General features: G+C 75.3%; 61 protein-coding genes (1 of these 61 cut by a window edge). 26 read left to right on the top strand and 35 right to left on the bottom strand.

Features of this window, described 5'->3' with window-relative positions; genetic code table 11:
• Both ACI79S_RS18035 and ACI79S_RS18030 read left to right on the top strand, forming a co-directional pair.
• Positions 1-888, top strand: partial view of a C40 family peptidase gene (locus tag ACI79S_RS18035; RefSeq protein ID WP_456594817.1) — the 3' portion only. It extends 276 nt beyond the left edge of the window; the window shows 888 of its 1,164 coding nt (coding positions 277-1,164); its start codon lies off the left edge, out of view; its stop codon occupies positions 886-888.
• 113 nt (positions 889-1,001) lie between these two features.
• Positions 1,002-2,231: an MFS transporter gene (locus ACI79S_RS18030; protein ID WP_456594816.1), complete on the top strand. Its 1,230-nt coding sequence runs from the start codon at positions 1,002-1,004 to the stop codon at positions 2,229-2,231.
• Between the two features lie 15 nt (positions 2,232-2,246).
• On the opposite strand, the gene ACI79S_RS18025 is transcribed toward ACI79S_RS18030, so the two are convergent.
• A complete protein-coding gene (locus ACI79S_RS18025; RefSeq protein ID WP_456594815.1) occupies positions 2,247-3,080 on the bottom strand; it encodes an ABC transporter permease in 834 nt (277 codons plus the stop codon).
• Positions 3,077-4,066, bottom strand: coding sequence for an ATP-binding cassette domain-containing protein (locus ACI79S_RS18020; RefSeq protein WP_456594814.1), 990 nt, complete (start codon positions 4,064-4,066; stop codon positions 3,077-3,079). The genes ACI79S_RS18025 and ACI79S_RS18020 overlap by 4 nt, the downstream gene beginning before the upstream one ends.
• A gap of 247 nt (positions 4,067-4,313) precedes the next feature.
• Here ACI79S_RS18020 and ACI79S_RS18015 point away from each other — a divergent pair, with 247 nt between their 5' ends.
• Both ACI79S_RS18015 and ACI79S_RS18010 read left to right on the top strand, forming a co-directional pair.
• Complete coding sequence (locus ACI79S_RS18015) at positions 4,314-5,453, top strand: globin domain-containing protein (RefSeq protein WP_456594813.1); 1,140 nt, start codon at positions 4,314-4,316, stop codon at positions 5,451-5,453.
• Positions 5,450-6,226, top strand: a complete 777-nt coding sequence (locus ACI79S_RS18010) for a DivIVA domain-containing protein (protein ID WP_456594812.1) — start codon at positions 5,450-5,452, stop codon at positions 6,224-6,226. The genes ACI79S_RS18015 and ACI79S_RS18010 overlap by 4 nt, the downstream gene beginning before the upstream one ends.
• A 40-nt stretch (positions 6,227-6,266) precedes the next feature.
• On the opposite strand, the gene ACI79S_RS18005 is transcribed toward ACI79S_RS18010, so the two are convergent.
• Positions 6,267-7,160 carry an ATP-grasp fold amidoligase family protein gene (locus ACI79S_RS18005; RefSeq protein ID WP_456594811.1) on the bottom strand — a complete coding sequence of 298 codons (894 nt, stop codon included), beginning with the start codon at positions 7,158-7,160 and terminating at the stop codon, positions 6,267-6,269.
• 197 nt (positions 7,161-7,357) lie between these two features.
• On the opposite strand from ACI79S_RS18005, the gene ACI79S_RS18000 reads away from it, so the two are divergent.
• Entirely contained in the window at positions 7,358-8,443 is a 1,086-nt protein-coding gene (locus ACI79S_RS18000) for a glycosyltransferase family protein (protein WP_456594810.1), read from the top strand.
• Here the strand turns inward: ACI79S_RS18000 and ACI79S_RS17995 are convergent.
• Positions 8,440-9,003: a sugar O-acetyltransferase gene (locus tag ACI79S_RS17995; protein WP_456594809.1), complete on the bottom strand. Its 564-nt coding sequence runs from the start codon at positions 9,001-9,003 to the stop codon at positions 8,440-8,442. The genes ACI79S_RS18000 and ACI79S_RS17995 overlap by 4 nt on opposite strands.
• A 66-nt stretch (positions 9,004-9,069) precedes the next feature.
• Between ACI79S_RS17995 and ACI79S_RS17990 the strand changes: the two genes are divergently transcribed.
• The 6 genes from ACI79S_RS17990 (at position 9,070) to ACI79S_RS17965 (ending at position 14,446) form a co-directional block, all read left to right on the top strand.
• The gene (locus tag ACI79S_RS17990; protein ID WP_456594808.1) at positions 9,070-9,684 is read left to right on the top strand and encodes a DUF4178 domain-containing protein; all 615 of its coding nucleotides are present in this window, start codon (positions 9,070-9,072) and stop codon (positions 9,682-9,684) included.
• Positions 9,681-10,190, top strand: a complete 510-nt coding sequence (locus ACI79S_RS17985) for a DUF2617 family protein (RefSeq protein WP_456594807.1) — start codon at positions 9,681-9,683, stop codon at positions 10,188-10,190. The genes ACI79S_RS17990 and ACI79S_RS17985 overlap by 4 nt, the downstream gene beginning before the upstream one ends.
• Entirely contained in the window at positions 10,187-10,594 is a 408-nt protein-coding gene (locus ACI79S_RS17980) for a DUF4247 domain-containing protein (protein WP_456594806.1), read from the top strand. Before ACI79S_RS17985 ends, ACI79S_RS17980 begins: the two co-directional genes overlap by 4 nt.
• A gap of 49 nt (positions 10,595-10,643) precedes the next feature.
• On the top strand, positions 10,644-11,108 hold the full coding sequence (locus tag ACI79S_RS17975) for a DUF350 domain-containing protein (RefSeq protein ID WP_456594805.1): 465 nt from the start codon (positions 10,644-10,646) through the stop codon (positions 11,106-11,108).
• 4 nt (positions 11,109-11,112) lie between these two features.
• The gene (locus ACI79S_RS17970) at positions 11,113-12,690 is read left to right on the top strand and encodes a polyamine aminopropyltransferase (RefSeq protein ID WP_456594804.1); all 1,578 of its coding nucleotides are present in this window, start codon (positions 11,113-11,115) and stop codon (positions 12,688-12,690) included.
• Between the two features lie 127 nt (positions 12,691-12,817).
• Positions 12,818-14,446, top strand: a complete 1,629-nt coding sequence (locus tag ACI79S_RS17965; protein WP_456594803.1) for a peptide chain release factor 3 — start codon at positions 12,818-12,820, stop codon at positions 14,444-14,446.
• A 21-nt stretch (positions 14,447-14,467) separates the two neighbouring features.
• Here the strand turns inward: ACI79S_RS17965 and ACI79S_RS17960 are convergent, their stop codons facing one another.
• A complete protein-coding gene (locus tag ACI79S_RS17960) occupies positions 14,468-15,340 on the bottom strand; it encodes an alpha/beta fold hydrolase (RefSeq protein ID WP_456594802.1) in 873 nt (290 codons plus the stop codon).
• A 155-nt stretch (positions 15,341-15,495) separates the two neighbouring features.
• On the opposite strand from ACI79S_RS17960, the gene ACI79S_RS17955 reads away from it, so the two are divergent.
• From ACI79S_RS17955 to ACI79S_RS17945, 3 genes are all read left to right on the top strand, one after another.
• The gene (locus ACI79S_RS17955) at positions 15,496-15,969 is read left to right on the top strand and encodes a hypothetical protein (protein WP_456594801.1); all 474 of its coding nucleotides are present in this window, start codon (positions 15,496-15,498) and stop codon (positions 15,967-15,969) included.
• A gap of 71 nt (positions 15,970-16,040) precedes the next feature.
• Positions 16,041-16,805, top strand: a complete 765-nt coding sequence (locus ACI79S_RS17950; protein WP_456594800.1) for an SDR family oxidoreductase — start codon at positions 16,041-16,043, stop codon at positions 16,803-16,805.
• 51 nt (positions 16,806-16,856) lie between these two features.
• Positions 16,857-17,219, top strand: coding sequence for a DUF1330 domain-containing protein (locus tag ACI79S_RS17945; RefSeq protein ID WP_456594799.1), 363 nt, complete (start codon positions 16,857-16,859; stop codon positions 17,217-17,219).
• 12 nt (positions 17,220-17,231) lie between these two features.
• On the opposite strand, the gene ACI79S_RS17940 is transcribed toward ACI79S_RS17945, so the two are convergent.
• The 4 genes from ACI79S_RS17940 to ACI79S_RS17925 are packed head-to-tail and all read right to left on the bottom strand — an operon-like array spanning position 17,232 to position 20,782.
• Positions 17,232-18,884, bottom strand: coding sequence for a thiamine pyrophosphate-binding protein (locus ACI79S_RS17940; RefSeq protein WP_456594798.1), 1,653 nt, complete (start codon positions 18,882-18,884; stop codon positions 17,232-17,234).
• Entirely contained in the window at positions 18,881-19,657 is a 777-nt protein-coding gene (locus ACI79S_RS17935; protein WP_456594797.1) for a cyclase family protein, read from the bottom strand. The genes ACI79S_RS17940 and ACI79S_RS17935 overlap by 4 nt, the downstream gene beginning before the upstream one ends.
• Positions 19,658-19,716: 59 nt before the next feature.
• Complete coding sequence (locus ACI79S_RS17930; RefSeq protein WP_456594796.1) at positions 19,717-19,899, bottom strand: PspC domain-containing protein; 183 nt, start codon at positions 19,897-19,899, stop codon at positions 19,717-19,719.
• Positions 19,900-19,948: 49 nt separating this feature from the next.
• A complete protein-coding gene (locus ACI79S_RS17925) occupies positions 19,949-20,782 on the bottom strand; it encodes an alpha/beta fold hydrolase (protein WP_456594795.1) in 834 nt (277 codons plus the stop codon).
• Between the two features lie 82 nt (positions 20,783-20,864).
• Here ACI79S_RS17925 and ACI79S_RS17920 point away from each other — a divergent pair, with 82 nt between their 5' ends.
• Positions 20,865-21,059: a hypothetical protein gene (locus ACI79S_RS17920; protein ID WP_456594794.1), complete on the top strand. Its 195-nt coding sequence runs from the start codon at positions 20,865-20,867 to the stop codon at positions 21,057-21,059.
• Between the two features lie 9 nt (positions 21,060-21,068).
• Here ACI79S_RS17920 and ACI79S_RS17915 read toward each other — a convergent pair whose 3' ends face one another.
• Entirely contained in the window at positions 21,069-22,427 is a 1,359-nt protein-coding gene (locus ACI79S_RS17915; protein ID WP_456594793.1) for an alpha-amylase family protein, read from the bottom strand.
• A gap of 258 nt (positions 22,428-22,685) precedes the next feature.
• Between ACI79S_RS17915 and ACI79S_RS17910 the strand changes: the two genes are divergently transcribed.
• Positions 22,686-22,889: a cold-shock protein gene (locus tag ACI79S_RS17910; protein ID WP_456594792.1), complete on the top strand. Its 204-nt coding sequence runs from the start codon at positions 22,686-22,688 to the stop codon at positions 22,887-22,889.
• Between the two features lie 616 nt (positions 22,890-23,505).
• Here ACI79S_RS17910 and ACI79S_RS17905 read toward each other — a convergent pair.
• Genes ACI79S_RS17905 through ACI79S_RS17885 form a run of 5 tightly spaced genes read right to left on the bottom strand, consistent with a single transcriptional unit; the run spans position 23,506 to position 27,049 of the window.
• The gene (locus ACI79S_RS17905; RefSeq protein WP_456594791.1) at positions 23,506-24,297 is read right to left on the bottom strand and encodes an alpha/beta hydrolase; all 792 of its coding nucleotides are present in this window, start codon (positions 24,295-24,297) and stop codon (positions 23,506-23,508) included.
• 14 nt (positions 24,298-24,311) lie between these two features.
• Entirely contained in the window at positions 24,312-24,752 is a 441-nt protein-coding gene (locus ACI79S_RS17900) for an NAD(P)H-dependent oxidoreductase (protein WP_456594790.1), read from the bottom strand.
• A 7-nt stretch (positions 24,753-24,759) separates the two neighbouring features.
• Complete coding sequence (mug, locus tag ACI79S_RS17895; RefSeq protein WP_456594789.1) at positions 24,760-25,305, bottom strand: G/U mismatch-specific DNA glycosylase; 546 nt, start codon at positions 25,303-25,305, stop codon at positions 24,760-24,762.
• A 32-nt stretch (positions 25,306-25,337) separates the two neighbouring features.
• Positions 25,338-25,991, bottom strand: a complete 654-nt coding sequence (locus ACI79S_RS17890; RefSeq protein WP_456594788.1) for a histidine phosphatase family protein — start codon at positions 25,989-25,991, stop codon at positions 25,338-25,340.
• Positions 25,982-27,049 carry a phosphotransferase family protein gene (locus ACI79S_RS17885; protein ID WP_456594787.1) on the bottom strand — a complete coding sequence of 356 codons (1,068 nt, stop codon included), beginning with the start codon at positions 27,047-27,049 and terminating at the stop codon, positions 25,982-25,984. The genes ACI79S_RS17890 and ACI79S_RS17885 overlap by 10 nt, the downstream gene beginning before the upstream one ends.
• Before the next feature lie 184 nt (positions 27,050-27,233).
• Between ACI79S_RS17885 and ACI79S_RS17880 the strand changes: the two genes are divergently transcribed.
• Positions 27,234-27,692, top strand: coding sequence for an STAS domain-containing protein (locus ACI79S_RS17880; RefSeq protein WP_456594786.1), 459 nt, complete (start codon positions 27,234-27,236; stop codon positions 27,690-27,692).
• A 32-nt stretch (positions 27,693-27,724) separates the two neighbouring features.
• Here ACI79S_RS17880 and ACI79S_RS17875 read toward each other — a convergent pair whose 3' ends face one another.
• The 4 genes from ACI79S_RS17875 to ACI79S_RS17860 form a co-directional block, all read right to left on the bottom strand.
• Positions 27,725-27,958 (bottom strand): hypothetical protein, encoded by a 234-nt coding sequence (locus tag ACI79S_RS17875; protein WP_456594785.1) that lies wholly within the window; start codon positions 27,956-27,958, stop codon positions 27,725-27,727.
• Between the two features lie 25 nt (positions 27,959-27,983).
• Positions 27,984-29,276, bottom strand: a complete 1,293-nt coding sequence (locus ACI79S_RS17870; protein ID WP_456594784.1) for a S8 family serine peptidase — start codon at positions 29,274-29,276, stop codon at positions 27,984-27,986.
• A 135-nt stretch (positions 29,277-29,411) separates the two neighbouring features.
• Positions 29,412-29,807, bottom strand: coding sequence for a VOC family protein (locus ACI79S_RS17865; RefSeq protein ID WP_456594819.1), 396 nt, complete (start codon positions 29,805-29,807; stop codon positions 29,412-29,414).
• A gap of 108 nt (positions 29,808-29,915) precedes the next feature.
• Complete coding sequence (locus ACI79S_RS17860; RefSeq protein ID WP_456594783.1) at positions 29,916-30,380, bottom strand: winged helix-turn-helix transcriptional regulator; 465 nt, start codon at positions 30,378-30,380, stop codon at positions 29,916-29,918.
• A 153-nt stretch (positions 30,381-30,533) separates the two neighbouring features.
• On the opposite strand from ACI79S_RS17860, the gene ACI79S_RS17855 reads away from it, so the two are divergent.
• Positions 30,534-30,677 carry a hypothetical protein gene (locus ACI79S_RS17855; protein WP_456589745.1) on the top strand — a complete coding sequence of 48 codons (144 nt, stop codon included), beginning with the start codon at positions 30,534-30,536 and terminating at the stop codon, positions 30,675-30,677.
• 88 nt (positions 30,678-30,765) lie between these two features.
• Here the strand turns inward: ACI79S_RS17855 and ACI79S_RS17850 are convergent, their stop codons facing one another.
• On the bottom strand, positions 30,766-31,254 hold the full coding sequence (locus ACI79S_RS17850) for a hypothetical protein (RefSeq protein WP_456594782.1): 489 nt from the start codon (positions 31,252-31,254) through the stop codon (positions 30,766-30,768).
• A gap of 336 nt (positions 31,255-31,590) precedes the next feature.
• Positions 31,591-32,610, bottom strand: coding sequence for a potassium channel family protein (locus ACI79S_RS17845; protein ID WP_456594781.1), 1,020 nt, complete (start codon positions 32,608-32,610; stop codon positions 31,591-31,593).
• A 323-nt stretch (positions 32,611-32,933) separates the two neighbouring features.
• Here ACI79S_RS17845 and ACI79S_RS17840 point away from each other — a divergent pair, with 323 nt between their 5' ends.
• Genes ACI79S_RS17840 through ACI79S_RS17825 form a run of 4 tightly spaced genes read left to right on the top strand, consistent with a single transcriptional unit; the run spans position 32,934 to position 37,021 of the window.
• Positions 32,934-33,611, top strand: coding sequence for a response regulator (locus ACI79S_RS17840; protein WP_456594780.1), 678 nt, complete (start codon positions 32,934-32,936; stop codon positions 33,609-33,611).
• On the top strand, positions 33,608-35,065 hold the full coding sequence (locus tag ACI79S_RS17835) for an ATP-binding protein (RefSeq protein ID WP_456594779.1): 1,458 nt from the start codon (positions 33,608-33,610) through the stop codon (positions 35,063-35,065). The genes ACI79S_RS17840 and ACI79S_RS17835 overlap by 4 nt, the downstream gene beginning before the upstream one ends.
• Positions 35,062-35,640 (top strand): GerMN domain-containing protein, encoded by a 579-nt coding sequence (locus ACI79S_RS17830; RefSeq protein WP_456594778.1) that lies wholly within the window; start codon positions 35,062-35,064, stop codon positions 35,638-35,640. The genes ACI79S_RS17835 and ACI79S_RS17830 overlap by 4 nt, the downstream gene beginning before the upstream one ends.
• 4 nt (positions 35,641-35,644) lie before the next feature.
• A complete protein-coding gene (locus ACI79S_RS17825) occupies positions 35,645-37,021 on the top strand; it encodes a DUF2254 domain-containing protein (protein WP_456594777.1) in 1,377 nt (458 codons plus the stop codon).
• Between the two features lie 73 nt (positions 37,022-37,094).
• Here the strand turns inward: ACI79S_RS17825 and ACI79S_RS17820 are convergent, their stop codons facing one another.
• From ACI79S_RS17820 to ACI79S_RS17765, 12 genes are all read right to left on the bottom strand, one after another.
• Entirely contained in the window at positions 37,095-37,631 is a 537-nt protein-coding gene (locus tag ACI79S_RS17820; RefSeq protein ID WP_456594776.1) for a DUF421 domain-containing protein, read from the bottom strand.
• Between the two features lie 9 nt (positions 37,632-37,640).
• A complete protein-coding gene (locus ACI79S_RS17815; RefSeq protein ID WP_456594775.1) occupies positions 37,641-38,897 on the bottom strand; it encodes a cation:proton antiporter in 1,257 nt (418 codons plus the stop codon).
• Between the two features lie 40 nt (positions 38,898-38,937).
• Entirely contained in the window at positions 38,938-39,345 is a 408-nt protein-coding gene (locus ACI79S_RS17810; RefSeq protein ID WP_456594774.1) for a four-helix bundle copper-binding protein, read from the bottom strand.
• A 162-nt stretch (positions 39,346-39,507) separates the two neighbouring features.
• Entirely contained in the window at positions 39,508-40,350 is an 843-nt protein-coding gene (locus ACI79S_RS17805; protein ID WP_456594773.1) for a formate/nitrite transporter family protein, read from the bottom strand.
• A 116-nt stretch (positions 40,351-40,466) separates the two neighbouring features.
• Positions 40,467-41,579, bottom strand: a complete 1,113-nt coding sequence (locus ACI79S_RS17800; RefSeq protein ID WP_456594772.1) for an L-dopachrome tautomerase-related protein — start codon at positions 41,577-41,579, stop codon at positions 40,467-40,469.
• On the bottom strand, positions 41,576-43,171 hold the full coding sequence (locus ACI79S_RS17795; protein WP_456594771.1) for an alpha/beta hydrolase fold domain-containing protein: 1,596 nt from the start codon (positions 43,169-43,171) through the stop codon (positions 41,576-41,578). The genes ACI79S_RS17800 and ACI79S_RS17795 overlap by 4 nt, the downstream gene beginning before the upstream one ends.
• A gap of 48 nt (positions 43,172-43,219) precedes the next feature.
• Positions 43,220-44,209 (bottom strand): ribonuclease Z, encoded by a 990-nt coding sequence (locus tag ACI79S_RS17790; protein WP_456594770.1) that lies wholly within the window; start codon positions 44,207-44,209, stop codon positions 43,220-43,222.
• A gap of 10 nt (positions 44,210-44,219) precedes the next feature.
• Positions 44,220-44,375 (bottom strand): hypothetical protein, encoded by a 156-nt coding sequence (locus ACI79S_RS17785; protein WP_456594769.1) that lies wholly within the window; start codon positions 44,373-44,375, stop codon positions 44,220-44,222.
• 101 nt (positions 44,376-44,476) lie between these two features.
• Positions 44,477-45,340 (bottom strand): dioxygenase family protein, encoded by an 864-nt coding sequence (locus ACI79S_RS17780; RefSeq protein ID WP_456594768.1) that lies wholly within the window; start codon positions 45,338-45,340, stop codon positions 44,477-44,479.
• 80 nt (positions 45,341-45,420) lie between these two features.
• Positions 45,421-46,392 carry a zinc-binding dehydrogenase gene (locus ACI79S_RS17775; protein WP_456594767.1) on the bottom strand — a complete coding sequence of 324 codons (972 nt, stop codon included), beginning with the start codon at positions 46,390-46,392 and terminating at the stop codon, positions 45,421-45,423.
• Positions 46,393-46,403: 11 nt separating this feature from the next.
• Positions 46,404-47,240: a citryl-CoA lyase gene (locus ACI79S_RS17770; protein WP_456594766.1), complete on the bottom strand. Its 837-nt coding sequence runs from the start codon at positions 47,238-47,240 to the stop codon at positions 46,404-46,406.
• Entirely contained in the window at positions 47,237-48,433 is a 1,197-nt protein-coding gene (locus tag ACI79S_RS17765; protein WP_456594765.1) for a CaiB/BaiF CoA transferase family protein, read from the bottom strand. The genes ACI79S_RS17770 and ACI79S_RS17765 overlap by 4 nt, the downstream gene beginning before the upstream one ends.
• 233 nt (positions 48,434-48,666) lie before the next feature.
• Here ACI79S_RS17765 and ACI79S_RS17760 point away from each other — a divergent pair, with 233 nt between their 5' ends.
• The 4 genes from ACI79S_RS17760 (at position 48,667) to pdxY (ending at position 52,847) form a co-directional block, all read left to right on the top strand.
• Positions 48,667-50,181 (top strand): amidohydrolase family protein, encoded by a 1,515-nt coding sequence (locus tag ACI79S_RS17760; protein ID WP_456594764.1) that lies wholly within the window; start codon positions 48,667-48,669, stop codon positions 50,179-50,181.
• 107 nt (positions 50,182-50,288) lie between these two features.
• Complete coding sequence (locus ACI79S_RS17755) at positions 50,289-51,116, top strand: IclR family transcriptional regulator domain-containing protein (protein WP_456594763.1); 828 nt, start codon at positions 50,289-50,291, stop codon at positions 51,114-51,116.
• A 94-nt stretch (positions 51,117-51,210) separates the two neighbouring features.
• Positions 51,211-51,945 (top strand): hypothetical protein, encoded by a 735-nt coding sequence (locus tag ACI79S_RS17750; protein ID WP_456594762.1) that lies wholly within the window; start codon positions 51,211-51,213, stop codon positions 51,943-51,945.
• A 50-nt stretch (positions 51,946-51,995) separates the two neighbouring features.
• Positions 51,996-52,847, top strand: coding sequence for a pyridoxal kinase PdxY (gene pdxY, locus ACI79S_RS17745; RefSeq protein ID WP_456594761.1), 852 nt, complete (start codon positions 51,996-51,998; stop codon positions 52,845-52,847).
• Positions 52,848-52,882: 35 nt separating this feature from the next.
• On the opposite strand, the gene ACI79S_RS17740 is transcribed toward pdxY, so the two are convergent.
• Both ACI79S_RS17740 and ACI79S_RS17735 read right to left on the bottom strand, forming a co-directional pair.
• Complete coding sequence (locus ACI79S_RS17740; protein WP_456589768.1) at positions 52,883-53,059, bottom strand: hypothetical protein; 177 nt, start codon at positions 53,057-53,059, stop codon at positions 52,883-52,885.
• Between the two features lie 47 nt (positions 53,060-53,106).
• Entirely contained in the window at positions 53,107-53,928 is an 822-nt protein-coding gene (locus ACI79S_RS17735) for a hypothetical protein (protein WP_456594760.1), read from the bottom strand.
• Positions 53,929-54,094 lie beyond the last annotated feature (166 nt).

The raw sequence follows: 54,094 nt of genomic DNA, 5'->3' as shown, positions 1-54,094 counted from the left end.
CTGGCCGAGGCCCGGGACCGGGTCCGCACGGTGGCCCGCAGCGCGTACACCGGTGAGCGGCTGGACACCGTCACGGCGATGCTGACCAGCGGCTCGCCCACGGAACTGATCGACCGGGTGGGCCTGCTCGACACGATCGCCGCCCACAACAACGGCGTGCTCGGGGAGGCCCGGACCGCCGGCGAGGATGCCGAGCGCGCCCGCGCGGACGCAGAGCAGGCTGCGGCGGACGCCCAGGCGCAGGTCGACCGCGTGAACGCCGAGCGAGCGCGCCTCGACGAGGAGATCGCCGTCTACCAGGCGCACTTCGACCGGCTGAGCGCCGAGGAGCAGCGAGCCTCCCGGGCCGCCGCCGAGCGGCACGCCGCCGAGGAGGCCGCGGCAGCCCAGGCCGCCGAGGCCGCCCAGCCCGCCGACGAGGCGCCGGCCGCCGCGCCGGCGCCGGCAGCCCCGGCCCCCGCCCCGGCCGCCGCGGCTCCTGCCCCGGCTCCGGCCCCCGCTCCCGCGCCGCCCGCGCCGGTGTCCGGCGGCAGCGGCGCGGCGCAGACCGCGGTGAACACCGCCATGGCCCAGATCGGCGACCCCTACGTGTGGGCGGCCCCGGGGCCGAACGCCTTCGACTGCTCGGGGCTGGTCCAGTACGCCTACGCGGCCGCGGGCATCAGCCTGCCGCACTCCAGCCGCATGCAGTCGACCATGGGCACGCCGGTCTCCCGGTCCGCCCTGCAGCCCGGTGACCTGGTGTTCTTCTACAGCCCGGTGAGCCACGTCGGCATCTACATCGGCAACGGCCAGATGGTGCACGCCGCCACGTCGGGGGTGCCGGTGAAGGTCGCGTCGATCGACTCGATGGGCGGCTACAACAGCGCCCGGCGGATCGCCGGCTGACCACCGGCGGTGTGACCGCACGCTGACTGCACCGGTGCACGGGGCGGCTCTGCCGTCCGGCGCACCGGTGCCTCGCGCGTGTCCGCCCGTCCCGCATGGGACGATCGCCTCTCGTGCGGGTCGGGACACGGGGCGAGCTGCCCCGCGAGGTCAGGGTCCTCGCGGTGATCGCCTTCGTCGTGGCCCTCGGCTTCGGCATCGTCGCGCCCGCGATCCCCCTGTTCGCCCGCTCCTTCGGGGTCGGGACCACCGCCGTCGGCCTGGCGGTCAGCGCCTTCGCGTTCTTCCGGTTCGTCTCCGCCTTCAGCGGCGGCACCCTGGTCGAGCGGTTCGGCGAGCGGCTCGTGCTCGCCTCCGGGCTGGTGATCGTCGCCGTCACCACCGGGCTCGCCGGGCTCGCGGGCTCCTTCCCGCTGTTCCTCGGGCTGCGGGCCGCCGGTGGCATCGGCAGCGCCATGTTCACCGTCGCGGCGCTCTCGCTGCTGCTGCGCGTGGCTCCGCCGTCGCACCGCGGCCGGGCCGCGGCCACCTGGCAGGGCGGCTTCATCCTCGGCGGCATCGCCGGGCCGGCCGCCGGCGGGCTGCTGGCCGAGCTCTCCCCCCGGCTGCCGTTCTTCCTCTACGCCGGATTCCTGCTGGTGGCCGGCGCGGTGGGCATCGCGCTCCTGCGCACCGCCGAGCCCGACCCGGCCGCGGCCCCGGCGGCCGACGTCGCCGGCCCCGACCTCGATGCCGGGCCGGTACGGCTGGCCAGCGCGCTGCGCTCCCGGGTCTACCTGGCCGCGCTGGTGGCCAACTTCGGCGTCGGCTGGGTGCTCTTCGGCGTCCGCAACTCCCTGGTGCCGCTCTACGTCACCGAGGAGCTGGGCCGGACGGTGGCCTGGGCCGGGGCCGGGCTGCTGGTCGGCTCGGTGGCGCAGGCGCTCGGTCTGCTCCGGTCGGGCCGGCTGGTCGACGGCTGGGGTCGCCGGCCCTCGCTGATCGCGGGCGCGGCGCTGGCGACGGCGGCCATGGCGGTCCTCGTCCTGCCGCCGTACCTCTGGGTCTTCCTGCTGTCCATGGCCGTCTTCGGGCTGGGCGCCTCACTGCTCGCCAGCGCCCCGGCGGCCCTGGTCGGTGACCTGAGTGCAGGGCGGGGCGGCCGGGTCGTCGCGGTGTTCCAGATGTCGGCGGACCTGGGTGCCATCGCCGGGCCCCTGATCGCGGGCTGGCTCACCGACGTGGCGGGCTTCCAGGTGGCGTTCGGGGTGAGCACCGCGGTGCTCGCGGCCGGCCTCCTCGGTGGGCTCGCCATCCCGCGCGAGGCCCCCCGCCCCGCGGTGGCCGGGGCGCGCTCCGCCTGACCCCGGCCGCCCGGCTCAGCGGCTGCGGTACAGCCGGGTGGTCAACGGCAGGAAGACCGCGGCCAGGGCGGCGGCCACCGCCAGCGAGACGCCGATCGCGACGACGTCCGGGGTGCCGTCCATCAGGGAGCGGCACGCCGTCGCCAGCACCGAGATCGGGTTGACGTCGACGAAGGCCTGCAGCGGCCCGGGAAGGGTGGCCGGGTCGACGAAGACGTTGGACAGGAACGTCAGCGGGAAGATGCTCATGAAGCCCGCGTTCATCACGGCGTTCGGGCTGCGCATGAGCAGGCCGAGCACCGAGAAGGCCCACGACAGCCCGAACGAGAAGACCACCACCAGGGCCAGCGCCGCCACGGCGCCGGCCACCCCCGCATCCGGGCGGTAGCCCAGGAGCACACCGACGACGATGATCACCGTGCCCGCCACGACGTACCGGACGCTGTCCCCGAGCAGCGAGCCCAGCAGCGGCGCCGGCCGCCAGATCGGCAGCGACCGGAAGCGGTCGACGACCCCCTTGGTCAGGTCGGTGTTGAGCGAGACGCCGGAGTAGACCGTGGTGAACAGCACCGACATCACCAGCAGCCCGGGCAGCGTGTAGTCCAGGTAGGCGCTGGTGGAGCCCGCGATGGCGCCGCCGAACAGGTACGTGAACATCAGCAGGAACATCACCGGCGTCACCGTGACGTCGAGCAGCTGCTCGGGGACGTGCTTGACCTTGAGCATCCCCCGCCAGCCGAACGTGAGAGCCGCCGACAGCGGCCCCGGCCGCGGCGGCCGCTCCCGGCCGGCGATCGCCCGGCGGACGGCCGCGGTGTCGGCGTCGGTGGTCGTGGTCGCTGTGCTCATGACGTCCGCTCCTCGAGCGTCGGTGCGGGTCCGGACGGGTCCTCGGCGCCGCGCCCGGTCAGGGCGAGGAAGACCTCGTCCAGGCTGGGCTGGTCGAGGGAGAAGTGGGCGATGCCGATGCCGGTCCGCGCCAGCTCGGCGATCCCCGCCGCCGCCCGGGCAGGGTCCGGGCAGACGGCCGACAGGGCAGCCGGGTCCGCCTCCAGGGTCACCGCGCCCAGGGCGCGTTCCAGGACGGCGGCGGCATCGGGGCGCCGGGCCGGGTCGAGCAGCCGCACGTGCAGCGCGCCGGTGCCGACCGACGCCTTGAGCTGGGCCGGCGTCCCCTCGGCGATCACCCGCCCCCGGTCGATCACCGCGATCCCGTCGGCGAGCTGGTCGGCCTCCTCGAGGTACTGCGTGCAGAGCAGGATCGTCGTCCCCTCGGTCACCAGCGCGCGGGCGATCTCCCACACCTGGTTGCGCGACCGCGGGTCCAGCCCGGTGGTCGGCTCGTCGAGGAACATCAGCCGCGGGGTGACCACGATGCTGGCCGCGATGTCCAGCCGGCGCCGCATCCCCCCGGAGTAGTGCTTCACCAGCTTGCCCGCGGCCGCGGCGATGCCGAAGGCGTCCAGCAGCTCGTCGGCGCGCGCCCGGGCCCCGGCGCGGGACAGCCCGAGGAGGCGGCCGAGCAGCACCAGGTTCTCCCGCCCGGTCAGCTCCTCGTCGACCGACGCGAGCTGCCCGGTCAGGCTCACCTGCGCACGCACCGCGTCGGCCTCCGCCACGACGTCGTACCCGAGCACCCGGGCGCTGCCCGAGTCGGGGCGGATGAGCGTGGCCAGCATCCGGATGGTGGTCGTCTTGCCCGCGCCGTTGGGCCCGAGGACGCCGTAGATGCTCCCCGCCGGCACGGTGAGGTCCAGCCCGCCCACCGCCTGGGTGTCCCCGTAGGTCTTGACCAGCGCTGTCGCCTCCACGGCCAGCGGTGCGTGCTGCGGCATGGGTACCTCATCCGGGTCGGTGTCGGCCGGTGTCGTCGTGATGTAGGACGAACTCTTCCCGGGGATCTCATCGGCGGCGAACGACTTTTCCGCCGCACCGCCGACCGGTGGGCCAGAAACCTCGCCGCTGCCCGTGTGACCCCACGCGCACCGGGGAAGGGGACGTCGGAGCGCGCAGGCGTCGTCGCGCACCGGAGCCGATGCCACGCCCAGGCAGCCCGACGGACCCCGCCGCGAGGAGGCACGCATGGACATCGCCGCGATGCGGGCGAGCTTCGCCAAGGCCGCGGCGACCGGCGACGAGGCACCGCTGTACTTCTACTCGCACCTGTTCCTGAGCCACCCGGAGACGCGGGCGATGTTCCCGGTGTCCATGGCCCACCAGCGCGACCGGTTCTTCCACGCGCTCGGCGAGGTGGTCTCCCACGTCGACGACCTGGACGCGCTGGTCCCCATCCTCAAGCAGCTCGGCCACGACCACCGCAAGTTCGGCACGCTGCCGGCGCACTACCCCGCGGTGATGCCCAGCCTGCTCGCGACGCTCGAGCACTTCGACGACGAGTGGGACGAGCACCGCGCCCGCACCTGGACCGAGGCCTACGAGCTCGTCGCCTCGGTCATGATCCAGGGGGCGGAGGAGTCCGGCGACCAGCCGGCCACCTGGCGGGCCGAGGTCGTGGCCCACGAACGCCGCGCCATCGACGTGGCGGTGCTCCAGGTGCGGCCCGAGGTGCCGGTCAACTACCTGGCCGGCCAGTCGCTGTCCCTGGAGATCGACCGCCGGCCGCGGCTCTGGCGCTACTACTCCCCCGCCAACGCCCCCCGCGACGACGGCACCCTGGAGCTGCACGTGAAGGCCCGCCCCGGCGGCCCGGTCAGCACCGCGCTCGTCCGCAGCACCGAGGAGGGCGACCTGCTGCGGCTGGGGCCCCCGCTGGGCGACCTCACGCTGGCCGGCGACTCCGACCGCGACCTCCTGCTCGTCGCCGGCGGCATGGGGCTGGCACCGCTGAAGGCCCTGGTCGACCAGGTGGCCCGGCAGGGTCCCGCCCGGCGGGTCGACCTCTTCGTCGGCGCCCGCACCGAGGACCAGCTCTACGACCGCGCCGCCCTGCAGGAGCTGCAGGCGGCCCACCCGTGGCTCGGCGTGACCTGCGCGGTCTCCGACGACGACCTGTCGGGGCTGGAGCGGGGCGACGTCGGTGACGTCGTCCTCCGGCACGGCCCGTGGCTCAGCCGGGAGGTGTTCGTGGCCGGCCCGGCGCCCATGGTGGAGGCGACCGTCAGCGGCCTCCTGCAGCACGGCGTGCCGCGGGAACGGGTGCGCAGCGAGGTGTTCGCCCCCAGCCGACCGGGGCCCAGTGCCGAGGGGAAGGTGACCGAATGACCACCACCGAGACGTCCGGGACCGGAGGGAACGCTCGGCGGCTCACGCCCGAGCAGATCCGGGGTGCGCGGTTCGCCGCGGGCACGATGCTGCACCCGGGGTACGACCAGGGCCAGGTCGACCGCTTCCAGGAGCTGGTGGCCGCGGAGGTGAGCACCCTGGTCGGCGAGCGCGAGCAGCTGCACCGGCAGGTGGCGGAGCTGCAGCAGCGCCTGGACGGCATCACGGTCCCCGAGCCCCCCAGCGAGCAGGCGGTCCGCATCCTCGCCAGCGCCCAGCAGACGGCGGACGAGTACGTCGCCGAGGCGGAGGACTTCAGCCGGCAGATGACCGCGGAGGCCCGCGACCAGTACGAGGAGCAGCTGCGGCTGGCGCGCGAGAACGCCGGCGCGATCATGCAGGCGGCGCAGGAGGCGGCCGCCCGGCTCACCGGGGGCACCGCCGGTGACGGCGGCGGCGACGCCGTCGGGCAGCGGACCGCCGCCGAGCTCGAGGAGCAGGTGGCGTTCCTCAAGGCGTTCGCCCAGGCCTGCCGGGCGCAGCTGCGGGCCTACCTGGAGGCCCTGCTCACCGACGTCGAGACCGAGTGGGGCCGCGTCGACCCGGCGCTGGCCCCGGAGGCGCTCGCCGCCGCGGAGCCGGGCCGGCGACCGGGCTCCTCCGCGACGCAACGCACCGCCTTCCACTCCAACAGCGCCGAGGGGACGGCGCGGTCCGAGGAGGACGCCGAGAGCCGGGCGGCGCGCGCGGGCGCCCCCGCCTCCGGCTCCTGACCCGCTGCCGCCCGGCCGGCCGACCGCCCGCGGTGCGCCGTCACCGCGCGGGCGGAGCGCCCCGGCGGCTGCCCCGGGGTGCGCGGACGGCCGCCCGCGGCGGCAGGTCCCAGCAGGCGCCCAGCTCCCGGTCCACCACGGGGTGCAGCCGGTCCAGCCCGCCGCCGGGGTACGGGGTCAGCTCGCCGAACCAGAGCTCGCCGTCGACGTCGTAGAGGTCCACGCGCACGAAGTCGAACTCCCGGCCGAGCTCCTCCGCCACCGCCCGCATCGCCGGGTAGCTCGCCGGCGGGGGCTCGGCCGGCCCCAGGGTCAGCCCCGGGTCGACGTACGGCAGCGGCGACCACTCCGCGGTGTAGAGCCGGCGCCGGTGCCCAGCGCTGAACCGGCCGGTGTCCACCTGCACCAGCTGCACCCGGCCGCCGAACACCAGCAGCTTGTGGTCGGCGGGCGGGACGCCGGGGCGGCCGAGGAGTTCCTCCACGAGCAGCAGGCGCCGGGCCCGGCTGTACACCCACTCCCCCCGGGTGCGGAACAGCGGCTCGTCCAGCCAGCCCGCGGTGGCCTCCCGCAGGGCAGCGACGTCGGGCCGTCCGGAGGCCAGCCGCACCCGCATGGTCCCGTGGTTGGGCTTGAGCACCCAGTGCCCGGGCAGCGGCACCCCAGCCAGGTCGGCGACGTCCGTGCCCGCCCAGAGGACGCGGGGCACCCGCAGCTCCGGGCAGACCCGTGCGGCGTACGCCTTCATCGCCAGCTTGTCGCCGAGCTGCGCGATCAGCGGGCGGCGGTCGTGCACCACCCGCCAGTTGACCTTCTCGGTGAAGGTCCGCGGCGGGCGGCGGGGGAACCGGCCGTGCGCCTCCCGGAAGAGCAGGGCCCGCTTCGCCGGCAGCGGCAACCGGTGGACCACCTCGCGGGGCAGCCTGTCCAGCACCCGACGCACCGCCCCTCGACCCGCCGCGCTCCGCCCGGCTCCCGGCCGCCCAGTCTGCCGAGCCGCCCGCGCCCCGGCGTCCTAGGGTCAGGAGTCGTGCGCACCGCAGGAGCCCCCCGCTGAACCCCGTCCCTCCTGCCGCCCGGGTCGGGTTCGTCGCGAAGGACCCGTGGCACCCCGCGATCCGCCGCGAGCAGATGATCGCCCGGGAGCTGGTCCGCCGGGGCGGCCGTGTCCGCTTCGTCCAGGCCCCGGCGGACGTCCACCGGGTGCGCACCGACCCGGGGAACTGGTGGCGGCACCTGCGGGCGGCGCGGTTCGCCGAGGTCTGCGGCGGCGTCACCGTGACCGAGCGCTCCACGGTCCTGCCCGGCTCCCGGGGTGCCCTGGCCGAGCGGGTGGACGCCGGGCTCCTGGGCGGCTTCCTCCGCCGCTCGGGCTGGGCCGAGGACGTCACCGTCCTCATGCTGCCGTGGGACTGGCGGGCCACCCGCGGCCTCGGTGGCCGCGTGGTCTTCGACTGCACCGACGACTGGTCCCGGCTCCTCCCGCACGCCCGCAACGTCCCGGCCCAGCTGCGCCGGATCGCCGACGAGGCCGACGAGATCGTCGTGGTGAACCCGGTCCTCGCCGGGCTGTTCCCCGGTCGGCGCCCGGTCGTCGTCCCGAACGGCACCGACGAGGCGCTGCTGACCGCGCCGCGCGCCGCACCCCGCGGGGAGCGGCACGCCGTCTACGTGGGCAGCGTCGCGGAGCGCTTCGACGTCGACCTGGTCCGGGCCGTGCTCACCGCGCTGCCCGACTGGACCCTCGCCGTGCACGGCCAGCTGGTGTTCCCCGACCGCTCGGCCCCGGCCCGCGCGCGCTTCCTCGCGCTGGAGGGCGAGTTCCCCGGGCGCTTCACCTACCGGGGGCTGACGCCCCGCACCCGGCTGCCGGCCGTGCTGGACGCCGCCCGCGTCGCCCTGGTCCCCGACGTCGCGGCACGGGCGCTCGGGCAGTCGTCGATGAAGACCTACGACTACTCCGCCCGAGGCCTGCCCGTGGTGGCCACCGCCGGGCACCTCGAGCACTCCGGCGAGGTGCCGCCGCACACAGCGGTCGTCTCCGGCGCCGACGAGATGGTCGAGGCGCTGCGCGCGGCCGCCACGGAGCCGCCGGGCCGGGCCGACGAGCGCCGGGCCTGGGCGGCGGGACGCACCTGGGCCCACCGCACCGACGACTGGCTGACCGCGGTGACCGGCCGGCCGGCCGGCACGGTCCGCCCGCCGGTGCCCGTCTAGGGCCGCTCCGCACCGAGCGAGCGGACGACGCGCGCGGGGTTCCCGACGGCCACCACGTCCGGTGGCAGGTCGCGGGTGACCACCGAGCCCGCCCCCACGACGGTGCGCGCGCCGACGGTCACGCCCGGCAGCACGATCACGCCGCCGCCGAGCCAGACGTCGTCGCCCAGGGTGATCGGCGCCCCCTGCTGCCAGCCGGCCCGGCGGAGCCCGGCGTCCACGGGGTGGCCGGCGGTCAGCAGCTGGACCCCCGGGCCGAGCTGCACGTGGTCCCCGAGGGTGATGGAGCCGACGTCGAGGAAGACGCCACCCCAGTTGACGAAGCAGAACGCGCCGACGGAGATGCGGTAGCCGTAGTCGCAGCGGAAGTCCGAGCGGATCGTCGTGCCGCCGCCGACCGACCCCAGCAGCTCGGTGAGCAGGGTGTGCCGGGCCACGCCGTCGGACTCGGCGTTGTAGCGGGCCAGGAGGGCCGCGGCCCGCCGGCCGTCGGCGGCGAGGTCGGGATCGTCGGGCCGGTAGGGCCGGCCCGACAGCATCCGATCCTTCATCCCGCCCATGGCTGCACGCTAGCCAGGCCGCCGCGATAGGTTCGCCCGGTCCGTACCGAGCCGGGAGGCCGCGCGATGCCCGATGTCCTGCTCGTCCTCCTCGTCGTGGTCCTCGTGGCCCTCGCCGTGCTCGCCGTGGTGATCCTCGTGCTCCGCCGCCGGAACCTGGCCCGGGCCGCCGGACCGCGGCCCCGCGTCGACCCCCTGGCCGACGAGCCCGACGTCTACGACCCGCACGCCATCGGCGTCGGTGACGTGATCACGTACGCGGGCGTCGACCACGTGGTCCGCGGCACGATCGTCCTCGACGAGGGTGGGATGACCTGGCGCGAGCACCTGCTCGACGGGTCGACCGGCCGCCGCTGGCTCACCGTCGAGGACGACGAGGGTGAGCTCGAGATGACGCTGTGGATGCGCCGCGAGGGCACGAACCTCGTGCCCGAGGGCGACGTGATCCTCGACGACCGCGTGCACCGCCAGATCGAACGGGGCCGGGCCGGCTACACCGCCGAGGGCACCACCGGCACCCCGCCGAGCGGCACCGTCGAGTACGCCGACTACGCCACGGCGGACAAGACCGGCCTGCTGGCCTTCGAGCGCTGGGCACCCACCCAGTCCTGGGAGGTCTCCACCGGCCGGGCCGTCAGCCGCGGCGAGCTCACGGTCTACCACCGCACCCCCGACGCATGAGCCTGCACGTGCTCGACGTGGAGCCGCGCGACGTCTCCGCGACGGCGCTCGGCCTGGTGCTCGACGGACCGCCGGCCGAGCCGCTCGCACGGCTCCGGCTGGACGACGGCCGGGGTGGCTCGATCACGCTGGGGGTGCTCGGCGCCTCGCACGTGGTCATCGCCGCCCTCCCCGGCTGCCGGCTGACCGAGGAGGTCTCCTGCGACGCCGTCGGCGCCGGCGGCGATCCGCTGCCGCGGAGCACCCGGTCCGGCGGCTACGCGCTCACCTCCTCGGTCACCACCGTGACCCGGACCGAGCTGGACGCGAGCGCGCTGCGGCTGCGCGACCGGGCCGGCGCCGACCCCGCGTGGCTCTGCGGCGCCTTCCCCGGGGCGGCCGGGGCCCTGACCGCCCTCACCGCGCGGCCCCTGGCCGGCGGCGGATGGGCGTGGCGGACCTGGCACCTCTACCCCGCCGGCGAGACCGGCGAGGTCGTCACCACACGAACCAGGTGGGCACCGTGAGAGACCTGCACCGGGTGTTCGGCCTCCTGCTGGCCGCCGCCGTCCTGCTCGCCGGCTGCGGGACCGGGACCCCCATCCGCGCCCACCTCGAGAACACCTACGAGCGGACCGAGATCGTCGGCGACGCCGCCGTCTACGCCTCGCCCGACCCGGTGGGCACCACGACCGCGGCCATCGCCGACGCCGTCCCGCCCGCGGAGCGGCAGGCCGACGGCGGCAACGAGTACCTGCGCTACGACGACGACATCGTCATCGTCAGCACCGCGACCGCCGGCAGCACCGTGCGCGTCGAGGACCTCGACGGCCGGTACCGCAGCGGCTTCTTCGCCTTCCTCGGGCCGGGCTTCCGGCCGGGCTCCCCCGCCGGCACGGGCGGCGGCGGCGGCCCCGGGGACGCCAAGTGATCCCGCCCGTGCGCGCCTCCACCACCTCCGAGACCGGGAGCGACCCCACGTGACCTCGACCTACCAGGCCCTGCAGTTCGGCCACGTCGACGCCGACCTGCTGACCCAGGGTGTCGTGGCGACGCTGCTGTTCTTCGTCATCGGGGTCGGCGTGCTGGCCCTCGGCTTCCTCGCGCTCGACCTCATCACGCCGGGCAACCTGCGCACCCAGGTCTACCTCGACCACAACCCGAACGCGGCGATCCTGCTGGCCGCCAACCACCTCGCGCTGGCGATCATCGTGGTCACGGCGATCATGACCAGCGCCGACAACCTGGGCCAGGGGCTGGTGGACACGGCGGTCTACGGCCTGGTCGGCGTGCTGCTGCAGGCCCTGGCCCTGCGGGTGCTGGACGCGGTCATCCCCGCCGACCTGCGCGCCCTGGTGAACGAGCCGCGGATGCGCGGATCGGCCTGGGCGGTCGCCGTCAGCCTGGTCGCGATCGGCGCGGTCAACGCCGCCGCGCTGTCCTGAGACCGTGACGGCGTCCGCGCGCGAGGTGCCGGCGACCGCGCCCGCCGCGGCGGGCGGCGGAGTGCGCTCGCGCCCCCTGCTGCTGGCGGCCGTCGCGGTCTGCGCGGCGTGCGGGCTGATCTACGAGCTGGTGCTGCTCACCCTGTCGGCGAGCCTCACCGGCGGTGGGATCACCCAGACCTCGCTCATCGTGGCCGGGTTCGTCGCGGCGCTCGGCGCGGGCGCGCTGCTGGTGAAGCCGTTCCTCGGGCACGCCGCCGCGACCTTCGTGGCGGTGGAGATCGCGCTCGGCATCGTGGGTGGGCTGAGCGCGGTGACGCTCTACGTCTCGTTCTCCTTCTACGGGACCAGCAGCGCCGTCCTGCTGACCGGCACCGCCGTGATCGGGATCCTCGTGGGTGCCGAGGTACCGCTGCTCATGACCCTGCTGCAGTCCGGGCGCAGCGGCATCGACGCGCGCGGCTCGGGCTCGGTGCTCGCCGACCTCAACGCCGCCGACTACGCCGGCGCCCTGCTCGGCGGCCTGGCCTGGCCGTTCGTCCTGCTGCCCCTGGCCGGCCAGATCCGGGGCGCGGCCCTCACCGGGGTGCTCAACCTCCTGGCCGCGGCGGTCGTGGCCGCCTTCGTCCTCCGCGGGGAGCTCACCCCCCGTGCCCGCCGCACCGCCACCGCGGCGCTGCTCGCCGCGGCCGCCGTCCTCGGGGTGCTGCTCCTCCGGGCCGGCGACATCGAGACCACCGCCCGGCAACGGCTCTACGCCGACCCCGTGGTGACCGCCCAGCGGTCGGACTACCAGGAGATCGTGCTCACCGAGCGCGGCGACGACACCCGGCTCTACCTGGACGGCGACCTGCAGTTCTCCAGCCGCGACGAACACCGCTACACGGAGGCGCTCGTCCACCCGGTGCTGGCCCGCGATCCCGGGCGGGTGCTGATTCTCGGCGGCGGGGACGGCCTCGCCGCGCGCGAGGTGCTGCGCCACCCGACGGTCCGCGAGGTCGTGCAGGTGGAGCTGGACCCGGCGGTCGTCGACCTCGCGCGGGCCCGGCTGGCCGGGCTCAACGCCGGCGCGCTGGACGACCCGCGGGTCGAGGTCGTGCTGGAGGACGCCTTCCGCTGGCTGCGCTCCCCGGCCGCCACGGGGTTCGACGCGGTGGTCGTGGACATGCCCGACCCGGACACCCCGGTCCTCGGCCGGCTCTACTCGACCGAGTTCTACGGGCTCGTCGGCGCCGCCCTGGCGCCCGGTGGGCTGGTCACGGTGCAGGCCGGCAGCCCCTACTCGACGCCGACCGCCTTCTGGCGCACCGTCTCGACCCTGGACGCCGCCGGGCTCGCGGCCACGCCGTACCACGTGCACGTGCCGAGCTTCGGCGACTGGGGCTTCGCCGTGGCGCAGTCCGGCGGGACCCCGCCCGGGCTCGCCCTCTCCCCCGCGGCCCCGCCGCTGCGGTTCCTCGACGACGCGGTCCTGCAGGCCTCCGGCGTCTTCCCGGCCGACCGGCGCCCGCAGCGCCTGGAACCGTCCACCCTCGACCGGCCGCGGATCGTCGACGACATGCGCAGCGGCTACGTGGGCTGACGCATGTAGCGTTCTCGTCGTGGGCCGCCCTTCCGGGCCGCTCGTCCGGGTCGCGTGCCCGGACCCGCTGGACGCCGCCCGAGGGCCGGCCGCCGCGGGACGCAGACCGAACGAGGAGAGTGCCACCGTGGCCGCCGCCACCGACGCAGCCGAACGACACGAGGCCGGCCCGGCCGCGCAGTCGGCCCTCGCCGAGGCCGCCCGCCGGCGGACCTTCGCCGTCATCAGCCACCCCGACGCCGGCAAGTCCACGCTCACCGAGGCCCTGGCGCTGCACGCCCGGGTCATCGGCCAGGCGGGCGCGGTGCACGGCAAGGCCGGCCGCCGCGGCACGGTGTCGGACTGGATGGACATGGAGAAGGCCCGCGGCATCTCCATCACCTCCGCCGCGCTGCAGTTCGAGTACCGCGACGCGGTGATCAACCTGCTCGACACCCCCGGCCACGCCGACTTCTCCGAGGACACCTACCGGGTGCTCACCGCCGTCGACGCCGCCGTCATGCTGGTCGACGCCGCCAAGGGCCTCGAGACGCAGACGATGAAGCTGTTCGCCGTCTGCAAGCACCGCGGCATCCCGATCGTCACCGTGGTCAACAAGTGGGACCGCCCCGGCAAGGACGCCCTCGAGCTCATGGACGAGATCGCCGAGCGCACCGGGCTCACCCCCACGCCGCTGACCTGGCCGGTCGGCATCGCCGGCGACTTCCGCGGCGTCCTCGACCGGCGCGACGGCACCTTCCGCCGCTTCACCCGCACCGCCGGCGGCGCGACGATCGCCCCCGAGGAGCTGCTGACCGCGGCCGAGGCCACCGCCCGGGAGGGCGACGTCTGGCGGCAGGCGCAGGAGGAGGCCGAGCTGCTCGAGGCCACCGGGGCCGAGCACGACCAGGACTCGTTCCTCTCCGGCGTCACGACTCCGGTGCTGTTCGCCTCCGCGGTCTCCAACTTCGGCGTCGGTGCGCTGCTGGACACGCTGGTCGACCTCGCCCCCGCACCGTCGGGCCGGCCCGACGCCGAGGGCGCGGTCCGCGACCTGGACGAACCGTTCAGCGCGTTCGTCTTCAAGGTGCAGTCGGGGATGGACGCCGCACACCGCGACCGGCTCGCCTACATCCGCATCTGCTCCGGGGTGTTCGAGCGCGGCATGGTCGTCACCCACGGCCGCACCGGGCGCCCGTTCACCACCAAGTACGCGCAGCACGTGTTCGGCCGGGAGCGGGAGAGCATCGAGACCGCCTACCCCGGCGACGTCGTCGGGCTGGTCAACGCCTCGGCCCTGGGCGTCGGCGACAGCCTGTACGTCGAGCGGCCGGTCGCCTTCCCGCCGCTGACCACCTTCGCCCCGGAGCACTTCGCCGTCGTCCGCAGCCGGGACACCGCCAAGCACAAGCAGTTCCGCAAGGGCATCGAGCAGCTGGACTCCGAGGGGGTCGTCCAAGTGCTGCGCTCGGACCGCCGCGGCGACGGCTCCCCGGTCCTGGCCGTCGTCGGGCCGATGCAGTTCGAGGTCGCCACGCACCGCATGGAGCACGAGTTCCACGCCCCCGTCGCGCTGGACCGGCTGCCCTACAGCCTGGCCATGCGCACCGACGAGGAGTCCCTCCCGCTGATCGCCTCCTCCGGCGGCGTCGAGGTGGTGCGGCGGACCAGCGGCGAGCTGCTGGCGCTGTTCCCCGACAAGTGGGCGCTCCGGATGCTGCAGCAGCGGCACCCGCGGGTGACCCTCGAGCCGCTGGTGGCCGCGCAGCTGGCGTGAGCCCGGGCCTGAGCGGGCCGCTCACGGCCGGAGCGCGTCGTAGACCTCCTGCGCGCGGTCGAAGACGAAGAAGTGCCCCTCCCCGGGCAGCCAGCGCGCCGAGCAGCGGGGCAGCATCGCGCTGAGGACCTGCCCGAGGACGACGGGGACCTGCCAGTCCTGCGTGCCGTGCCACAGGTGCACCTGCTGGCGGATGCCCGACAGCGGGAAACCCCACGGCCGGAACAGCAGGGCCCGGTCCTCCGCGAGCACGGCGCTGCCGTTGCGCAGTCCTTCGGTGAAGGTGTCGGCCAGGACCCGCCGGACGACCGGGCGCCCGATCACCCGCCGATCGGCCGCGTTGAGCCGCAGCTGCAGGTAGCGGGGGATCATCGCCGGCCGCAGCCCGATCGGGGCGAGCACCGGGCGCAGCACGGCCGCCAGCCGGGCCGGTCGGTGCAGGGCCGCCCGCAGCTGCCCGGGGATCCAGCGCGGCCAGGGCCACGGGACGTCCGGCGGCGGCGCGCCGCCGAGGATCCCGACGGTCGACACGCGCTCCCCGAGCTCGTGGGCGCAGGCCAGCGCGTACGCGGCGCCACCGGAGAGGCTGAGCACCGCGCACCGGTCGATGCCGAGGTGGTCCAGCAGCTGGGCGACGTCGTCGGGCCAGTCCGCGACCCGGCGGCCGGGCTGCGGGTCCGAGCGCCCGAAGCCGGGACGGTCGGGGACGATGAACCGCACGCCCCACCGCCGGTAGTCCTCCGGGTCCTCGACGTGCCGCTCCAGCCGGGAGCTGGGCGACCCGTGGCAACCCAGCACCGGCCGGCCCTCCGGATCGCCGTACTCCGCGTACGCGAGCGTGCGGCCGTCGCGGAGCCGCAGGGTGCTGTCCCGGAGCTGTGGTGCGCTCTGCATGACTGCGCCCCTACCCGGGCCGGGCGGAACCTCACCGTCCGGCCCGGCTCGTGCCCCTCCGTGCGAGGGTGGTGGGCCGCTTCCGGGATCCCGGTGGGCACCGCGCCTCCCCCGAGCGGAGGTGTGCCGGTCATCTGCGCGGGTAGCTGTCACCGGTGCCCACATCGAGACAGCCGTCGGCCGCCGGCGTGCTGGCACGGAGCGTGCTCGCCGGCATCGGCGGCACCGTCGTCATGACGGCCTTCCAGGAGTTCGTCGAGATGCCGCTGACCCGCCGCGGCGAGAGCTACGCGCCGGCCGACTTCGCCCAGAAGGTGCTGCCCGTCGCCCCGGAGACCGCGCGGGGTCGTCGGCGGCTGAACTGGGCCACGCACTTCTCGCTGGGGGCGATGTGGGGTGCCGCCTACGGCGTCGCCGCACTCCGGGGAGCCCGCGGCCAGAAGGCGGTGAACGCCGTCTTCGCGACCGTCTACCCCGGAGACGTGCTGCTCAACGCCGCGTTGGGGCTGTACCACCCCACGCGGTGGTCGAGACGCGACCTCGTGGTGGACCTCGTGGACAAGTACGTCCAGGCGCAGGCCACCGGCGCGGTCTTCGAGCGGCTGCTCGATCCCGCCGGACGGCACTGAGCGGAGATCTTCGTGCGCCCGCGTTCCAGCCGTGCTGGTGCGCTCGGGCGCGAGCGGCTTCGGGAGGCCAGGTGACAGGCACGGACACGGCACGACGGCGGGTGGCGATCGTCACCGGCGCGAGCAGCGGACTGGGGCGGGCGGTGGCGCTCCGGTTGGCGCGTGACGGGTACCGCGTGGCCCTCCTCGCACGCGACGCCGGTGACCTCTCCGCCGTCGAGCGTGAGGTGGAGCAAGGGGGTGGAACCGCTCTCAGCGCGGCGGTGGATCTCGCCGGCGCGGCGGAGACCCGGACCGCCGTCGAGGAGGTCGTCGCGGCCTGGGGATCGGTGGACGTCCTGGTCAACGCCGCCGGCACCGACGTCCCCGGCAGCGTCGAGCAGACGACGATCGAGGACTGGGACCGTGTCCTCGCGGTGAACCTGCGCGCCCCCTTCGTGCTGAGCAAGGCCGTCTTCCCGCACCTGCGCGCAGCCGGCGGGGGCACGATCGTGAACATCTCGTCGGTCGCAGGGCTCCGCGGGTGGGCGAACGCGGCGGCCTACTGCTCCTCGAAGTTCGCCCTCACCGGCTTGACGCAGTCGCTGGCCGCCGAGGGGCGGGCGCACGGCATCCGGGCGTGCGTGCTCTACCCCGGCGCGATGGCGACGTCCTGGGGCGCGTGGGACCCGGCGGACCGCCGCACGACCGGCCGCGAGGGCGCGGAGACGCCGGCCACCGACGCCCTGCCGGCCGGTCACGTCGCCGACCTCGTCGCGTGGGTGGTCAGCGCACCGGACCACCTGGTCCTCAACCAGGTCACGGTGACGCCGCTGCACGAGCAGGGCTGGCCGTGACCGCGGCGGCCGGGGCCGCTGGCCACCGGGCGCGCTTGCTAGCTTGCCGGCATGGCGATCGATCCCCGCGGGGCGGACCTGAAGCGCTACCTGCAGGAGGACCCGGGCGGGCCCGTCGTGATGCTCAACCTGCTCCGGTTCGCCGAGGGTGGCCGGGAACTGTACGCCCAGTACGCCGAGGCGCTCTCCACGACGTTCCTCCCCCGGTACGGCGGCGAGGTGCTCTACGCCGGTGAAGGGTCGACGCCGCTGGTGGCCGAGGCAGGTCAGGCCTGGGACGCGGTGCTGCTGGTCCGCTACCCCTCGCGGGAGGCCTTCAGCCGCATGGTCGCCGACCCGGAGTACCAGCAGGTGACCGGGCTGCGCACCCGCGCCCTCACCGAGGCCGTGCTGCAGGCCACCACCGCCTGGTGACCGGCTGCGGCCTCAGTGGCCGCGGAACGCCTCCTCCAGCCACCACGACGGCTGCTCGCGGGTCACCTTGGCGTCGATCAGCAGCGGCGCCGTGCGGGGCCCGGCCAGCCAGGTGGCGACCCCTTCGAGGTCGGCCGTCCGCCGCACGGTGACCGCCGCGTAGCCGTGGCCGCGGGCGATCGCGGCGAAGTCGGTCTCCGGGAAGCGGACGGTGTCCAGCGGGTGCCCGTCCGGGCCGAAGTGGTGCACCTCGGCGCCGTAGCCGGCGTCGTCGTAGACCACCACGACCATCGGCAGGCCCAGGCGGACGACGGTCTCCAGCTCGGCGGCCCCCATCAGCGTGCCGCCGTCGCCGAGGGCGGCCACCGGCAGCCGGTCGGGCCGGGCCAGCGCCGCGCCGATGGCGGTCGCCAGACCCAGGCCGACGGACTGGAACGCCTGCGTGAAGCAGAAGCCCTGCTCGTCGGGGACGTCGAGGAACATGCTCGGGTAGCCCATGAAGTTGCCGGAGTCGACGGCGACCACGCGCTCGGCGGGCAGCAGGTCGTCCAGCGCGACGGTCAGCGCGCGGGGGTCGATCCGCCCGCCGTCCCCGCCGTCGCCGTACGGCTCGTCCCGCCAGCGCCCGCGGGCGGCGATCGCGCTCCGCACCTCCGGCGAGCGGTAGCCGCCGGCGACCGGCTCCAGCCGTGCCGCGGCGGCCTCGGCGACGGCGCGCACGTCACCGACCACGCCGAGCGCGACCTCGCGCTGCGCCCCGATCGCCGCCGCGTCGTCGTCGACCTGCACCACGACGGCGTCCTCGGCGATCAGCCGGCCGTGGCGCATCGTCCACATGTTGAGCTGGCAGCCCCAGCCGACGACCAGGTCGGCGCCGGAGATGAGTTCCGCCGCCAGCGGGGTCGCGAAGCCGCCCGAGACGTCGAGGTCCCACGCGTTGCCGCGGAACAGGCCCCGGGCCACCGCCGAGGTGGCGAGCAGCGCGCCGCAGCGCTCGGCCAGGGCCTCCAGCGCCGTCCGGGCACCCCGGGCGCCACGGCCGGCCACGAACACCGGCCGCCGGGCGCCGCGCAGCGCCTCGGCCAGGCGGACGACCTCGGCGTCGTCGGGCACGGGCCGCGGCCGGTGCGGCGCGGACGGCGGTGCGGACGGCGGCGCGGCGAGGGACTGGACGTCCAGCGGGAGGTTCAGCACGACGGTGCGCCGATCCAGCCGGGCGGTGTCCACCGCGGCGGCGGCGCCCGCCACCGCGCCCTCCGCCGTGGTCACCCGCATGGGCACCGCCCCGACGGCCGTGGCCAGGGCGAACTGGTCGACGAAGAAGTTCGACCGCGGCGAGGTGGCCTCGGCCGTCAGCACCACCAGCGGGGTGCGGCTCTTCGCGGCCTCGGTGATGCCGGTGAGCGCGTTGGTGAGCCCGCAGCCCTGGTGCAGGCTGAGCACCGCCGGCCGGCCGCTGGTCCGGGCGTAGGCGTCGGCCATCGTCGCCGCGCCGCCCTCGTGCCGGGCCGCCACGTACCGGGCCCCGGCGGCGACCATCGCGTTGGTCGCCACGAAGTTGCCCGAGCCGACGACGCCGAAGACCGCGTCCACCCCGCGTGCGACCAGCGTCTCCCCGACGGCGGCCGCGACCGTCCGCCCCGTGCCCGGCAGCGTTCCGGTCACCCCCGCTCGACCAGCGCCAGCACCCGTGACGGCGAGCCGGACCCGGAGACGATCGGCAGCGGGGCGGCCACGAGCAGGGCGCCGGTCGGCGGCAGCAGCGCGAGGTTCTGCAGCTGGGTGAGCCCGTACTTCCCGCTGCCCATCAACGCCGCGTGGCAGGGGAACGGCGGGTCGAAGGAGTGCGCCGCGCCGGCGTCGGTACCCACGGTCTCCACGCCCAGCCCCAGCACCGGCGACTCCTCGGCCAGCCAGCGCGCGCACTCCACCGACAGGCCGGGGGTGTGCGGGCCGGTGCCGTCGGCGTTGAGGAACTCCTGCTGGGAGGCCGACCGGGCGTCCCAGCCGGTGCGGAACAGCAGCCAGCCACCCTCGGGCAGCGGCCCGTGGGTGGCCTCCCACTCCCGCACGTGGTCGACCTCGAGCAGGAAGTCCGGGTCCGCAGCGGCCTGCGCGGAGAAGTCCAGGACGACGGCCGGGGCGATCAGCCGCCGCGCCGGGACGGACGCCACGTCGTCGCCGTCCCGGCCGGTGACCCAGTGGTTGGGCGCGTCGAAGTGCGTGCCGGTGTGCTCGCCGGTGCGGAAGTTGTTCCAGTACCAGGCCGGGCCGCGGTCGTCGTAGCGGCTCAGCTCCTCCAGCTCGAACCGCGCCGTCTGGGCGAACTGCTCGGGCAGCTGGATGACCGGCGTCTCCGCCGACAGGGGCGCGGTGAGGTCGACGACCTCGACCCGCGCGCTGACCAGCGCCTCGGCGAGGCTCTGGAGGATCGGCATGGCGGTCCCTTCGCAGACGTGCGGAACGGCCGTCAGCCAACCACAGCCGGTCCGGCGCGTCAGCGCTGCTTCGGGATCATGATCCAGAGCGCGATGTAGACGATCTCGCCGACCCCGAAGAGACCGAAGAGCACGAAGGCGATCCGGACCAGCCCGGTGGAGACGCCGAACCGGTTGGCCAGGGCCGCGCACACCCCGGCGATCATCTTCTGCGAACGTGGCCTGACCAGCGGTGTTGTCATGGCGGGGGCCTACCCGCCCCCGGCGGGTCGGACACGTCGGCGAGGCGCGTCAGACCTGCCGGACCAGGCGGAGCACCGCCTCGGCCACGACGTCCGGCCGGTCGGCGGGGACGAAGTGGCTGGCGTCGTCCACCCAGGTGAGGCGCGCGCCGGGCAGGTCGTCGGCGAGCCGCTGCCCGTACCGGGGCTTCATCTGGTGGTCCTGGCGGCCCCAGACCACCTCGGCGGGCACCGCGAGCCGGGGCAGGAACGGGGCGATGGTCTGCGTGTACACCGAGTCCAGCGCGCGCAGGTGCCGCGCCAGCTGCGCCGGGCCGCCCGGGCGTGCCCACGGCGCGACGAAGCGGTCGATGAACGGCGTGGCCCGCTCCTGGTGGACGAAGAGGGAGCGCAGCGCCGGGCGCAGTGCGCCCGCGAGCAGCGGTGGCGGGAGGAGCTGGAGGGCGGGCCAGGTGCCCTTCATCGCCCGCACCACGGGGACCGGCCACCCGTCGTAGCAGACGCCGTTGACCACGCCGAGCCCGGCGACCCGGTCGGTGGCGGTGGTCGCCAGGATCTGGGCCACGCCCCCGCCGAGGTCGTGGCCGACGACCACCGCCCGGTCCACGCCGAGGGTGTCCAGCAGCCGCAGCAGCAGCGCCGCCTGGGCCGCGAGGTCGACCGGGCGGTCGCCGGAGGGGTCGGAGTCGCCGTAGCCGAGCATGTCGACGGCCAGCACCCGGGCCGAGGTGGACACCTCCGGGACGACGTCCCACCACAGCCGGGAGTTGGTGGGGATGCCGTGGACGAGCAGCACCGCCGGGCCGCTCCCACCGGCCTCCCACACGTCCAGGCGGCAGCCGCCGACGTCGACCTTCCGGGTGGAGCCGACCGGTACGTCCATGACCGGGCAGTGCCCCGCCCCGCGGCCGTCGATGCGCCGGCGCTCCGTTCACCTCGCCGCCGACAGGGGTAGGGAGCGCCCCATGGATGCGATCACCTTCGGCAAGGCCGGGCTCAAGGGCTGGCGGGCGCGCGTGGCCGACACCGTGGCCGGGCCGGTGGCCCAGCGGACGTCGGTCACCGACGACCAGGTGCGGGCCGCGATCGGGGCGCTGTTCCTGGCCCTCGCCTCGCTGTACGTGGCGAAGGCGGTGAAGGAGCTGGCGACCAGCCGCTGAGCCGGCGCGTCAGCCGGCCAGCACCGCCCACCCGTGCGCCGGCACCCGCACCCGGGCTCCGTCGGAGCCGGGTGCGAGGACGTCGGCCGCACCGCACAGCACCGCGCCCGCCCGCGGCGCCGGCAGCTCGGCCGGGCCGTCGGCGACCGACAGGACCACGACGAGCCGCTCGCTGCCCGCCACGGCCTCGTAGACGACCGTCTCGTTGGCCAGGTGCAGCGTCCGCGTGCGGGCAGCGTGCAGCCAGCGGTGCCGGCGGCGCACGCCGATCAGCTCCTGGTGCAGGTGGTAGACGGGCAGCCCGACCGGTGAGAGCTCGGCCGGCGAGGCGGGGAACGGTGGGCGGACGGCGTCGTCGCCGCCGGCCCGGTCCTCCTTGACGCCGCGGAAGGCGTGCTCGTCGCCGGCGTACACCGAGGGCGTCCCCCCGGTGGTGAGCAGCACGACCAGGGCGTGCGGCAGGTGCCGGTCGTCGCCGAGCCGGCTGGCGATGCGCGTGACGTCGTGGTTGCCGACGAAGGTGTAGGGCACGAAGTCCTCGAGGAAGCCGCCGTGGCGGTCCAGCGCCGCGCCCAGCTCGAAGAAGTTGCGGTCGTTCAGCGAGCTCCAGATCGCCTTCCACAGCTCGTACTGGGTCACCGAGTCCAGGGTCGACTCGTGGACGAACCGGCGGTAGTCGCCGTGGATGACCTCGCCCATGAGGTAGGCCTCGGGGTGCCGGGAGCGCACCCGCCCGGCCACCTCGGCCCAGAACGACGTCGGGACGGCGTACGCCGCGTCCAGCCGCCAGCCGTCGGCGCCGCGGTCCAGCCAGTGCGACATCACCTCGGTGACGTGGTCGGCGACGGCCGGCGACCCGTGGTCGAGCGCGACCAGGTGGTGGTGGCCCTCGAAGTCGTCGTGGTCTGGCGCCGTGCCCGGCGTCCACGCCTCCGGGCCGCCGGGCCAGCGCAGCCGGAACCACCCCGCGGTGGCCGCGGCCGGCCCCTCCGCCAGCACCCGCTGGAACGCCGGGTGCTCCCGGCCCACGTGGTTGAAGACGCCGTCCAGCAGCAGCCGCAGGCCCCGCGAGCGGCACTCGGTGACCAGGGCGTCGAAGTCGGCGTCGTCGCCGAGCCGGGGGTCGATGCGCAGGTGGTCGGTGGTGTCGTACCCGTGGGTCTCCGACGCGAAGACCGGCCCCAGCGTCAGGCCGGAGACGCCCAGCTGCACCGCATGGTCCAGCCAGGGGACCAGCCCGCCCAGCCGGCGGCGCAGCGGCTGCCCGGGCTCGGCCCGCCGCTCCGCTCCGACGAAACCGAGCGGGTAGACGTGCCACCAGATCGCGTCGTGCACCCAGCCGGGTTCGCGTGTGCCCGGAGGAGTCATGCCGACGATGCTCGCGCACCGGCCCTCCACGGCCGTCGGCCGGGTCACCCGCCGGAAGGGCGCCCCCGGCCAGGCCTTTCCCGGGAGAGCCGCAGGAGGAGTAGGGTTCTCCTCGGTCGCTGTTGTGCCTCTGCTTTCGTTCTCGAACGTCCGCGGTCGTTCCTGCCTGACGTTCCTCTCGGTTCTGCCGGTCGGTGCGGCGGCCCCGCACCCGGTACGTACCCGTGCGGTCACCCCCCAGCACGAAAGAAGAACGACATGGCTCAGGGCACTGTGAAGTGGTTCAACGCGGAGAAGGGCTTCGGGTTCATCGCCCAGGACGGCGGCGGCGCCGACGTCTTCTGCCACTACTCCGCCATCAGCGGCAGCGGCTACAAGTCCCTCGACGAGGGGCAGCAGGTCGAGTTCGACGTGACGCAGGGCCAGAAGGGCCCGCAGGCGGAGAACGTCCGCGCCGTCTGATGGACGCGTGAGGAGGGGGCCACGGCACTGCGCCGTGGCCCCCTTCGCGTATCGGTGCCGGGCGATCTGCACCGGCTGCGACGACGGGCGCCGCGGGCGCAGCGTCGACCACGACACCGGAGGGAACCCCATCGCCACACGCTGCGAGGACACCCATCTCGGTTGCTCCTGCCGGGGTGACGAGACGATCCACGAGGAACGCTCCCGCGCTCGCCTCGAGGCGCGCGCCAGCTCCGAGAGCGCGGTCGAGTGCCCCGAGTGCGGTGGTGCGACGACGCCGCTGTGCATCGTCTCCTGGGGGAACTGCCGGGCCTGCCGGACCGCGCACTCCCGGTCGACGCACCCCCTGCGCTGGTGAGCCCGCACCCCTCGGCCCCCTGAAGCTGCTGCATCGCAGGTGTTCCACCCCCGCCCTGCAGCATCCCTGGCCGGACGTCGTCGGCACCGCTGCAGCGGTGGTGACGGCGTCCGGCCGGGGAACCAACCGCACCGACCGGGTCCGGCGCCGGCCGGCCGGCCACGTCCAGCGGCCCTCGGACCGCCCGTGGCACCGGCCGCGAGCAGCTCGGCCGCCGCCGTGCCGGGCGTCGCCCGCGACGGTCACCGGCGCCGCCGGTCAGCCGGCCGCCAGCCACCCGACGGCCTCGCGGGCCACGTCGGGTGGCACGGCGTGCGGCCCGTCGAACTCCCGGTAGGTGACGTCGTAGCCGTCGTCCTCCAGCGCGGGGACGATCCGGCGGCTGGTCCGGTCGATCGGCAGCACCTCGTCGGCCACGCCGTGGGACACGAACACCGCCGGGCGCCCCGACCGCGGCGCGGACGGCAGGAAGCCCGGCGAGAAGGCCACCACGCGGGAGAACAGGCCGCCGTTGGCCAGCCCGAGCCCCAGGGCGTAGGACGCGCCGTCGGAGAAGCCGGCGACGGCGATCCGCCCGGGGTCGACCGGCAGGGTCGCGAACACCTCCTCCAGCGCGCGGTCGATGCGTTCGACGTCCGGGCCGAACCCACCGCCGACGGCGTCCCACGTCGAGGACTCCGAGGACGGCGCGAGCAGCACCAGCCCGCGCTCCTCGGCGAGCGGACGCAGCAGGTCCAGCCCCGCTGCCGCGTCGCCCCCGGCGCCGTGCAGGCTGACGACCAGCGGCACCGGCTCCCCCGCGGGCAGGCCGGGCGGCACGTGCAGCAGCGCCCCACCCGTGCCGGCCAGCTCACGGGTGCCGGCCTCGAGAGGCTCGTCGGACGCGGCCGGCGGCTGCGCCGGCCGGGCGCTGAGCGAGGCGTCGTTCCCCGGCGCGGCCCCTTGCCCGCCCCGGCCCCCCGTCCCGGACCGCTCGGCCCCGCATGCCCCCAGCAGGCCGCCGAGGGCCGCCGTGACCCCGGCCGCGAGCACGGTCCGCCGGTCGGGCACCGGTCCGCCCCGCCTCAAAGACCGACCGCGACGGTCGCGGCCAGCTCCCGGCATGCCTCCAGCTCCGCCGGGCCGGGCGCGCCGGTGAGGCTCAGCGGCGCGGCCACCTGCTTCCAGCGCAGGGCACCGGTGACCCGCTCGATGCTGCGCAACGCGCCGGCGGTGTCGTCGTTGCCGTGCACGTAGACCCCGAACGGCAGGCCGGCCGTCGCCTCCAGGCAAGGGTAGTAGACGGTGTCGAAGAAGTGCTTGAGCGCCCCCGACATGTAGCCGATGTTCGCCGGGGTGCCCAGCAGCACACCGTCCGCGGCGAGCAGGTCGGCCGCCCCGGCCGAGAGCGCCGGCCGGAGGGTCAGCTCGACGTCGTCGACGAGGGCGACACCCTCCCGGACCGCTTCCAGCACGGCCTGCAGCGCCGGCGAGGGGGTGTGGTGGACGACGAGCAGACGGGGCATGCGGGCATCATCCCGCTTCCGGGGCGGGACGGAGCTCCCGGTACGCACGCGCCAGGTCCGGCAGCTGCGCGTGGGCGTTCAGCCCGCTGGGGTTGGGCACGACCCAGGTCACGACGCCGCCCACCCGCTCGGGCTGGCGGCCGGCGACCGCCCGGGGCCGGCCGAAGCCCTGCCGCCAGGCGGTGATGCCCAGGACGGCGAGCACCCGTGGCCGGACGCGGGCCACCAGCCGCTCCAGCACCGCCGCGCCCTCGCGGAGCTCCTCCACCGACAGCTCGGCGGCGGTGCGCGTCGGCCGGTCGACGACGTTGGTCACCCCGAGCCCGTACCGGAGCAGCTCGCCGTCCTCCTCCGGGCGCAGCAGGCGGGGGGTGAACCCGGCGAGGTGGATCGCCGGCCAGAAGCGGTTCCCCGGCCGGGCGAAGTGGTGGCCGACCTCCGCCGACAGCAGCGAGGGGTTGATCCCGCAGAAGAGCACGTCGAGGCCGGGCGCGACGACGTCGGGCAGCGGCTTGGCGGGCAGCTGTCCTCGGGAAGCCTGCTGGCGGGGCACCTGCCCATCCTCTCCGCCCTCGGCGACCGGGGTCAGCGGTAGGTGAGCAGCTGACGCCGGTCGCCGCTGACGTGCGCGTGGTCGTTGAACGCCAGCAGCGACAGCCCCGACCCGCCTGCCACCACCGAGGTGATGCCGACGTTCACGGCGGCGCGGTTCAGCGCCACCACGCCCTCGGCCGGGGCGCCGAGCAGGTCGGCCACCACGGCGGCGACCACCCCGGCGGAGCTGACGACGACCGCGTCGCGCCCCCGTGGCAACCCGGCGGCCAGCCCGCTGACGGCCGCCAGGGCCCCGCTGGAGAAGGCCGGCCAGCCGTCGGCGTCACCGGCGGCGATCCAGGACCGCAGCGCGCCGTCGAGCAGCCGCTGCACCTGCCGCGACCCCGAGTCGCCGACCGCTCCCGCGTCCTCCGGGTAGCGCTTCAGCAGGTCGAGGTGGTCGTACTCGTCGAGGCGGGCGTCGACCTGCTCGGACACCGCCCAGCCGGCCGCCTCCGCCAGCAGCGCCGCGGTGTCCCGCTGCCGGCGCAGGGTGCCGGAGACGACCACCGGGTCGCGCAGGTCGCGCCGGCGCAGCTCCTCCCCCACGCAGCCGGCCTGCTGGCGACCGAGTTCGCTGAGCACGTCGTAGTCGTCGGCACCGAAGGAGGCCTGCCCGTGCCGGACGAGGCAGATCAGCGGCATCCGGCGAGCCGCTCCGCGCGCTGGAGCAGGACGGCGGCGGCGATGCCGAAGTGCGCGAAGCGCGGGTTGGTCGTGTGCCCCGAGCGGTACCGCGCCCAGATCTGCTGGATGATCACCGCCAGCCGGAACAGCCCGAACACCTCGTAGAAGGTCCAGTTCGCCGGCTGCAGCCCGGTGCGGGCCAGGTACCGCTCGACGAGCTGCTCGCGGGTCGGCATCCCGGGCAGGGTGCTCGGCTGCGTGGAGACCAGCCCGAACTCCTCGTCGTCGTCGGCCGTCACCCAGTAGGCCAGGGATGCGCCGAGGTCCATGAGGGGGTCGCCGACGGTGGCCATCTCCCAGTCCAGGACGCCGGTGATGCGGGGGGTGCCGGACAGGTCGAGCACCAGGTTGTCGAGCTTCCAGTCGCCGTGCAGGAGGCTGGCCCGCACGTCCTGCGGCTGGTGCGCGGCGAGCCAGGCCATCAGCTCCTCGGCCGGCGGCACGTCGTCGGTGAGCGCGTCCCGGAACCGCCGCGACCAGCCCTCCACCTGCCGGCGCACGTAGCCGGGGCCCTTCCCCAGGTCGGTCAGTCCCGCCTCGTCCACGTCGATGGAGTGCAGGTCGGCGAGGGTGTCGTACGCCGTCTCCCCCAGCACCCGCGCCTGCTCCGGCGAGAGCTCCACGCCCTCGGGGAGCTTCCGCCCCAGCACGACGCCCCGCAGCCGCTCCATCACGTAGAAGTCGCTGCCGATCACCGACGGGTCCTGGCAGAAACCGTGGATCTCCGCCACGACGTCCAGGTGCGGGCGCAGCCGCTGCTGCACGCGCACCTCACGGCCCATGTCATGCGCCGAGGCGGCCTTGTGCCCGTGCGGCGGCCGGCGCAGGACCAGTTCCAGGTCGCCGTAGTCGAGGAGGTACGTGAGGTTGCTGGCCCCGCCGGTGAACTGGCGCACCTGCGGCGCCGGGCACCCGGCGAGGGCGGGGACGCGCGGCGCCAGCCAGGCGTGCACGGCATCGACGTCGAAGGCGTCCTCGGGGCGGACATCACGCAGGCGGCTCGCGTTCTCGCTCATCGGACCCATCCCACCACGGGCCCGCGGCCGGCCGCCCGGTGCCGCGCTCGCGACGGGTCCACGTGGCCACGGCGGCTGGTAGCGTCCCGCTCGGTCGGAGCTCCGGCCTGAGCAGCGCCGTCACGGGCGCCGCGGTGCCTCGGACACCCCGTTCCCGGCACCTGGTCCCGGGTGGGAGATCCCCATGGGTCCGCACGACATCGCACCCCCCGTCCCCACGGGCGGCCCGTTCCTCGTGTCGGTCGACCCGGCTGCGGCCCACGTGACGGTCGACGGCGAGCTCGACCGGGAGCACGCGCACCACGTCCTCGACGCCGTGGCGACACTGCCCGCCCAGGACGGCACCCGCTGGACGCTCGACGCGGGTGGGGTGAGCTTCTGCGACGCCGAAGGTCTGCGCGTGCTGCTGTCGGCCCACCGGCTGGCGCGCGGTCGCGGCGCCCACCTGTGGCTGCTGCCCAGCCCGTGCGTCCACCGGCTGGTGCTCCTGGTGGGGCTCGACCAGCTGCTGGAGACGCCTCCTCCGACGCCGGCCGTCAGCGCCGAGGTCGCGGAGACCCGGCGCACCCGCCGCTCACTGGCCGCGGTGCGCGATCCCAACCGCCGGCGGGCGACCCCGGACCGGACGCCGCTCACGGGTTGACCCGCGCGCCGGGAGCGGGGAGACCGTGGCCGTCACTGGACCGGCGCCTCCGGTGGGGGCAGCCGGTGCGCGAGCCCCTCGTCGACCGACACGACACCGGCGACGCCGGTGAGCGCGCCGACCCTGCCGGGCGGCACGGAGCCGGTGATGATGCCGAGCCCGTCGAGCACCTGGTCCACCCGCATGCCGCGCGCACGCAAGCCGCGCACCACGCCGTCGAGCGCGGACAGGTGCCCGTCGTCCACGGTCACGCTGACCTGGGTCATGGCGCGCAGGCTACGCGGCGGCGGGTCACCGCGGAGCGACGGCGAGACCGCTCCCGGCGTCGGCCGAGGGCTGGAGCAGCCGTTCGCTCTCCTGCAGCAGGGTGGCCCACAGCTCCAGGCCGCGCCGGCCGGTGGCCTCCGCCCACAGGGCGGCGACGCCGGCGACGTGCGGCGCGGCCATGCTGGTGCCGCTGATCGTCCGGTAGCGCTCGGGCCCGGGCCAGGCCGAGTACACGTCCACCCCGGGACCGGCGACATCGACCTGCCCGCCGCGCCCCGGCAGGCTGCGCGCGGAGAAGTACGCCGTCTCCAGCGATCGGTCCAGCGCACCGACGGCCAGGACCTCGACGCTGTTGGCCGGGGCGCCGACGAAACCCGGGTCACCGGCACGCCGATCGGCGTTGTTGCCCGCTGCCGCGATGACCAGCGAGCCCCGCTGGAGCGCGCGACGCCCCGCCGCGGAGTACGGCGGGTGCGCGACCACGACGTCGGCCCCCAGCGACATGGAGACGACCGGGCACCCGCTGGTCACCGCCCAGTTGATCCCCGCCAGGATGCCCGCGTCGGTGCCGCTGCCGTCGTCCCCGAGGACCTTGCCGGCGAAGACGTCGGCCCCGTGGGCGACGCCGTACCGCGGGCCGGCGAGCGGCGTCGCCGGCCCGCATGCGGTACCGATGCAGTGCGTGCCGTGGCCGTGCCCGTCCTGGACGCCCTCCCCGGCGACGAACGACCGGGCGGTCACCGCCCGGCCGGCGAAGTCGGGGTGTGCGAGGTCGAGGCCGGTGTCCAGCACGGCCACCCGGATGCCCCGGCCGGAGTACGGGGAGACGTCGGCCCGCACGGCCTGCACCCCCCAGGTGGCCTGCGCGGTGTCCTCGAAGCGCGCGGCCGGTCCGGCCGGGCGCTCGTCCGCGGACGCGAGCAGCCGGCCGGTCAGGTCGGCCACCCCGTCCCGGTAGCCCCGCGCGTAGCTGCCGGGGTCGGCGGGGAGCGCGTGGTGCACCAGCTCCGGCGACACGGAGAGGAACCGCCGGGCCGACGCCGCCTGCAGGTCGTCCAGCCGGGCCGGGCCGGCGACGACGGCGATGCCGAGCGCCGCGAAGACGGTGGCGCCCGCCTCGCGGAGCGTCTCCGGCGGCACGTCGCCGTCGGCGAAGTCCCGGGAGTCGGCGACGTCGCGCACCCCCGCGCGCGCCCAGTCGACGGGCACGTCGTCCTCCGGCGCGTCGGCGAACACGACGATCTGCCGGCCGGTGGTCCGCGGCGGCGGCAGGGCCGCGCCGGGCCGCATGCTGCCCGGGTCACCCGGATCGGTCACTGCGCCTCCCCGTCGGCACGTCGCGGGGCGGCCGGCTGGCACAGCGCCCGCTACTCGATCACCGGCCGTCGCGACCGGTCGACCCAGCGTGGCGGGAAGGAGCGGACCGGGCAACCCGGGGAGCGCGCCCGCGGGTCAGCCCTCGACGACCGCCGGGTCCATCCACATGACTTCCCAGACGTTGCCGTCGGGGTCGGCGAAGCTGGCGCCGTACATCGCGCCGTGGTCCTGGGCGGGCAGCCAGGGCTTCCCGCCGGCCGCGATCGCGTCGGCGACCAGCCGGTCGACCTCCTCGCGGCTGCCGGCGGACAGGCAGGTGAGCACCGAGGTCGCCTGCGCCGGGTCGCCGACCTCGCCGGTGACGAAGTCGGCGAACCGGTCGCGGGTCAGCAGCATGACGTGGATGTTCTCCTCGATCGTGTAGGAGACGCACCGGTCGTCGGAGAACTGGTCGTTGCGCCGGAAACCCAGCGCTCCGTAGAAGGCGTCGGCGCGGTCGCGGTCGGCCACGGGCAGGTTCACGAAGATCATGCGCACGATGAGCTCCTCGGGTCGGGGGCGGCCCGCCGCCGTCCGCGGCGGTCTCGTCAGCTAGGACGGGGACGCCGCCGCGAACTCATCGGCGCGGCCGCCGTCCCCTCATCCCGTGGCCGCGGTCCCCCCGGCCGGCCGGGGCCGCACCTCGCGCGGGCCGCCGATCTCGTGGCCGTCCCCGCAGACCACGGCGACGCGCACCGGCGCGCCGCACTCGCGGTGCTCCAGCGCCAGCGGTGCCGGGCCGTCGGCGAGGTAGCGGTCGCCCCACTCCATGAGGGCCACCAGGGTCGGGTAGAGGTCGCGACCCTTGTCGGTGAGCCGGTACTCGTGCCGCTGACGCTCGCCCTCGGCCCGGTAGGGCTCCCGGCTGAGCACCCCCTCGCGCACCAGGGTCGCCAGCCGGTCGGTGAGGACCGCCTTGGGCGCCCCCAGGGCCTGCTGGAGGTCGGCGAACCGGCGGACCCCCAGGAACGCCTCCCGCAGGACGAGCAGGCTCCACTTCTCCCCCACCACGGCGAGCGTGCCGGCGACGGAGCAGCGGGACCGGTCGAACGAGGCGTCGCTCACAGTGTGAGCATAACCATGCTGGGTTCACTTGCCGAACCTCGCACGGAGGAGCAGAGTTCGTGGTGCGAACCCAGGAGGCGGACGGTCTCCGGCCGGCCCGCCCGGCCCCCTGCAGCGCTCGCGCCACCACCGCTGCTCCGGAAGGAACCCGCCATGACCCGCCTCCGCACCGTCCTCGCCCGCCGGCACGCCGTCCGCGCGCACCTGCGCGACGAGCGAGCACTGGCCCGCGCGCTCGCCACGGCCCCGACGCTCGAGTCCGCCCACGAGATCGCCGCCCTGGGCGCCCGCCGCTGATCACCGGCGCCCCCGCCGCCGCGGGGGCACGGCCCGGCGAGGTGGCGGTCGCGGCACCTCCCCGGGCCACCTGCCGTGCGTCACCGGCTCAGCTGCGCACCTCCACCCGGCTCGCGTCGAGGTACGGCTCGCCCTCCCACTCGGCATAGGCGTCGTCGGGCAGATCGGTCCCCAGCTCCGCCTCCAACGCCGCCAGCTCGAACTCCTCCCACGGCTCGGCGGCCAGCGCCACGCGCTCGCCGGGCCGGAGGTCGGGGAGCTCCTCGTCCGCGATGACCAGGATCGGCTCGACGTCGTCGCCGGTCAGGGTGAAGGCCACCGGTGACACGATCCGCTCCACCTCGCCGAGGAGCGTGACCTCCAGGCCGCGGTACCCCTCGAGGTCCTCGCGGAAAGCCGCGGTGTACTCCCCGTCGTAGGGGTCCTCGATGTCGTCGGAGGGCCGGACGTCGACGTCGGCGGCGGTCGTGTCGTCCACGTCGTCCTCGCCGCAACCGCCGAGGACGCCACCGGCGAGGGCGGCGGCCAGCAGGACGGTGGCCACGCGCCGGCGGGAGGCCAGGCCCCGGCGCATCACCGGTACCTCCCGCCCCACGCGGCGGGATCGGCGTCGGCGGGCGCCACGGAACTGGGCCAGCTGGTCGTCATGGCGGTGGTCCTCTCCGGCTCCGGTGCCGCCGCGGAGGGCCCGCGGCGGAGCTTCCGGTTGCTGCCCCGCGCGGGACGCGGCCTCCCCCGGGCGAGCCGTTCGTCACCGCATCGCAAAACGCTGCGGGCGCAGCGCCGCACCGGTGTTGCAGGGCCGTCACACGGACCGCCCGCGGCCGGTGCGACGAGGGGGATGGCGAAGCACGGCCGGACCGGGGGCCGAGCGCCCGGCCGCACCTTCGGGGGGGGGCGGACCGGCGGGAGGTCAGGCCGGCCCCGGCGCGTCCCACTCCCACCCGGCGTCCTCGACCAACCGGCGCAGGCGGGCACGACGCCCGGCGGCCCGATCGACGGCCCGCTGCCACGTGTGCGCGTCGGCGAGGGGCACCCCAGCCGCGGCCAGGCGGTCGGTGCACGGGGGTCGCGGCGGGCCCTCGTCGCCCGAACCCAGGGGGTGGTTGCTGCTCGCCGTGGCCAGGTACCGGTCGATCACCCGGCGTACGGGGACCACCGCCGCCGCCGGTGGGCGCACCGGCGCGGCGACCGCGGACTCCAGCAGGAGGAGCGCGTCGTCGAGCCGGGCGATCGCGAGCGGAGCGGCGGCCTCGGGGCGGCGGCTCCGGAAGAAGTGCAGCACCGGGTAGGCCAGGTGCTGCTCGGCGAGCGACGCCAGCTGCGCGGGCAGCTGCAGCAGCTGCTGGGTCAGCACGGGGCTGAACCGGTCGCCGTCCCAGCACCCGAGCACCATCTCCTCCGCGGTCCTTCCCTGGGCGTGCAGCTGGGTGGCCAGGGCCCGGCGGGAGACCACCGCCGACATCACCGAGAACAGGTAGGTGATGGCCAGGGTCATCAGCGCCAGCCCGCTGAACGCAGCGACGGCGGCGGCCACGCGCCAGATCGGGGTGGTGGCGACGAAGTCACCGACCCCGAGCGTGGAGATCGCGGTGCCGGCGAAGTAGATGGTGTCCAGCACCGACGCCGGCCGGCGAGGATTCGCGCCCCCCACCGCCTCGGCGCCCAGGAAGGCCAGTGACCAGCCGGCCCAGAACAGGGCGACCCAGAGGACCACCGTGGTGACCATCAGCAGCGGCCCGGCCGCCGTGAGCAGCCGCGTCCGGCGCCGGTCGCCACGCCGGTGGCGGCGCAGCAGCCGCCGCCACCCGCCGGTGAGCACCCGCCGCGTCAGCGGGCCGGCGCCCTCACCGATGGTGAGGGTCGTGGAGACCACGTCCCACGCCACCAGCGCGATGACCAGCAGGCCCGCGCCGATCGCGAGGGCGGACACGCCGGCGTTCACCGGCGACGGCCCGTCACGCCGCGGACCGGCCGGCCCCGGCCGGTCGAGGCGGTGACGGGCAGCGCGCGCCCCTTCCGCGGTCGCCGGGCGGACGGGACGAGGGGGATCGGGAGCACGTTTCCTTCCTCACCGGCACCACGGACGGCCGGTTCTCCCGGTCCCGGTAGCCAGCGGCAGGCAGACCGACCCGGACGTCACGGAGTTGTCATCTTCCCGGCGCCGGAACCGGGCTCGCGCGAGGGGCTCGGCGGCTGGTCACCCGGACGGGGCGGGGGGAGTAGCCGCCCACCGTGCTGGGCAGACTGACCGGCATGTCCCGGTCAGTGCTGATCATCGAGGACGACCCCCGCATCCGGCGCATGCTGCAGATGACGCTGCAGCGGGAGGGGCTCGAGGTCACCGAGGCCGAGAGCGGCGAGGACGGGCTGGCGCGGCTGGGCGAGCGGTCGTTCGACGTCATCCTGCTGGACCTGATGCTGCCCGGGAAGGACGGCTTCGAGGTGTGCCGCGAGATCCGGCGCTCCTCCAACACCCCGGTCATCATGGTCACCGCCCGGTCGGACAGCCACGACGTGGTCGCCGGCCTGGAGGCCGGTGCCGACGACTACGTCTCCAAGCCCTTCGTCGTCAAGGAGCTCTCCGCGCGCATCCGGGCCCTGGCCCGCCGAACCCGCGCCCCGGAGCCACGGGTACGGCTGACCGTCGGCGACGTGGAGGTCTCGCCCGCGGAGGGGACCGTGGCACGGAACGGGGAGCTGCTGAACCTCACCCGCACGGAGTTCCGGCTCCTCTGCGAGCTCGCCACCGAGCCCGGGCGGGTGCTCAGCCGGGAGGAGCTGCTCGAGCGCGTCTGGGGGTACGACTACTTCGGCGACTCCCGCCTGGTCGACGTCCACATCCGCCGGCTGCGGAAGAAGATCGAACCCGACCCGTCGAACCCGACGCTGGTGACGACCGTCCGGGGCATGGGCTACCGGGTCGCTGGGTGACGGCGCCGGTCAGCGGGGCGCCCCTCCCCGGCGGGGGCGGAGCGCCGGGAAGCGCCCGCCTGCCCCGCCGCGCCCCCTTCCGGCTCGCCAGCCTGCGGGCGCGGGCGACCGCCGCCTTCGCGGCGGTCACCCTCGGCGTCTCGACCGTCCTGGCGATCGCGGTGTGGGTGGCGGTGTCGCAGTTCCTCCTCCTCCAGCGCGAGCGGGTCACGCTCGTGCAGACCTCGGACAACGCGGCGCAGGTGCAGCGCTCGCTGGCCACCGAGGGGCTGGGCGTCGCCCAGGTGCTCGCCCAGCTGCCGCGCGAGACGGGCTCGACCTCGCTACTGGTCGACGGCGGCGCCTGGACCACCACGTCGCTGCTGGTCGGCCGCGACGACCTACCCGAGCAGCTGCGCGAGCTGGCGGTCGCCGGCACGTCCGTCCGCCAGCGCATCGAGCTGGACGGCGAGACGGTGATGGCCGTCGCCGTGCCGCTGGCCGAGCTGGGATCGGCCTACATCGAGGTCTTCCCGCTGGGCGAGCTGGACCGGACCTACCGGGTGCTGGCCACCGTGCTGGGGGTGGCTGTCCTCGGCTCGGTGCCGCTCTCCTTCGTGGTCGGGTGGTGGGTCACCGGCCCCGCGCTGCGCCCGCTCGACCGGATCTCCGACGCGGCGGCGGCCGTCGCCGCCGGCGCGCTCGACACCCGCATCGACCCGCGCGGCGACCCGTCGCTGGCGCCCATCGCCGCGTCGTTCAACAAGACCGCGGAGGCGCTCGAGGAGCGGGTGCGCAGCGATGCCCGCTTCGCCGCAGACGTCAGCCACGAGCTGCGCAGCCCCCTGACCACCATGCTGGGGGCGCTGCACCTCGTGGAGGCCACCGCCGACCCCGGTGACGCGGAGCAGGCCGAGGCCCTGGGGCTGCTGCGCTCGGAGGTGGAGCGGTTCGAGCGCCTGGTCGCGGACCTGCTGGAGATCTCGCGGGCCGACGCGGGGAGCACCGACATCGCGGCCGAGCCCGTGCGGCTGTCCGCGCTCATCCGGGAGGTCGTGGGCCGGCACCGGCTGGACGGCACGAGCGCGGCGCTGCTCACCGTGCACCCCGACGCCGAGCACGCGCTGGTCCACGCGGACAAGCGCCGCCTGGAGCGGGTGCTGGGCAACCTCATGGACAACGCCGAGAAGCACGGCGGAGGCCTCACCGGGGTCACCGTCTCGCGCGACGGGGACGTCGTGCGGGTGGCCGTGGACGACGCCGGCCCGGGCGTGGCCGTAGCCGAGCGCGACCGCATCTTCGAGCGGTTCGCCCGGGGCTCGGGCAGCATCCGCACCCGGACCGAGGGAGCCGGGCTCGGGCTGGCCCTCGTCGTCCGCCACCTGCGGATGATGGGCGGTGCGGTGCGCGTCGAGGACTCCCCCGGTGGTGGCGCCCGGTTCGTGGTGGACCTGCCCGTGGAGGCCGGCTCGTGAGGGTCCTCGCCGTCCTGCTGTGCGCGCTCGTGGTGCTGACCGGCTGCGGCGTCGACCCGCAGTCGCAGCCCGAGCACATCGCCGTGCCCGCCGCCACGCTCGACACCCCTGCGCCACCGCGCGACGGCGACGGCCCCGAGGTGGTCGTCTTCTTCGTCCGCGGCGCCCGGCTCGAACCGGTCCCCCGGGCGAGCCGCACGGTGACCGCGGAGCGTGCCCTCGACCTGCTGGCGATCGGGCCCACCCGGGCGGAGGTCGTCGGCGGGCTGCGGACCGCGGTGGCGCCGCAGTCCATCGTGGCGGACGAGGGCCTGCCGGGCGGCATCACGGCGGTGAGCGTGACCGGGGAGTTCGCCGGCATCACCGGTGGCAACCAACTGCTCGCCGTCGCCCAGGTGGTCTGGACGCTCACCGAGCTCCCCGGCACCGACCGGGTGCGCTTCCTGGTCGACGGGGCGCCGGTGGAGGTGCCCACCGACGACGGCCTCACCGACGGGGCGGTCGGCCGCGAGCAGTTCCGCGCGGCCGCCCCGCCCACGCGGACGCCGGACTCCGATCCTGCGAGCGAGGACTGACCGCATGAGCGAGCTCAACCCACTGCAGCGCCTGTGGCGGCGGATGCGCCGCGCCCTGTGGCCGATCCCGCTCCTGGCGGTCGTGCTCGCCGTCGGGCTCGGTGTCGCGATGCCGATCCTCGACGGCTTCCTCGGCACGGGCGGTCCGGCGTCACCCCTGGGCTTCGTGTTCGGCGGTGGTCCGGCGGCGGCCCGGGACCTGCTGGCCTCGATCGCCGGCTCGCTGATCTCGGTGACCGGTGTGATCTTCTCGCTCACCGTCGTGGCGCTGCAGCTGGGCAGCAGCCAGTACTCACCACGGCTGCTGCAGACCTTCGCCACCGACCGCGTCGTCCAGTTCACGCTCGCGCAGCTGACCGGCACCTTCGTCTACGCGCTCACCGTCCTGCGCACCGTCCGGACGGCGGAGGCCGCTGCGGGCGAGAACTCGTTCGTCCCCCGGGTGTCGATCACGCTGGCGTTCCTCTTCGCGCTGGGCAGCGTCGTGGGCCTGGTGGTGTTCCTCGGGCACCTGGCACGCACCCTGCGGGTGGAGACGATGCTGCGCGACGTGCACGACGAGGCGACGCGAGCGGTGCAGGAGACGGACGACGACCGGCTCGCGCACGACGCCGACGTCCCCGAGGGGCCGGGTGCGGCGATCGAGGCGACCGGGAGCGGCTTCGTCGTCGACCTGGACGTCGATCGGCTCGTGCGGGCGGCCCGGGACGCCGATGCCGTCATCGGCCTCTCCCCCCGCATGGGCGACGCCGTCGTCGCCGGCACGCCGCTGGCCGAGGTGTGGACTCGCACCGGCGGCCCGGCCGACGACCTGCAGCCGCTGCGCGACGCGGTGAACCGCAGCGTGCGGCTGTCCTACGAGCGCACCCCCGACCAGGACGCGGCCTACAGCCTCCGCAAGATCGTCGACATCGCCGGCCGGGCCCTCTCCCCCGGCATCAACGACCCCACGACCGCCGTCCACGCCCTGTCCCACGTCTCCGCGCTGCTCGCCGACCTCCTCCCCTGCCGCAGCACCGTTCGGTCGTGGCGCGACGACGACGGCACGGTGCGGCTGCTGGTGCCGCGGTGGACCGCCCAGGAACTGCTCACCGTCGGCCTGGAGGAGCCCCTGCAGTACGCGTCGGGGCAGCCGGCCGTCCTGCGCCGGATCGCCGGCCTGCTGCAGGAGGTCGCGTGGCGGGTGCGCGGCGAGGACCTCGACGACGCCCTCCGCGCCCTGCTCGACCGGTGCGTGGACTCGGCGCTGGAGAGCACCGCGATCGACAGCCGCGAGACGAACGCCTGGCGGTCGGCGGTCGAGGACGCGCTGGAGGGGCGCTGGTCGCCGGCCCGGCGGCTGAGCCCCCGACCGGGGCCGTCGGGCGGCCCGACCGGGTGACCGCCGGGTCCAGCGGTCCCCACGCCATGGCCGCCCGTCCGGCGGTGTGCGGCACCTCGCCGCGGAGGTCCGGTCAGGTCCGGGCAGCGCGGGAGATCCCGTCGGCACCCGCGATCCCCTCGAGCGCGGAGCCGCTGCCGTACTTCTTCGCCGGGATGACGCTCATCGAGCCGTCGCTCTCGAGCACCACCGCGGCCACGTCCGACAGGTCACCGGCCCCCGTCGAGCGGACGGCCTGACGGATCTCGTCGATGCCGACCCGCACGTCCCGCATCCGGTCCGGCAACGGCTGCCCGTCGCGCAGCACCAGCGTCGGCCGGGAGGTCACGACCCCCCGGAGGGCGGGCCAGCGCACCGTCAGCCACGCGACCACGAGCTGCAGCAGGGCGAGCAGCCCGAGGGCGACCGCACCCTCCATCCACGCGACGTCGCTGCTGAGCAGGATGGTGGCCAGCGTGGAGCCCAGCGCCACGGTGACCACCAGGTCGAAGGCGTTGAGCTTGGTGAGCGTCCGTTTGCCGGAGAGCCGCAGGACCACCACCACGGTCACGTACGCCGCTGATCCCACCAGCAGCACTCGGAGGATCCCGGACCATTCGTCGAACCACATGGGGCTCCCCTACCCCGCCGACCCCGGCGACGACGCAGCGCTCTGCGCACCGGCGTCCCGCTGCCGGCCGGTGGCGCGGCGGTACAGCCGCCGGCCGAGCGTCGCGGTCAGCCCGTGCGCCAGGGTGCTGGCCGCGACCACCAGCGAACCGGCCGCCAGCACGACCGGGTCGATCGCGAGGCGCTCCGACTCGAGCGTCAGGTAGAACAGGGCGGAGACGCCGATGGGTCCGAACCAGCCCAGGTAGGCGGCGTCCGGGGGCGCCAGCCCCAGCGGGCGGCGCAGCAGGTAGATCACCGGCGGACGGCGCAGCAACAGGGTCAGGGCGGCGAAGAGCACCCCGGCCCAGCCCAGTTCCCGCCACTGCGCCCACGGCAGCAGCGCACCGAACGCCACGAAGAGCGGCAGGATCACGAACCGGTTCACCGCCTCGTCGATCCGGACGTCCGCCACCCGCTCCCGCCCGGTGCTCACCGCGTTGAAGGCCAGGCCGCAGACGAAGACGGCCAGGATCCCGTCGATGTGGATCAGGCCGCCGATGCCGAGGACGGCGAGGGCCAGCACGACCGTGAACACCAGTTCCGGGCCGGGGTCGGTGGCCCCGTGGTCGGCCCCCGCGCGCAGGGCTCGGCCGCCCAGCCAGCCGAGCAGGGCGCCGAGCAGGACGGCACCCGCGACCTGCCAGAGCGACTCGAGCAGCGCCTCACCCATCGAGAGGGGGCCGGCGAACGCCACCGCCACGAGGACCAGCGGCAGGGCCAGGCCGTCGTTGGCGCCGGACTCCAGGGAGAGCACCTGCCGGTCGCGGCCGGGGAGGTCCTCCTCCGCGGGCTTGCCGGTCACCACGTTCGAGGCGAGCACCGGGTCGGTCGGCGCCAGCGCGGCACCGAGGAGCACGGCGACCCCCAGCCCCACCCCCAGGGTGGCTGAGGCCAGCCCGGTGGTGACCAGGCCCATCGCCGGCATCACCACGGCCAGCAGCAGGAGGACCGGCCGCCAGCGGGCCCGCACGACACGGGCCGGGTAGCGGAGCGCCACCGACATGACCGAGACGGCGAGCAGCAGCCGGGCAGCGGTGTGCAACCAGCCGTGGTCCTCGAGCAGGTCCGGTAGCGGCAGGACGCCGAGCACGGCCGGGCCGAGCACGACGCCGATGCCGAGCGCGAGGAGCGGCTCGCTGACCGGCAGCCGGCGGATCCGTTCCGACCAGGCGGCGGCGACGAGCGCGAGCGCGCCCGCCGCCGCCAGCAGCACGTCGACGGTCACCGGGGGCCTCCCTCAAGGGTGCGCGTCGCCCGCACGGTGGTCAGCCCAGGCTGGCGATGAGGTCCCGGCACGCCGCCTCGCAGCGGCGGCAGGCCTCGGCGCAGACCCGGCAGTGCTCGTGCATCTCGGCGTGGCTCGCGCACTCGTCACCGCAGGCCTTGCACGCGGCGGCGCAGGCCTCGAGCACGGCCCGGGTCAGGTTGGCGTCGTAGCCGGTGTGCCGGGAGAGCACCCGACCGGTGGTGTCGCAGATGTCGGCGCAGTCGGTGTTGCTGCGGATGCACTTCGTGAGCTCGGCGACGGAGTCCTCGCTCAGGCAGGCGTCGGCGCACGCGGTGCAGGCCTGGGCGCACTCGAAGCAGGCCTCGATGCACTCCAGGAGCTTCTGCTTGTCCACCCCGCCGAGGTCCTTGGGGTACGTGTCGAGCATCTGGGCGGCGACGGTCACGTCGGCCTCCTTCGCTGAGTCGTCGGCCCGGGCCACGGTCGCGCCCCGGGGGCTCTCGCCGGCGGGAGCCCTACCCGCGCCCCGGCGCGGGGCACACGTGCCGCCCATGACGATCCCGTGACGGACCCGCTGGTGGGGCCCGCGAACCTCCCGGCCGGCCGGTCAGCCGCGTTCGGCGGGCTCGCCCTCCGGCGCGGTCTCCGAGGTGTCGCGCAGGAAGAGGTACCAGTAGGACGTCGCCACGAAGACGACCGCACCGACCAGGTTGCCCGCCCCGGCCAGCAGCCAGTTCAGCGCCGTGTCGTCCCAGCCGACGTCGGGGACGCCCGCGAAGATCGCCGCGGGCAGGAAGAACATGTTCGCGACGACGTGGTCGAACCCCATCGCCACGAATGCCATGATCGGGAAGAAGATCGCCAGGATCTTGCCCGACACCGACGTCGCCGCCAGCGACATCCACACCGCCAGGCAGACCAGCCAGTTGCAGCCCACCGCGCGCAGGAAGGTCTGCCACGGCGACTCCCCCAGCGCCTTCCCCTCGGCGATGGAGGCCAGGCGTTCGTAGGTGAGCCCGGCGGTCCCGGCCGCGTCGGCGTCCCCGATCACGCCGGTCTCGACGGCGAGGAAGAAGGCGACGAACAGCGCACCCAGCAGGTTGCCGAGCAGGACCAGCGTGAGGTTGCGGACGACGTCGTTCACGGCGAGCTTGCCGTGCATGGCGCCCATCGGGACCAGCAGCATGTTCCCGGTGGCCAGGTCGGAGCCGGCGATCAGCACCAGGACCAGGCCGAGGGTGAAGGTGGCCCCGGTGAAGAGGGTCGGCAGCGTGCCCCACGTCGCCGGGTCCAGGCCGGAGGAGACGGTGATGGCCACCAGGCCGCCGAAGGCGATGTAGGCCCCGGCGAGGAAGGCGCTCATCAGCACGCGGTCCCAGGTGCGGCCGACCTTCTTGGCGCCCATCGCGGTGGCGACCTGGGCCATCTCCTTCGGTTCACGTGCCGCCATCGTCATCCCCCGGTCGGTGGTCGCCGCTGAGGGCAGCCTCCCGCCCGGCAGGTGCCGCGGCAACCCGGGTCGGCGGGCCGCGGCAGGGCGGAGCAGCCGCTGCCGACCCGGACCGTTCAGCGCAGCCGGACGGGCCCGGCGTCGATCGGGGTGCGGAACAGGACGTAGGGCTTGCGTCGCTGGTCCTCACCACCGCGGTACGTGGACTGCCGGTGGAGCTGGTTGGCCGTCACGTAGAGGTGGCCGTCGGCGGCCACGCTCAGGGTGTCGGGCCACAGCAGCCGCGGATCGTGCACCACGGTCTCCCACGACCCGTCGGGCAGCCGGCGGTGGATCGCGTCGTGCTCCCCGTCGGTGACGTAGAGCCGCCCCGCGTCGTCGGTCTCCAGGCCGTCGCTCACGCAGCCCTTGTCCCCCTCGTCCCGCACCGTGGCGGCCACCGCGTCGTCGTCCTGGCCACGGTCGACCAGGGCGTCCACCGCGACGCTGTACCAGCTGCGGCCGGCCAGCGGGCAGTAGTACAGCCGGCTGCCGTCGGCGGCGAGGGCGATGCCGTCGGCGCCCATCGTCACCGGCGTGACCTCGCCGTCGGGCGCGCGCTCGGCGAACTCGACGCCCTCGACCACCATCCGCAGCTCCGGCGGGGTGCCGGCCTTCGTCGTCGGGTGCTCGTGCAGCCGGCGCCACGACTCCCCCGACGCCAGGTCGACGACGATGATCCCGTTGGGCCCCTGGTCCGAGGAGTCGGTGATGAAGGCGCACCCCGCCTCGCCCCGCCGCAGGTCGAAGCGCACGTCGTTGAGGTACGTCGTCGGCAGCGCCACGTCGGTCGGGACGAGGATGACCCGCTCGACGGTGTCGGTGGCCAGGTTTACGCACACCAGCTTCGGCCCCCCGTGCTCGGTGGGCCGGAACATCGGGCTGCCGGTGTCGAGGAGCCACAGCCGGTCGGCCGGGTCGACGACGACGCTCTGCACCGAGACCAGGCGCTCGGGGTCGGCGTCGGACCGGTTGTCGTTGAGCTCCTGGGACGGGTAGGCGACCGCCTGCCCGTCCCGGAGCTCCCCCACGGTGAACCCGACGTCGTCGCCCCACTTCGGGTAGCAGACGAAGATCCGCCCGCCGTGCGAGACGGTGACGCCGGTCGGCATGGCGTCGTGGAAGAGGTGCACGACCTCCAGCTCGCCGACCGGCTCGTCGACCGCCAGCCGCAGCGCCGCCGTCGTCACGCCGTCCCGCCGCTGGTTGGTACCGCCCCCACCGCCGGCCGGGCCGCCCCGAAGGCGCGCACGAAGTGCCGCGCGACCTCCTGCTGGGCCTGCTCGGCCTTGTCCAGCACCGCGGCGGCGCCGAAGAACTCGTGCATGACGCCGGCGTAGTGGCGGTGCGTGGTCGGCACGCCGGCGGCCTCCAGGTGCTGCGCGAACTGCTGCCCCTGGCTGCGCAGCACGTCGCGCTCGGCGGTGATCACCAGCGTCGGCGGCATCAGCGCGAGCTGCTCGCGGCTCCACCCCAGCAGGTCGACCCGCGGGTCCTCGGCCCCGTCGGGCTTCCCCTCGAACGCGTGCATCGCCATCCACGACAGCAGGGGCCGGTCCAGCGGCCGCGCGTCGGCGGCGTCCTCCATCGACTCGCCGACCTGCTCGCCGGTGGTCAGCGGGTAGACGCAGACCGCCGCCGACGGCACCGGCTCGCCGGCCCGGGCGAGCTGCAGCACCGTGGCGGCGGCCATCGTGCCGCCGACCGACTCGCCGCCGATGCCGAGGCGCGCCGGGTCACCGCCGAGCTCGCCGGCGTGCTGCACCACCCACCGGTAGGCAGCCAGGACGTCGTCGTGCGACGCCGGGAACACCGCCTCGGGGGCCCGCCGGTAGTCGGGGCTGACCACCATCGCGCGGGCCTTGTTGGTCAGGGCGCGGCACGAGGCGTCGTACGTGTCGATGTCGAACAGGACCCAGCCGCCACCGTGGATCCACATGATCACGGGCAGGGGCTGGCTGCCGGCGTCGGCGGGCTTGTAGACCCGCATGCGCTGCTGCCCACCGGCGGCGTCGGGGATCACGATGTCCTCCACCGACCCGACCGGCTCCGGGCCCTCGGTGCCGGTGTCGGCCATGACCTTCTCGACCGCGTCGTCGGGGCCGGGCTGCGCGCGGGCCTGGTCGGGCTCGAGGATCTCGAACGGCAGCGGGCCGAGGGAGGAGTGCGCGTCGACGATCGCCTGGGCCTGCGGGTCGAGCAGGCCGGAGGCGTCGGTGGCCATCTCCTTCTGCTTGCCCGAGAGCAGGTCCCGGACGTGGTCCAGCGGCTTGGCCAGCATGCCGGCGATGCGCTCGGCGATGCCCTCGTCGGGGGCGTGCGGGTGCGGCCGGGTGGGCGCCATCCGCTTGGCGGCCAGGAACTCCCTGCCCAGCTGAGCCATGCGCTCCGGTCCGGCCTTCTGCCGGAACTCCGGGAGCTCTTCGTTCTCCTCGTCGTCGACGTGGTGCCGGACGACGCCGATCAGGTTGCTCAGGGCCTCCTCGAACTCCTGCTCGCCCGGCTCGGTGCGGCCCAGGGTGACGAGCAGCTCCTTGATCTGCTGGTGCTCGTGCTCGGCGTCGTCGTGCTCGTCGGTCATCCCGATCTCGGGCCAGATCGGGTAGAGCACGGTCTCCTCGGCGAAGGCGTGCAGGGCCAGCTCGAAGGAGATCTGGTCGACCAGCACCCGGCGGTTGCCGCGGCCGGCCTCCAGGTGCTGGAACTGCCGCTCGACCACCGCGTGGTCGTCGGCGATGAGGTGGTCGATGTCGCCGGGCAGGGTCGGGTAGTCCAGGGCCACGGGGGCCTCCCACGTCTCTCCGTCATGTGCAACCGGTCGTCCCGGCTCCTACCCGTGGCCGGTTGCGGGCACGCGTGCCGACCGGTCTTCCTGACCGCCGGCGCCGGGCCCGCCCGTGGCGGCCCCGGTCCGGGGCGGCACCGGCACGGTCTGCAGATCGGCCGCGACGACGACGTCCCCGCCGAACACCGCCCCGGCCTCGTCGGCGAAGCGGCGCGGGTCGTCGTACCGCTGGGAGAAGTGGGTCAGCACGAGGGTCCGCACCCCGCAGTCGGCGGCCACGGTGGCGGCCTGGCGGGCGGTGAGGTGGCCGTGCTCGCGGGCCAGCCGCGCGTCGGCGTCGAGAAAGGTGGACTCGATGACCAGGAGGTCGGCGCCCTCGGCCAGCGTCCACACGGCGTCGCACAGCCGGGTGTCCATCACGAACGCGAACCGCTGCCCCGGCCGCGGCGCGCTGACCTCCTCGAGGCGCACCACCCGGCCGTTCCGCTCGAGCGAGCCGAGCCGCTGCAGCCGCCCCACGTCGGGGCCGGCGATGCCGTGCCGGGCGAGCCGGTCGGGCAGCATCCGGCGCCCGTCGGGCTCTGCCAGGCGGTAGCCGTAGGTCTCGACCGGGTGGTCCAGCCGCCGGGCGACGAGCGTGCCGAAGCCGCCGGCCGCGACCGTCCCGTCGCCGGCCACCGGCAGCTCGGGGACGTCGAGCACGTCGTGGAACACCGAGGCACGGCGCAGCCGGTCGAACCACGGCCGGCCGCCGGCCGGGAAGTGCACCGGGACCGGGTGCGCCACCCGGTCCAGGTTCATGCGCTGCAGCACACCGGGGAGCCCCAGGCAGTGGTCACCGTGGAAGTGCGAGACGCAGATCCGGGTGATCGCGCTGCTGGGCACCCCGGCGAGGAGCAGCTGCCGCTGCGTGCCCTCGCCGGGGTCGAACAGGAGACCCTCGCCGTCCCAGCGCAGCAGGTAGCCGTTGTGGCTGCGGTCGCGGGTCGGCGCCTGGCTCGAGGTGCCGAGGACGACGAGTTCGCGCGACGACACCGCGGCCGCCTCAGGACGGGTCGGCCGGCTCCTGGCCCATCGCCTCGTCGACGGAGGTCTCCCCGCCGGTGCGGCCGCCGCCGGGTCGGGCCGGGTCGTCGCCCACGCTGGCGTGCGAGCCCTCCTCGGTCGGGTCGGCCTGTCCCTGGGTGTCCGGGTCGGTCATCCCACGCTCCTCCCGTCGGTGCGGCGTCCGTGCTCCCATCGTGGCGGCGAACCGGGCCCACCGCGATCCGGGCCCGCCGCCGGAGCCGGCTGCGGTGGCCCTCAGCCCTGCCGCTGGAGGACGAAGTCGTAGCGCGACTCCAGCCACGGCACGTCGATCGAGCCGCCGTCGGGGGTGGCGCCCGGCTCCCGCGCCTCGAACGCCGTCACCAGCTCCTGCTTGGTCCCGAAGACGACGTCGCTGTCCAGGTACGGCGCACCCTCCTGGAACAGGTGGGTGATCAGCGGCTCGAACCCCGGCACGTTGATCAGGAAGTGGATGTGCGCCGGCCGGAAGTGGCTGATGTCGGTCCGGGCGATCAGGTCGCCGACCGGACCGTCCATGGGGATCGTGTAGCCCAGCGGCGCGATGGTGCGCACGCAGTACTCGCCGTTCTCCCCGGTCGTGTACTTCGCGCGCAGCCGGGCCTCGTCGACGTCCGGGAGCTGCGACTCGTAGGCGCCCTCGGTGTCGGCCTGCCACACGTCCAGGACCGCGCCGGCCACCGGCGCGCCGTCGAGGTCGGTCACCCGGCCGTGCAGGAACAGCGGCGTCCCGGGCAGGCCTTCGGACATGTCCTCGGCGTACCCGAGCTCGGGCGAGCCCTCGATGTGGAAGGGCCCCAGGACCGTGGCCGGGGTCGCCCGCGGGTCGAGGCGGTGGTTCATCTGGACGACGAGCATCGACAGCCCGACCACGTCGGAGGCGAGGATGAACTCCTCGCGCTTCTCGGTGCTGATCTTGCCCGTGGCGGTGAGCCACTGGACGGCGGCCATCCACTCGTCCTCGGTCAGCCGCACCTCGCGGGCGAAGTCGTGCAGGTGCCGCACGAGCGCGGTCATGACCTCCGCCAGCCGCGGATCGCGGGCGGTGGCCCAGCGCTCGACCGCGAGGTCGGTGATGTTCTCCTCGGTGACCAGCTGCACGGTGTCCTCCTGCCGTCCGCGCGGCCGGGGCACCGGCCGCGCAACCTCGACCCCCGCGGCTCCCGCGGGGGCATGCTCGTTCAGGGCGTCAGCACCAACCGGACGCCGGGGTCGCCGGTCGCCTGCCGCTGCCACGCGGCGGCGACCTCCGCGAGCGGCACCTGCTCGTGGGCGACGGACAGCCGGCCGGCTGCCGCCTCCCGGGCGATGGCACCGACCGCCTCGGCTCGCTGCGCCGCGGTCAGCGCGTTGTTCGTGTAGCCGAGCACCGACGCCGACTTCCCCCGCAGCACCGCCGAGGAGAACTCCGCGGTGTCCCCGGAGGCGCCGCCCAGGTTCACCAGCCGCCCGCCGGCGGAGAGCGCCCGGGACGCCGCCGTGGCCGCCGCGCCGAACACCGGGTCCACGACGAGGTCCAGCCGCCCACCGGTCGCGTCGGCGAACCGGGCCGCGAGCGTCTCGACGTCGGCGTCGAGGGCCACCACCGCGTCGGCGCCGGCGGCGAGCGCCCGCTCGCGGGCCGCCGCCGACCGGGCCGCCGCCACCACCCGCCCGGCACCGAGCAGCCGCGCCGCGCCGACCGCCGCCTGCCCGACGGCCCCGCCGGCGCCGAGCACGAGCACGTGCTCACCCGGCCGCAGCCCCCCGCGCCAGGTCAACGACATCCAGGCGGCCACTGCGGAGAGCCCCAGCGCGGCCAGCGCGGCGTCCGGGACGTCCGCGTCCACCGGGACCAGGTCGCCGGCCGCCACGGCGCAGCGCTCCGCGAGGCTGCCGTCGCCGGGGGCCATGCCTGCGGCGGTGCTGAACCAGACCCGCGTGCCGGGGGCGGCCCCGGGCCCGTCCTCGACCACGCCCGTCCCCTGCACCCCGGGCACGTAGGGCACCGCGGGCCGCCCGAAGTACGAGGTGCCCGACGCGCAGAGCAGGTCGAGCGGGACCAGGGGTGCCGCGGTCACGCGGACCACGGTGCGCTCGGCCCCGGGCACCGGATCGGGGTGCTCGCGCAGCTGCGGGGTCTCCCCCGGGGCGTGCAGGACGGCGGCGCGCACGGCCGGGCCCCTCAGCCCTGCTGCCCGGAGCCGGGCAGCGGCGCGGGGACGAACGGGTCGGGGTCGACCGGCCGGTTGTTGAGGTCCACCGAGAGGAAGACGTCGTTGGCCACCGGGTGCCGCAGCTCCTCGGCGAGCTGCCCGATCAGCCCGGCGGTGCGGGCGAGGAGCGCGAACCCGCGCAGCAGCTCCATCGGCAGGCCCAGGTCGGCCAGGGCCGCGCCGCAGACGCCCGCGCCGTTGAGCGGGAGCCGCTTGCCGAGCACCTGCTCGTGCGTCCGGCCGATGGCGGCGAACAGGGACAGGTGCGGGCCGACGAGCCCTTCCTCGGCCGCGATCTCGAACAGCCGCGGGGTGCGCGGATCGCCCTGCTTGTGCACGTGGTGGCCCAGCCCGGGGACGAACCGCCCGGCGGCACGCTGCGCGGTCACCGTCGCCAGGGCGAGCGCGTCCCAGCCGGCGTCGTCGGTGGGCAGGTCGCCGTCCACCGAGGTGAGCACGTCGTGCAGGAAGCGGCCGCAGTCCTCGGTGACGCCGAGGAAGCGCGACCCGCCCCCGAGCAGGCCGGCGGCGAGAGCGCCCTGGATCGAGTCGGGTGCCGACAGGTAGGTGAGCCGGGTGACGATCGCGGTGGGCGTGAACCCGTGGTCGGCGAGCGCGGCGAGCACCGCCTCGAACACCCGGGTCTCCCCCGGTGCGGGCCGACGCTGGGTGGCCAGCCAGAAGGCCAGCTCCCCGAAGCCCACGGTGCCCATGACGTCCCGGGCCAGGTCGCTGCCCAGCAGGGTGATCGACTCCAGGCTGGAGGCGCCCAGCGCGGTCGGGTAGGTGGGTCGCTCGTCGCTCACCGGGACTCCTCGGGCGTGGCCAGCCAGCGCCGGATCTCCGCGCCGTGCTCGTCCAGGCCCGGCGGGGGCAGCCGGTAGGCCGGCGGCGTCTCGGAGAAGGTGATCGGGTTGCGCACCGTGGGCACCGCGGCCGCTCCCTCCCCGACCCGGACGACCGGGTCCAGGCCGACCTCCTGGGCGAACGCCACGCCCTGGTCGATGGTGTTGATCGGCCCGCACGGCACGCCGGCGCCGATGATGTCGCGGAACCAGTCCTGCTTGCTCCGGGTGCGCAGCCGCTCGACCAGCAGCGGCCGGAGCTCGTCGCGGTTGGCGGTGCGGTCCTCGTTGCGGCTGAACCGGGGGTCGTCGGCCAGCTCGGGCACGCCCAGCACCTCCACCAGCCGGCGGAACTGGCCGTTGTTGCCGGCGGTGATGATCAGGTCGCCGTCGGCGCAGGGCAGGGGCTCGTACGGGAACAGGCTCGGGTGGCTGTTGCCCATCCGGAAGGGCACCACGTCACCGGCCACGTAGGCGCTCGTCTGGTTGACCAGGCCCGACAGTGCCGAGGAGAGCAGGTTGACCTCGATGTGCTGCCCCTGACCGGTGGCGTGCCGGTGGTTGAGCGCCGACAGGACGCCGATGGTGGCGTGCAGGCCGGCCATGACGTCGAAGAGCGCCACACCGGCGCGGTACGGCGAGCCGTCCGGGTCGCCGGTGAGGCTCATGAAGCCCGAGATCGCCTGGACGATGAGGTCGTAGCCCGGCAGCGGCGCTCCCTGCGGGGCGCTGCCGAAGCCGCTGATCGAGGCGTAGAGCACGCCCGGGTTGGTGGCGGACACCGTGTCGTAGTCCAGCCCGAAGCGCGCCAGGCCACCTGGCTTGAAGTTCTCCACCAGCACGTCCGCCCGGCGCGCGAGCTCGCGCGCGGCCTCGGCGTCCGCGGGGTCCTTGAGGTCGAGGGCGACCGAACGCTTGTTGCGGTTCGCGCCCATGTAGTACGTGGAGACGCCCTCACGCACCGGCGGCTGCCAGGTGCGGGTGTCGTCGCCGTGCGGGCCCTCCACCTTGACCACCTCCGCGCCGAGGTCGGCGAGCAGCATCGTGGAGTACGGGCCGGCCAGGATGCGGGAGAAGTCCGCCACCAGCAGACCGGCCAGGGGGCCCGCAGCCGGCGCGCCGGAGCCCTCCGCGGCCGCAGGGTCAGCGCTCATCCGGGGTGCACTCTCCTCGTCGTCGGCGGGGTCGGACAGTCGTCCGCGATTCGACCCCTGCAGTCTCCGACGGCTCGACGCGGACTGTCAACCGCCGCTGAACACCCCGAAGAGGAAGCGGAACCCGCGGTTGACAGGGCTCGGCGGGCAGGAGATCGTGACTCACGTCGCACACGGTGTCCGCCTGGCGGACGTCGGTCCGGCGACGCGACGACGACGTCCTGGAGGAGACGATGACCCACTCCGAGCCCGCTCCGGCGGCCGGCCGGCCGGTGGTCCTGCGCGGCGGGACCGTGCTGACGATGGACGAGACCTGCACCGTCCTGCCCGAGGCCGATGTGCTGGTCGTGGACGACCGCATCGCCGCGGTCGGGCCGGCGCTGGAGGTACCCGGGGGGACGCAGGAGATCGACGCCCGGGGCGGCATCGTGATGCCCGGCATGATCGACACCCACCGGCACATGTGGCAGACCGCGATGCGCGGCTACGGCGCCGATTGGACGCTGACCCAGTACTTCGTCTGGTACTACCTCGAGCACGGGAAGACGTTCCGCCCCGAGGACGTCGCGGCGGGCAACCGGCTCTCGGCGCTGGAGTCCCTCGAGGCCGGCGTCACCACGACCGTCGACTGGTCGCACGGCCTGCAGTCGGTCGACCACGCCGAGGCCGCCGTCGACGCGCTGCGCTCGGTGCCGGGCCGGTTCGTCCTCGCCTACGGCAACATCCAGGCCGCGCCCTGGGAGTGGACCGCCGACCCCGCCGTCCGGTCGTTCCTCACCCGGCAGCGCGACGCGGCCGACGACATGCTCGGCCTGCAGCTGGCCTTCGACGTCACCGGCGACCCCGCCTTCCCGGAGAAGGCCGCGTTCGAGGTGGCCCGCGAGCTCGGCCTGCCGGTCACCACGCACGCCGGCGTCTGGGGCGCCACCAACGACGACGGCATCCGGCTCATGCACGAGCACGGCTTCATGACGCCGGAGACGGTGTACGTGCACGCCGCCACCCTGACGCCTGACTCCTACCACCGCATCGCGGCCACCGGCGGGTCGATCTCGGTGTCCACGGAGTCGGAGCAGAGCGCCGGGCAGGGGTACCCGCCCACCTGGCAGGTGCGCTCGCACGGCATCCCGGTCTCGCTGTCGATGGACACCAGCGTCTGGTGGAGCGGCGACCTGTTCTCCGCCATGCGCACCACCCTGGGTGCCGACCGCTCCCGCGAGCACTTCGAGGCCCACCTCAAGGGCGAGACCGTCACCCACCTGCAGTTGCGCGCCCAGGACGTCGTCCAGTGGGCCACCCGCGGCGGGGCGCTGGCGCTGGGCCGCGACGACCTGGGCACCCTCCAGCCCGGCAAGAAGGCCGACGTCGTCCTGATCAAGAACGACGACTCCCCGGTCTCCTTCCCCCTGCTCAACCCGTTCGGCCACGTGGCCTTCCAGGCCCAGCGCGGTGATGTGCACACCGTGCTGGTCGACGGCCGGGTCGTGAAGCACGCCCACCGGCTGGTCGACGTCGACCTGGCCGCCGCGCGCCGGGAGATCGACGCGACCGTGACGCACCTGCGCGACGCCCTCGGCGAGGATGCGTGGGCCGGCGGCATGTACCCCGACCTGCCCGACACGCAGGTGCTGGACAACCCGTACCAGTACACCGAGTACAAGTCGCACGGGACGCACGCCGCCCGGGAGCAGGTCTTCGAGGAGCACCTGGCCACCGAGCGGCCGGCCGGGGCGGTCACCGAGCACTGAGCGGGCGCGCCACCCCGCGCCGAGGTCGCGCGATCTCGCACACTGCTCCCCGAGGGGAGCACCGGATCGCGCGACCTCGGCACCACGGACGACGAAGGGAACCGGAGATGGCAGGGCGAGGCAGCGGGCCCGACTTCGTCGAGGCCCTCGCACGGGGCCTGGACGTGCTCGCCTGCTTCGACCGCGAGCACCCGACGATGACGCTGTCGGAGGTGGCGGCCGCCGCCGGGCTGGCCCGCCCCACCGCACGGCGGCTGCTGCTGACGCTCGAGGAGCTGGGCTTCGTGCGGTCGTCGGCCGGCGGGTTCGCCCTCACCCCCAAGGTGCTGACCCTGGGCATGGCCTACGTCGGCGCCCTCGGGCTGTGGGACATCGCCCGCCCGCACCTGGAGGCGCTGGTCGCCCGCACCGGCGAGTCCTCGTCGATGGCCCAGCTCGACGGCTCCGACATCGTCTACGTCGCACGGGTCGCGGTGCCCAAGCTGATCGCGCTGCGGGTCGACATCGGCACGCGCTTCCCGGCCAGCCAGACCTCGCAGGGCAAGGTGCTGCTCGCCGCCCTGCCGCCCGACGAGCTGGCCGACACCCTCGCCCAGCCCAGCCGGGCCGGGCTGCCGCCGATGATCGGCCGCTCGCCCGACCAGCTGCGGACGGAGCTGACCGAGGTGCGCGCCCGCGGCTGGGCGCTGGCCGACGAGGAGCTCGCCCCGGGCGTGCGCTCGGTGGCCGTGCCCGTCCGCGACGGCGAGGGCGTCGTCCGCGCCGCCATGAACGTGACCGTGCACGCCGCCGAGACCTCCACCGAGCGGCTGGTCGGCGAGCACCTGCCGCAGCTGCTCCGCACCGCCGGCGACGTCAGCGCCGAGTGGGCGCTGTGGCAGTCCAGGCCGCACGTCGAGCTGCCGCGCCGCACCGGCGGGACCGCCACCGCCTGACGGCGCCGGGCGCAGGCCCCCGGGCGTCCCCCGTTCGACGGACCGTGCGGTACCGCATCCCCCGGTACGCGGCCCCGGGCTGCCAGGATGCCCCGTGCGCTTCCACCCGGCGGCCGTCGCCCTGACCTGCGTGGCCGCGCTGCTCGCCCCCTCCGGCTGCGGCTTCCTCACCGATCCGGCGCCCCCCGACGCCGCGGCCCCCGTGACCGGCACGCCACCACCAGCGGCGGCACCGTCCCCATCGCCCCCGCCGATCGAGCCGAAGGAGTTCGCTGCCGCCGGGCTGTCCGACCAGGACCGGGGGCTGTCCTTCAGCGGGTCGGTGCGGGTCACCCGCTCCCCCGTCGCCGTGGGCCTACCGCCACTGCCAGGGCCCGTCGCCGCCGATTGCGCGCTGCCTGACGACGGCTCGGTGCGCACGCTCACCGTCTCCGTGACCTTCGCCAACACCTCGGGTGGAGGGACCGTCCACGCCCCCCTGGCCGGGCTGGCCGCTACCGCTACCGTCGCCACGGTCGACGGCGGTCCACCGCGGCCCGGGACCACCGTGCTCGTCGAGTCCTCGGCCCCGGACGCCCGCTGGTGCCAGGAGGGCAGCACGGCACCGACCAGCGACGGCTTCGGCGCCTGGGCCCCGGCAGGCGGTGAGATGACGGTGGAGGTCCACGTCGTGGTCCGGGACGCCGCGCCGCTCTCCGGCCTCGTCCTGCGGCTGGCCGGGCTGCGCAACGAAGCAGGCGGCAACGCCACCGGCCCCTGGGACCGGGTGACCGCGTCCCTGGGTGGCTGCGCGGACGACCCGGCCGCTCTCTGCGTGCCGCTGGGCTGACCGCCGGGCTCGACGGCGGACCTCGCGCGGCATGTGCCAGGGTCTGCCCCGTGACCGCCGTCCTCAGCATCCAGTCGCACGTCACCTACGGCCACGTCGGGAACAGCTCCGCCGTCTTCCCGCTGCAGCGCCTGGGCATCGAGGTGTGGCCGGTGCACACCGTCCAGTTCTCCAACCACACCGGCTACGGCCAGTGGACCGGCCGGGTCTACGACGGCCAGTCGATCGAGGAGATCGTGCAGGGGGTCGCCGACCGCGGCGTGCTCGGCAGCTGCGACGCGGTGCTGTCGGGCTACCTCGGCTCCGCGGACATCGGGCACGCCGTCGTCGGCACGGTGGCGCGGGTGCGCGCGGCCAACCCGGCCGCCGTGTACTGCTGCGACCCGGTGATCGGCGACGTCGGTCGCGGCGTGTTCGTGCGCCCGGGCATCGAGGAGTTCATGCGCGAGGTCGCCGTCCCGGCCGCTGACCTGGTGACGCCGAACCACTACGAGCTGGACCTGCTCTCCGGCACCCCGACCCGCTCGCTGACCTCGGTCAAGGACGCGGTCGCGGCGGTGCACGCGCTCGGGCCGCGGGTCGTGCTCACCACGTCGCTCGTCGCCGAGGACACCCCGGAGGACGCCGTCGACCTGCTCGCATCCGAGGGCGGCCGGCACTTCCGCGTGCGCACCCCGCGGCTGGGGGTGTCGGTGAACGGCGCCGGCGACGCGATCGCCGCCCTCTTCCTGGCCCACTGGCTCGACACCCGCTCGGCGGGCGAGTCGCTGGGCCGGGCGGCGGCGTCGGTGTTCGGCCTGCTCCAGCGCACCGAGGACGCCGGCTCGCGGGAGATCCTCCTGGTCGCCGCGCAGGACGAGTTCGTGACGCCGTCGCGCAGCTTCGCCGTCGAGGAGGTCTGACCGGCGCCCCCGGACGAACCCGGGGGCGCCGCGGCTCAGGTCTTGCTCTTCCCCTGGGCGCTGGAGTGCTCGTGCCGGTCGTCCTTGTGGGTGTGGTGCTCGATCTGCTTGCTGGCCCCGGTGGTGACACCGGCCGCACTGGGCGCCACACCCTGCTTCTTGGCCTCGCGGACGGCGGCGCGCTGGGCGTCCTGGTCGTTGTTCTTAGCCATGTGTCGATGGCTACCCCGGCAGCGACCCCGGACACATGGAGCAGGGCTCAGCGGCCGGCGAGCGTGGCCGCGATCCGGGTGATCGTGCCCTCCTCCACGGGCAGGTGCACCAGCACCGACGGCACCTCCTCGGCCTCCAGCCCGGTGTCGCCGAGCGCGGCCAGCAGGAGGTCGGCCTCCTCCGGCGGTACGGGCACCGTGCAGCCGGACGCCTCGAGCGCCGCCCGGGCGAGGAACAGCGCACCGGCCAGGCTCTCGTCGGGTACCGGCACGGGCTCGGTGACGGCGGCCGACCGGGTGGCGGCCTCGGCCGCGCGCACCAGCGACAGCGGCAACCCCTCGGCCTCGACCTCGATCAGCGGGACGTCACGGAGCGCGGCGAGCACCAGGTGCTCGGCGTCGATGCGCAGCGGCGCGTCCCAGCCACCGGCCCGCACCACGTCGGCGACGTCGGCCGGGTCCTCGGCCAGGTCCTCGGCGAGCTCGGCCCAATCGCCCCGGCGGGTGTCGCGGGCGCGCTCCCCCGCCAGCCGGCAGGTCTCGGCCACGAAGGGCAGCAGCACCTCGTCGTCGAAGCGCTCCGCCACCAGCCGTCCGTCGGGGCCGATCATGTTCAGCGCGTCCTGGAAGCTGCCCGGCGCGGCGTCGCCGAGATCGAGCCGGCCGCCCTCGTCATCCCCCAGCGGCTGCCCGGTGGCGGCCCGCTCGCCCACCGTCAGGCCGCTCGGGGTCACGCGGCCCGCGCGGCGCCGGTAATGGGGACGGTCGGAGAGCCCGACGGCCCAGGCGCAGCTCTCGGCGATGAGCGCGGCCCCGCGCTCGCGCAGCACCTCCCGGGTCAGCAGACCCATCCAGTCGACGTCGAACACGCCTCCACTGTGCCCCGGCACCTCCGTCGTCCGCCGTAGGACGAGGATCACCCGGGCGGGGGGGGGGGGGGGGGGGGGGGGGGGGGGGGGGGGGGGGGGGGGGGGGGGGGGGGGGGGGGGGGGGGGGGGGGGGGGGGGGGGGGGGGGGGGGGGGGGCGGGCCCCCC

The organism is Blastococcus sp. SYSU DS1024, assembly GCF_054050795.1.
The sequence above is the reverse complement of the archived record's forward strand: the minus strand, read 5'-3'. Positions and strand labels throughout refer to the sequence as shown.

What these genes read in the sequence shown, in the direction of transcription:
- ACI79S_RS18010 (WP_456594812.1), top strand. Translation starts at nt 5,450, where the DNA reads ATGACCACCACCGAGACGTCCGGGACCGGAGGGAACGCTCGGCGGCTC.
- ACI79S_RS17840 (WP_456594780.1), top strand. Translation starts at nt 32,934, where the DNA reads ATGTCCCGGTCAGTGCTGATCATCGAGGACGACCCCCGCATCCGGCGC.
- ACI79S_RS17765 (WP_456594765.1), bottom strand. Translation starts at nt 48,433, where the DNA reads ATGAGCGCTGACCCTGCGGCCGCGGAGGGCTCCGGCGCGCCGGCTGCG.
- ACI79S_RS17890 (WP_456594788.1), bottom strand. Translation starts at nt 25,991, where the DNA reads ATGCCGCTGATCTGCCTCGTCCGGCACGGGCAGGCCTCCTTCGGTGCC.
- ACI79S_RS17885 (WP_456594787.1), bottom strand. Translation starts at nt 27,049, where the DNA reads ATGAGCGAGAACGCGAGCCGCCTGCGTGATGTCCGCCCCGAGGACGCC.
- ACI79S_RS17805 (WP_456594773.1), bottom strand. Translation starts at nt 40,350, where the DNA reads ATGGCGGCACGTGAACCGAAGGAGATGGCCCAGGTCGCCACCGCGATG.
- ACI79S_RS17910 (WP_456594792.1), top strand. Translation starts at nt 22,686, where the DNA reads ATGGCTCAGGGCACTGTGAAGTGGTTCAACGCGGAGAAGGGCTTCGGG.
- ACI79S_RS17820 (WP_456594776.1), bottom strand. Translation starts at nt 37,631, where the DNA reads ATGTGGTTCGACGAATGGTCCGGGATCCTCCGAGTGCTGCTGGTGGGA.
- ACI79S_RS17855 (WP_456589745.1), top strand. Translation starts at nt 30,534, where the DNA reads ATGACCCGCCTCCGCACCGTCCTCGCCCGCCGGCACGCCGTCCGCGCG.
- ACI79S_RS17880 (WP_456594786.1), top strand. Translation starts at nt 27,234, where the DNA reads ATGGGTCCGCACGACATCGCACCCCCCGTCCCCACGGGCGGCCCGTTC.
- ACI79S_RS17930 (WP_456594796.1), bottom strand. Translation starts at nt 19,899, where the DNA reads ATGACAACACCGCTGGTCAGGCCACGTTCGCAGAAGATGATCGCCGGG.
- ACI79S_RS17945 (WP_456594799.1), top strand. Translation starts at nt 16,857, where the DNA reads ATGGCGATCGATCCCCGCGGGGCGGACCTGAAGCGCTACCTGCAGGAG.
- ACI79S_RS17990 (WP_456594808.1), top strand. Translation starts at nt 9,070, where the DNA reads ATGCCCGATGTCCTGCTCGTCCTCCTCGTCGTGGTCCTCGTGGCCCTC.
- ACI79S_RS17760 (WP_456594764.1), top strand. Translation starts at nt 48,667, where the DNA reads ATGACCCACTCCGAGCCCGCTCCGGCGGCCGGCCGGCCGGTGGTCCTG.
- ACI79S_RS17925 (WP_456594795.1), bottom strand. Translation starts at nt 20,782, where the DNA reads ATGGACGTACCGGTCGGCTCCACCCGGAAGGTCGACGTCGGCGGCTGC.
- ACI79S_RS17960 (WP_456594802.1), bottom strand. Translation starts at nt 15,340, where the DNA reads ATGCAGAGCGCACCACAGCTCCGGGACAGCACCCTGCGGCTCCGCGAC.
- ACI79S_RS17995 (WP_456594809.1), bottom strand. Translation starts at nt 9,003, where the DNA reads ATGGGCGGGATGAAGGATCGGATGCTGTCGGGCCGGCCCTACCGGCCC.
- ACI79S_RS17865 (WP_456594819.1), bottom strand. Translation starts at nt 29,807, where the DNA reads ATGATCTTCGTGAACCTGCCCGTGGCCGACCGCGACCGCGCCGACGCC.
- ACI79S_RS17740 (WP_456589768.1), bottom strand. Translation starts at nt 53,059, where the DNA reads ATGGCTAAGAACAACGACCAGGACGCCCAGCGCGCCGCCGTCCGCGAG.
- ACI79S_RS17825 (WP_456594777.1), top strand. Translation starts at nt 35,645, where the DNA reads ATGAGCGAGCTCAACCCACTGCAGCGCCTGTGGCGGCGGATGCGCCGC.
- ACI79S_RS17755 (WP_456594763.1), top strand. Translation starts at nt 50,289, where the DNA reads ATGGCAGGGCGAGGCAGCGGGCCCGACTTCGTCGAGGCCCTCGCACGG.
- ACI79S_RS17935 (WP_456594797.1), bottom strand. Translation starts at nt 19,657, where the DNA reads ATGCCGATCCTCCAGAGCCTCGCCGAGGCGCTGGTCAGCGCGCGGGTC.
- ACI79S_RS17875 (WP_456594785.1), bottom strand. Translation starts at nt 27,958, where the DNA reads ATGACCCAGGTCAGCGTGACCGTGGACGACGGGCACCTGTCCGCGCTC.
- ACI79S_RS17900 (WP_456594790.1), bottom strand. Translation starts at nt 24,752, where the DNA reads ATGCCCCGTCTGCTCGTCGTCCACCACACCCCCTCGCCGGCGCTGCAG.
- ACI79S_RS17915 (WP_456594793.1), bottom strand. Translation starts at nt 22,427, where the DNA reads ATGACTCCTCCGGGCACACGCGAACCCGGCTGGGTGCACGACGCGATC.
- ACI79S_RS18015 (WP_456594813.1), top strand. Translation starts at nt 4,314, where the DNA reads ATGGACATCGCCGCGATGCGGGCGAGCTTCGCCAAGGCCGCGGCGACC.
- ACI79S_RS18025 (WP_456594815.1), bottom strand. Translation starts at nt 3,080, where the DNA reads ATGAGCACAGCGACCACGACCACCGACGCCGACACCGCGGCCGTCCGC.
- ACI79S_RS17920 (WP_456594794.1), top strand. Translation starts at nt 20,865, where the DNA reads ATGGATGCGATCACCTTCGGCAAGGCCGGGCTCAAGGGCTGGCGGGCG.
- ACI79S_RS17985 (WP_456594807.1), top strand. Translation starts at nt 9,681, where the DNA reads ATGAGCCTGCACGTGCTCGACGTGGAGCCGCGCGACGTCTCCGCGACG.
- ACI79S_RS18000 (WP_456594810.1), top strand. Translation starts at nt 7,358, where the DNA reads ATGATCGCCCGGGAGCTGGTCCGCCGGGGCGGCCGTGTCCGCTTCGTC.
- ACI79S_RS17785 (WP_456594769.1), bottom strand. Translation starts at nt 44,375, where the DNA reads ATGACCGACCCGGACACCCAGGGACAGGCCGACCCGACCGAGGAGGGC.
- ACI79S_RS18020 (WP_456594814.1), bottom strand. Translation starts at nt 4,066, where the DNA reads ATGCCGCAGCACGCACCGCTGGCCGTGGAGGCGACAGCGCTGGTCAAG.